A 56,468-nucleotide genomic window follows, 5' to 3' on the forward strand; every position below is an offset into this window, starting at 1 on the left:
TGGCGCATCACCCGGTCGAAACGCTTGAGCGCGGCTGCGGCCCGCTGCGGCTGGCGCAGGCAGGTGTCGATGGTGTCGGCGCCCACCACCGCGCTGTGCATGGCGAGCCAGACACCCGAGGAGAACACCGGGTCGATGAAGGCATAGGCGTCGCCGAGCATCAGGTAGCTCTGGCCGTGGTTGCGTTCGGAGACGTAAGAGAAGTTGCCGGTGGCTTCCACCGGGCTCACCTGCGTGGCCATGGACAGGCGCTCGGCCAGCGGCGGGCAGGTGGCGATGTTGTCCATCATGAACTCCTGCAGGCTGCGCGAGCCCTTGGACTTCATGTGGTACGGCCAGGTGACCATGCCGATACTGGTGGTGCCGTTGGTCAGCGGGATGAACCAGAACCAGCCGTGCGCGAACCAGAAGATGCGGATGTTGCCTTCTTCCTCTCCTTCACCGCGGTCGGCGCCGTGGAAGTGGGCGTAGAGGGCCGAGCTGTTGTGGCGCGGGTTGCGGTGCTTGATGCGGAAGCGGTTGGCCAGGAAGGTGTCGCGCCCGGAGGCGTCGACCACAAAGCGCGCGCGCCAGCGCACCGCCTGGTCATCCGCGTCCATGGCGCTGACATGGGCGCCGCCGCCGTCCAGGAATTCAACCCCGGTGACCTTGACGCCCTCCAGCGCCAAAGCGCCCTTGTTGCGCGCATGGCGGAACAGGATGTGGTCGAAGTCGGCGCGCCGCACCTGGTAGGCGGCGGGCATGGACTTGTCCCAGGCGTCGGCGAAATAGAAGGTCTGGGCGCGGCCGTGCTCCATGGAGACGAACTCCGCACCCGGCTTGTGCATGCCGATGGCCTTGATCTCGTCGGCAATGCCCATCTGTTCGAACAGCGGCAGGTTGGCGGGCAGCAGCGATTCACCGATGTGAAAGCGCGGGTGGTGGGCCTTTTCGAGCAGCACCACCTGGTGGCCTTTTTCGGCGAGCAGGCTGGCCACCGTGGAGCCGGCCGGGCCGCCGCCGATGACCAGCACATCGCAGGAAGGGGCGCTGACGCTGCCCGGGACCGGTGTGTTCATGGCGTGGGATTCGGAATGCAATGCGGAAGCCGCCGGGCGGGTGCCGGCGGAAGCCCCGCATCATAGTCCGTCGCCCTCAGCCGACCGGCTCGGGCAGCCGGCCCGGCAGCAGGGCGCGGGCCGGGTCATTGGCGGCCGGGTCGGGCGCCACCAGCCGGCCCAGCGCGCCGGTGTCGAGCCCCGGATGGTCGGCCAGGGCGCGACCGAGGATCTGCCCGGCCAGCGTGTGCAACTGGGCGTTGGACGCACGGATGCGGGCCACGAAGCCGGCGGCGTCCGGCGTGTCGTTGAGGCTGCGGTTGAGTTCGGCGAACCAGGGCAGGGTGGCCTGGTCCAGCATCACCGCGGGGTTGCGCTTCTCGCTGACCACCGACCAGGCGCGCAGGAAGTCCTGCACCGCTCGGTTGAGCGCCTGGCACTGGGCCAGCTCGGTGCGCAGTGCGGCCAGCGACGACAGGTCGGCCAGCCGGTCGTGGAAGACGAACTGCGCCAGCACGCCCCAGTAGTAGGTGTAGTCCCAGATCACCTTGACCGGCAGCACCTCGGGGTCGCCGAAGATCGGGTACTGGTCCTGGTAGAGCGCCAGCGTGCTCTCGTAGAACGAGTGCAGCAGCTGGTCGAACACCTGCACCCGCGCGCCCAGGCGCTCGCCGCGCCGGTCCATGCTGACCAGCTCGGTGATGTAGGTGTTGCTGATGGCGATGAAGTCGCTGCCTGGTGAATAGAAGGGGTCGAGGAACAGCCCGGCCTCGCCGGTCAGCGCCCAGCGGTCGGCCGAATAGACCTGCTTGCAGCCGTAGGAGAAGCGCTTGAAGAAGGCGAAGTCCTGCAGCAGGTGGCGCTTGCCGTCCAGCTCGTCGAACAGCAGCGGCTGGTAGGTCTGGAACCAGTCCATGGCCTTCTCGAAGGTGTCCATGGTGTCCAGCGGGTGGATGGCCGGGTCGGCCACGATGCCGACCGAGTGCGAGCCCGAAGACAGCGGGATCAGCCAGACCCAGTAGCCCGCACCGACCAGGTGGTTGGTCGAGAGCCAGCGCGCCGGCGGGTCGCAGCGCCCGCGCCACTCGGCGTTGTCGGTCCAGCGGTCGATCTCGATGCGGTCCTTGATCCGGAACCAGATCGCGTGGGCGGCGTGGTTGTTCGGCTCCGCCAGACCGAGCTTGCGCTTGATCAGGCCGGCGCGACCGCAGGCGTCGACCACCCAGCGGCTGTCCACCTCGTGTGGCGATGTGCCCAGCGAGTAGCCCACCCGGTGCAGGGCGGCCGGGTCGGCGGACGACTCGGCCAGGTGGATCTGCCGCACCATGGAGCCCTCGATCACCTCGATGCCGCGGCGGCGGGCCTCTTCGACCAGGAAGTTCTCGAAGATGCCGCGGTCGATCTGGTAGCTGGGCACGGAGAGGTGGCGGCTGGCGCCGATCTCGGTCACCTGGTCCAGGTCGCGCCGGCCTTCGGAGAAGAAGAAGCGGAAACCGAACTTGCGCAGGTGGCGCTCGCGCAGGTGATCGCCCAGCCCCACGACCTTGTCGAAGTAGTGCGCACCGACCTCGACCGTCGATTCACCCACCTTGTGGGCGGCTTCGGGCGCCGGGCCTGCGCGGCGCTCCAGCACCAGGAGGTCCAGGTCGGGCTCGCGCTGGCGCAGCTGCAGGGCCAGCGTCAGGCCGGCCAGTCCACCACCGAGGATGACGACGTCGCGGGGAGGGTGTTGCGGATTCATGGCGGCAGTATCGCCGCATTGCTTCGTTGTGGCGGCCTGCGGAACGGGGAAACCGAGGGGTTCAGGGGGCGATGAGCAGGTCCAGCGACTGGTGGGCCGACAGCGGCCAGACCAGCCGCGCCGGTTGCGCGGCGGCCAGGGCCTCGAACAGGGGCAGGGCGGGCGCCATGGCGTTGCGGCCCAGCGCCTGCGCGGCGGGGCTGCGGGCGGCCGGCGCCTCGGTGGCGCCGGGGCGCAGTTGCCAGTCCAGCCGCGCGGTGCGGGCCGGCCCGGCCTGCGGCGCCAGCACCAGCGCCACGGCCAGTGCGCCCTGGCTGCGGGTGGTGTTGGTCAGGGCGCCGACGGCGGCGGTGTCGTAGGCCACGTACAGCACCGGCCGCTGCTCGGCCTGGCACTGCACCAGCGCTTCCAGCAGGCCGTGGGCGAAGCTGTGCGCGGCGCCGCTGACCGCGGTGTTGCTCTGGCTGTTGCGGGTGAGCATGCTCCAGAACCCGGCCGGCGCGTTGTGGATCGAGTGCAGGAACCGGGTGGGCGACACCAGGGTGGGCGTGTGCACCAGGGTGCGGCACAGCTCGTCGATCACGGGCAGGTCGCCGTGGGCCGAGGCAAACACCGCGAGCAGTTGCGCGGGGTCGTGGCCACAGGCGGCCACCGCTTCGTGGGCGGCTGCCAGCGCCAGCGCCACGGTCTGCGGTGCCCGGCGCCGCTCGGCCGGTGGCAGCTGGCTGGGCGGTGGAATCGGCAGCGGCGGGTCCGCCGGAGCGGCCTCGCCCCGCAGCGCGGAACGTGCGACCGTCCAGCCCGGCAGGGTGGGTGACCAGAGCGCGAGGCCGTCGATGTTGGCGCTGAACCGGCTCATGAATCCGCTCCGTCGGCGCGACCGAACACCAGCACGCAGTTGCTGCCGCCGAAGGCAAATGCGTGGCTGGCCACTGCGCGCACCCGCTGTTCCCGCGGTGCCAGCAGCAGCCGGCCCTGGAGGCCCGCCTCGGGGTCGCGGGTGTTCACCGTGCCGGGCAGCAGGCCGTGCTCCAGCGCCAGCAGGCTGAAGACCGCGCCCAGGGCGCCGGCCGCGCCCAGCGTGTGGCCGGTCATGCCCTTGGTGGAGCTGACCGGTGTGCCAGGGGAAAAGCGCCGCCCGATCAGCCGCGCCTCGACCTCGTCGTTCTTGGGCGTGGCGGTGCCGTGCAGGTGCACGAAGCCGATGTCGCCGGTGCCCAGCCCCGCGCGGGCCAGCGCCTGGTCCAGCGCGGCCTCGGCACCCGCGCCGTCGGGGTCGGGGGCGGACAGATGGTGGGCGTCGCTGGACTCGCCGTGGCCCAGCAGCTGCAGGCCACCGGCGCCGCGTTCGAGCAGGGCAAAGGCCGCGGCTTCGCCGATGCTGATGCCCCGGCGCGCCTCGTCGAAGGGCCGGCAGGGTTCGGGCGAGACCAGCTGCAGCGCATGGAAGCCGAACAGCACGCTGCCGCACAGGCTGTCGACCCCGCCCACGACCGCCGCGTCGGCCAGCCCCAGGCGGATCAGGCGCTCCGCGGCGGCAAAGGCCTTGGCGCTGGACGAGCAGGCGGTGGACACCGTGAGCGCCGGCCCCTGCAGGCCCAGCGCCTCCTGCACAAAACCGGTGAGCGAATGCAAGGTGTGCAACGTAGGGTTGTCGGGTTGGGGCGGGAACACGCCGGTGGCGTCGAGCGCCTGGTAGGCGTCCTCGGTGGCACCAATACTGGCGGTGGACGAGCCGAGCACCAGGGCCACCCGGCCGGCGCCGTGGCGCTGCACCGCGGCGCCGACTTCATCCGCAAAGCCGTCCGCCAGCAAACCCCGCCAGGCCAGCCGGTTGTTGCGGCAGTCCCAATGCGCCCATCGCGCCGGCAAGGGCTGGTCCAGCCCGTCGACGCGGCCGACCCAGGTGTTCAGGGGCTCGGCCATCGGGGCGGCGCCAAAGTCATGGGGTCCGAGTGGGCGCAGGCCGCCGCGGCCCTGCGCGATGGCGTCCCGCATCGCCGCCCGGCCGTCGCCCAGGGCCGACACGGCGGTGAAGGCACGGACGCGAAGCGGAGGAATGGGCACGGTGATCGGTCGGTGGATGGGGTGGTGGCCGGCATTGTAGGGAGCCGACCCGGGGCCGCGGACACACCACCCCCCGGTAAAATCACAGGTCCGTTTCTATGGCGCCTGTTGGCGCGCACCCCCCACCCCATGCCCCCTTCGACGACCGAACTGCCTCCGCCGGCGGCCTCTACCGTGTGGCCCTGGGTCAAAGGCGTGGCAGCGGCCCTGGTGGCGGTGGCCTGGGCCGTCGCCTCGCACATTGCGGCCGGACAGAGCGAACCCTCCGGCTGGGGGGCGGCGCTGGCGCTGGCGCCTGTGTGCACGGCCCTGGCGCTGGGCCTGTGGAGCCTGCCGGCGCGCTGGCAGGGCCTGACGGGACTGGCCCTGATGGCGGCGCTGCTGGTCGGCGCCTGGCCCTGGCTCACCGCCCGCGTGCCGCTGCTGTTCTTCCTGGACCAGACCGGCGTCTATATATTGATGGCGGTGGTGTTCGGCCGCACCCTGCGGGGGCCGGGCGAGTCGCTGGTGACCCAGATGGCGCGGCTGGTCCACGGCGGGGTGCTGTCGGCCCGGCAACTGGTCTACACCCGCGGGGTCACCATCGCCTGGAGCCTGTTTTTCCTGGTCATGGCCCTGGTGTCGGTGGCGCTGTTCCTGTGGGCACCCACGCCGGTCTGGTCGACCTTCGCCTACCTGCTGGGCGGCCCGCTGATCGGCCTGATGTTCCTGGGCGAATTCCTCTGGCGCCGCCACGCGCTGGCCGGCGAGGACAAGGCCACCATCGCCGACGCCATCCGCGCCTGGAAGGCGCACAACGCCGACAAGGCGCCCTGATTTTTTCCGCCCGCCACCCGCGGGCCGTTTGCACCGATGTTCATCCACCTGCGCCTGCACACCGAGTTTTCCGTCGTCGACGGCACCAACCGCATCGACGACGCTGTGGCCGCGGCGCAGGCCGACGGCCAGCCCGCGCTGGCGATCACCGACCTCAACAACCTGTTCGGTGCGGTCAAGTTCTACAAGGCCGCCCGCGGGGCCGGCGTCAAGCCGGTGCTGGGGGCCGAGGTGTCGCTGGCCGGCTTCACCGACGAAACGCCGGGTGCCATGCCCGGTGCCCACCAGCCGCCGGCGCCGCGCGTGATCCTGCTGGTGCAGGACAAGCAGGGCTACCTCAACCTCAGCGAGCTGCTCGCCCGCGCCTGGACGCGCAGCGACGGCCGGGCCGGCGCGGTGGTGCAGCGCGAATGGCTGGAGGAACTCAACGCCGGCCTGCTGATGCTCTCCGGCGCGCAAGCCGGCCCCGTGGGGCAGGCGCTGGTGCAGGGCGATGCGCAGCGCGCCGCCGACCTGGCGCTGCAGCTGGCCAGCCTGTTCCCGCACCGGTTCTACATCGAGCTGCAGCGCGCGGGCCGTGCCGACGACGAGCGCCATGTGATCGCCGCGGTGCAGCTCGCCGCGCGCCTGCACCTGCCGGTGGTGGCCACGCACCCGGTGCAGTTCCTGGCCGAGGACGACTACGAGGCGCACGAGGCGCGCGTCTGCATCGCCGAGGGCGAGATCCTGGCCAACAACCGGCGTGTGCGCCGTTTCACACGCGAGCAGTACTTCAAGTCGTCGGCGCAGATGGAAGCGCTGTTCGCCGACATCCCCTCGGCCATCGCCAACACGCTGGAGATTGCCAAGCGCTGCAACCTGACCCTGGTGCTGGGCAAGCCGCAGCTGCCGAACTTTCCGATCCCGCCGGTGGACGGCCGCATCATGTCGGTGGAGGAGTACTTCCGCCACGTGTCCTACGAGGGACTGGAAGGGCGTCTGAAGCACCTCTTCCCCGACGAGGCCAAGCGCGAGGAGCAGCGCCCGCGCTACGTCGAGCGGCTGGAGTTCGAGCTCAACACCATCCTGAAGATGGGGTTTCCGGGCTACTTCCTGATCGTGTCGGACTTCATCAAGTGGGCCAAGGAAAACGGCTGCCCGGTGGGGCCGGGCCGGGGTTCCGGGGCCGGTTCGCTGGTGGCCTACGCGCTGCTCATCACCGACCTCGACCCGCTGCAGTACAACCTGCTGTTCGAGCGCTTCCTGAACCCGGAGCGGGTCTCCATGCCCGACTTCGACATCGACTTCTGCCAGTCCAATCGCGACCGGGTGATCGACTACGTGAAGGACCGCTACGGCAAGGACGCGGTGAGCCAGATCGCCACCTTCGGCACCATGGCCGCGCGCGCGGCCATCCGCGACGTGGGCCGGGTGCTCGACTTCTCCTACGGCTTCTGCGACGGCATCTCAAAGCTCATCCCCAACAAGCCGGGGATGAGCGTGACGCTGCAGTACCCGCCCAACCCAAAGAAGGAGGGCGACAAAAACAACTACGCCATCGAGATGGAGCCCATCCTGGCGGAGCGCATCGAGAAGGAAGAGGACGTCAGGACCCTGATCGAGCTGGCGCAGAAGCTCGAGGGCATGACCCGCAACATCGGCATGCACGCCGGTGGCGTGCTGATCGCGCCGGGCAAGCTGACCGACTTCTGCCCGCTCTACCAGCAGCCGGGCAGCGAATCGGCGGTGAGCCAGTACGACAAGGACGATGTGGAAGCCATCGGCCTGGTGAAGTTCGACTTCCTGGGCCTGGCCACGCTGACCATCCTGGAGATCGCGCGCGAGTTCATCATGAAGCGCCACAAGGGCCAGGAGAACTTCCGCTTCGAGGACGTGCCACTGGACGACAAGGCCGTGTACGCGCTGTTCTCCAAGGGCCAGACCGAGGCCGTGTTCCAGTTTGAAAGCCGCGGCATGCAGGGCATGCTGCGCGACGCCAAACCCAGCCGGCTGGAAGACCTGATCGCCCTGAACGCGCTCTACCGCCCAGGCCCGATGGACCTGATCCCCAGCTTCGTGGCGCGCAAGCACGGGCGCGAGGTGGTCGAGTACCCGCACCCCCTGGTGGAGCCGGTGCTGGCCGAGACCTACGGGATCATGGTCTACCAGGAGCAGGTGATGCAGACCGCCCAGGTGCTGGGCGGCTACTCGCTGGGCGGCGCCGACATGCTGCGCCGGGCCATGGGCAAGAAGAAACCCGAGGAGATGGCCGAGCACCGCCTGATCTTCCGCAAGGGCGCGGCCGAGAAGGGCATCAGCGAACAGAAGGCCGACGAGGTCTTCGACCTGATGGAGAAGTTCGCCGGCTACGGTTTCAACAAGTCGCACGCCGCCGCTTACTCGCTGCTGGCCTACCACACGGCCTGGCTCAAGGTGCACTACACGGCCGAGTTCTTCTGCGGCAACATGACCGTGGAAATGGACGACACCGACAAGCTCAAGGTGTTGTGGGAGGACGCGCGCAAGATGGGCATGGCCTTCGAGCCGCCCGACGTGAACCGCGGCGGCTACCGTTTCGAGCCGGTCACCGACAAGCTCATCCGCTACGGCCTGGGAGCCGTCAAGGGCACGGGCCAGCAGGCGATCGAAGCCATCGTCGCGGCGCGCGAAGGGCGCGGCGAAGGCCCGAACGGCGACGAAAAAGGCCCGTTCACCAGCCTGTTCAATTTCTGCCTGCGGGTGGACCGCCAGCGCATCAACAAGCGCACGGTGGAGGCGCTGATCAAGGCGGGGGCCTTCGATGCGCTCAACCTCAACCGGGCCGAGCTGCTGGCCTCGCTGGACGTGGCCTTCGAGTACGCTGCGGCCACCCAGGCCAACGCCCACCAGGGCGGGCTGTTCGACATGCTGGGCGGCGACGACCATGGTTCCAGCACGCAGGAGCCGGCCTACGAGACCACCACGCCCTGGGGTGTGAAGGAGCGGCTGACGCACGAGAAGACCGCCATCGGGTTCTACTTCTCGGGCCACCTGTTCGACGAGGTCGAGCGCGAGGTGCGGCGCTTCGCGCGCACGCCGCTGGCCGACGTGAAGGAAAGCCGCGACCCGGTGATCCTGGCCGGCATCGTCTCGGACTTCCGCGTCATCAACGGACAGCGCGGCAAGCTCGCCTTCTTCAAGCTCGACGACAAGAGCGGCGTGCTGGAGGTCAGTGCCGACGAGCACCTGATCAACCAGTACCGCCACCTGCTCAAGGACGACGAGCTGCTGGTCGTACAGGCGACCGTGCAGCCGGACCGCTTCTCCGGCGGGTTGCGGCTGAAGATCCAGCAGATCTGGGACCTGGCGGCCGCCCGCTGTCGTTTCGGCAAGTACCTGCGCGTGGCGGTCAACGGCCACGCACCGGCCATTGCCCAGCTGGTGCGGGACTTCCCGCCCCGGCGCGAAGACACCGAGCAGGGCGAACTGGTCCGTGGGCTGGGGGTGCGGCTGATGATCGAGCGCGCCGGCGCGCGCTGCGAGCTGCAGCTGGACGACCGGGCGCTGTTTTTCCCCACCGATGCGGCGCTGGCCAGCTGGATGGCGCAGGCCCACGAGCGGCGCGCCGAGATCGTGTTCGACTGACCGCTGCCATCTGGTCGTGGCAAAACGCCCCAGGGATTTGCCAATCCTGTCACGCTGAGGCGGGTCTCGTCGTTCAAGTCGGCGCGGGTCGGGTCGATGACTTCGACAACCATGAAACTGCAATACAAGGCCTGGGCGCTGGTCTTTGCCATCGTCGGGCTCGCCGCCGGCTCGGCCATGCTGGGCGCCCGATACATTGTTGGCGAATCGTTCGCCCAGCTCGAAGCCGAGCGTGCCCAGCGCGAAGGAGAGCGGGCACGGCGGGTGCTCGACCAGCAGGTGCAGGCCCTCAGCGCCACCGCGCGCGACTACGCGCAGTGGGTGGACGCGGTCGACTTCCTGCAGGGGCGCAAACCCGAGTTCATGGACGACAACTTCGACGTGGGCAACCTGGGGTATCTGCGCATCTCCGAAGTGGCGGTGTTCGACGCAAAGGGCCGGCTGGTCTCCAGCGTCACCGTGGACGAGCAGGGCCGCAAGGTGGTGGTGCCCGATGTGCGGATCGAGTCGATCAGGCCCCTGGCCCGGGAGGTGCTGGCGTCCCCCGACCCTCTGCACTCGCTCCAGACCCTGCGCGTCGCCGATGGCCAGCTGGACCTGGTGGCCGCGGCCTCGGTGCAAAAGCCCGGCGTCCGCGGGGAGCCCGCGGTCGGGGCCATCGTCATGGTGCGCCGTTTCGACCAGGCCGAGCTGGCGCGTTTTTCCGAGGTGTTGATGACGCCGGCGACCCTGTCGTTCGACGCGCCCGACCATCGCGGACGGGACCTGCACCTCGAGCCGGTCGACAACCGGCACGCCGACCTGCACGCGGTGCTGAAGGACCACCAGGGCCGGCCGGTCGCGGAACTGGTGCTCACGCTGGACCGTTCCCTTGAGGAGCAGGGCCGGGTACTGACCTGGAAGGGCATGGGGCTGTCGGCGCTGGCCGGTTTGCTCGCCAGTGTGGTGCTGGTGCTGCTGCTGGATCGTCTGGTGCTGCGCCGCCTGCAGAAGCTGCACCACGATGTGAACCGCATCACGGTGGACGGGCCCACCGCGGGCCACGAGGTCCAGGTGGGCGGTGACGACGAACTCACCCAGTTGGCCGAGGGCGTGAATGCCCTGCTGGGCCGCGTCCGCTCCGATGCCCAGGCGCAGCGCGAGGCGCATGTGCAGCAGGAGGCCCTGCAGGTGCAGCTCATGCAGTCGCAGAAGACCGAGGCGCTGGGTCGGCTGACCGGCGGCATCGCACACGATTTCAACAACTCGCTGGCGGCCATCACGGGCTGGATCCGCCTGGCCAGCGAAGACCTGGACAGCGCGCACCCGAGCCACGAGGCCCTGCAGCAGGCACTCAAGTCGACGCGATACGCCGATGGGTTGATGCGCCAGCTGCTGGCCTTCGGCCGGCAGTCTGCACCCCGGCTGCGGCGGCTGCACTGGGCGGCGCTGATCGAGGAGACGAAGGTCATGGTCTCTGCCGGCCTGACCCGCGACTGCGAGCTGGTGGTGCATTACGAGGTCGACGACGACGAGGTCGATGCCGACCCCACACAGCTGCAGCAGGTGCTGGTGAACCTGCTGATCAACGCGGCCGATGCCATGAAAGGGCAGGGGCGGATCGATCTCACGCTGAGCTCGGCCGAGCTGCCGTCGACGCGTGGCCACGAACTGCCCGCCGGAGCCACCGGTCTCCCCGACGGGCGCTATCTGGTGCTGCGGGTGCGCGATCATGGGCCGGGCATACCGCCCGAGCACGTGGACCGGGTGTTCGACCCCTTCTTCACCACCAAGGCCAAGGGCAGGGGCACCGGACTGGGTCTCTCGGTGGCGCAGGGCATCATGGCCCGGCACCATGGATCGCTGGGCCTGGTCAACAGCCCGGAGGGTGCGTGCTTTGTGCTGTGTCTGCCCGCCAGCCGGCGCGACGAAGCGGTGGCCTCCGTCACCACCCCGGGCGGGCCAGGCAAGGGGCGACAGCTGCTGTTTGTGGACGACGACCAGTCGGTGCGCCACGCCTGGGCCGCGCTGCTGGAGCGCAAGGGCTGGCAGGTCACCCGCTCACGCGACGGCGAAGAGGCCTGGAGCCAGTTCTCGCAGACGGGCAAGCACTTCGATGTGGTGCTGACCGACCAGTCCATGCCGCGTCTGGACGGGGTGGGTCTGGCCCAGCGGATCCGGGCCACCAGCGCGCCGCCGCCCGTGGTGCTGATGAGTGGTCATGTCGACGAGGTCGATGCCGGCCTGCTCAAGACGCTGTTTGCTTCGGTGCTGCACAAGCCGGTGGACCCCACCGAACTGGACCGGGTGCTGCAGGGGCTGTCGTTGCCGGAAGAGGCCTCGGCGACCCCGCCATGAACGCGGGTCAGTCTGTCGGGCGGACCACGATGATGATGGGCGAGGGAACCCGGCCATCGACATCGCGTGGCAGAGAACCGGTCCGGTCGATGGCCTTCAGGGCGGCCTCGTCCCAGGCTGGGTTGCCGCTGCTGTCGACCACGCGCCGCGAGGTGATGGTGCCGTCGGACAGCGCGCGCACCTCGATTTCGGTGCGCAGGGAGCGCGGGAAATCCTCCGTGTAGCGGATGTTGGGACTGACCTTGGCCCGGACCCGGCCTGCGTAGCCCGACGACGGTCCGCTCGATTGTTGGGCCGAGCCGCGGGCTTCGGGACCGCCGCTGGCGCCCGCCTGGCCCATCATGCGGGCGATCTGGTCGCGACGCATCCTGTCGGCCAGCTCGTTCTGGCGGCGCTCGGCCTCCCTGCGCTCCTGGTCCTGCTTTTTCTTCTTTTCGGCGAGTTCCTTCTTCTTGAGGTCGTCGGCCTTCTTCTTCTCGGCCAGTTCCTTTTCTTTCTTCTCGCGCTCGGCCTTCTCCTTGGCTGCTTTTTCCTTCTTGGCCTCTTCCAGCTCGCGCCGCTTCTCTTCTTCCAGCTTCTTCTGCTTGGCCTTCTCGGTCGCGATGTCCGGCTGCTTCACCGCCGGCTGGGGCGGTGGTGGCTCGGGCTTGGGTTCCGGCTTCGGTTCGGGTTTGGGCTCCGGCCGGGGCTCCGGTTCGGGTGGCGGCGGCGGGGGAGGCTCCACCGCACGGGGCGCGGCCTCGCGCGGCAGGGCCGACCAGATCTCGGCTTCGAACGCCACTGGCGGTTCGTCCTGTTTCCAGTGCACTCCCCAGGTCAGGGCCGCCATCAGCAGCACGTGCGCGCCCAGGGCCAGCGCCAGCGGCGTTCCCCAGCGGCCGGAGCGCGGCGGCTTGAAGTCGATGGCGTCGGTGATGATCTGCATGTCCGGGCGTTCAGCGGCTGGCCTGGACCGCCAGGCCCACGCGGTCGACGCCCGCGCGCTTGAGCGTGTCCATGGTCTTCACCACGGTGTCGTACTTGATGTCCTTGTCGGCGCTGATGACCACCGGCACGGCGTCGGCCGGGGTGCCCGCTTCGGCTGCGGTGCCCTGCAGCTTGCGGACCTCGCCGGCCAGCTGCGGCAGCTTGATGCCCTGGCCGCCCTTGCTCGCCGTGCCCAGGCGCACCTGGATGGTTTCGTCCTTGCTGATCACGACCTGAACGAAGCTCTTGGGCTGCGCATCGGCCTGGCCCACGCTGGGCAGGCTGATCTGGCTGGGAGAGATGAGCGGCGCGGTCACCATGAAGATGATCAGCAGCACCAGCATCACGTCGATGAACGGGACCATGTTGATCTCGTTCTTGGTGCGGCGGGTGCGGCCCCGCGATGAGACAGCGGCCATGTTCAGTGTCCCGACGGCGTGGCCTGGCTGGGCTGCTGGCCCAGGTTGCGGTGCAGGATGTTGGAGAACTCTTCCATGAAGGTCTCCATGCGGTTGGCGACGCGGTCGATGTCGGTCGCGAAGCGGTTGTAGGCCACCACCGCCGGAATCGCGGCGAACAGGCCGATGGCGGTCGCCACCAGGGCCTCGGCGATGCCGGGCGCCACCGTGGCCAGTGTCACCTGGGCCAGCGCGGCCAGGCCGGTGAAGGCGTGCATGATGCCCCAGACTGTGCCGAACAGGCCCACATACGGGGCCACCGAGCCGACCGTACCCAGAAAGGAAAGGTTGGTTTCCAGCACGTCGATTTCGCGCTGGAAGCTCGCCCGCATGGCGCGGCGCGCACCGTCGAGCAGGGCGCCCGCGTCGGTGATGCGGCGCTCGCGCAGCTTGTGGTACTCGCGCATGCCGCTGGCGAAGATGCGCTCCATCGGCCCGCCGTGGCGCGCGCTCTGGGCCGCGGCCGAGTAGAGGTCGTTCAGGTTGGTGCCCGACCAGAACTCTTTCTCGAAGTCCTCGTTGTGGCGGTTGACGCGCTTGAGGGTGAACACCTTGCGGAAGATGGCCGCCCAGCTGATCACGGACACGAGGACCAGCAGCACCACCACGGCCTGCACGACCCAGCTCGCGTTGAGCATCAACTGGACGATGGAAAGATCTTGGGACATGTCGATGGAAGACTTGGAGTCGGGTCAGAGGGTCATTGGTTCCCGGGTGCGAGTGCCTGCAGCACGGCCGCCGGGATGCGCTGGGGTCGAAGCTGCACCGCATCGACCCAGCCGATGCGGATGCTGCCTTCGCAAAGCAGGATCGGTGCCGAGCCGTCGGCGGGCTGCAGCGAGGCGGTCTGCTCGATTGTGAGCGAGGCCCGGCCCGGTTCCGTCACGCGGGCGGTAACAGTGAGCAAATCGTCGAGCCGCGCCGGGCGGTGATAGCGCAGCTGCGTGCCCGTCACCACGAACATGCCGCCCACCTGCTCGCGCAGCTTCTGCTGCTCCACACCCAGGTGGCGCAGCCACTCGGTGCGCGCGCGCTCGAAGAACTTGAGGTAGTTGGCGTAGAACACGATGCCTCCGGCATCGGTGTCTTCCCAGTAAATCCGAACCGGCCAGTGGAACACATCGTTGCTCACAGCGCGGCCTCCAGCCGGTGCACCGCTTCCTGCAGCTGGGGCAGGGCATTGGCGGTGGAGAAGCGCAGGTAGCGGCCGGGATCGGCCAGGCCGAAGTCGCGCCCGGGTGTGGTGGCCAGCTGGCAGCGGCGCATCAGCTCGAAGGCCAGCGCCCAGCTGCCGCCTTCTTCCGGGCGGCCATCTGGCGCCTTCAGATTCCAGCGCTCGCACAGCGCCTTCACGTCGGCCCAGGCGTAGAACGCACCGTCGGGCATCACCGGGACCGGCAGGCCCAGGCGGTCGAGCGCGGGGATGAAGAAGTCGCGCCGCGCCTTGAACTCGGCGCGGCGGCGTTCGTACTCCGCCAGGCTCTCGGGTTCGAAGCAGGCCAGCGCCGCATGCTGGGCGACCGTGCTGGCGCAGATGAAGAGGTTCTGGGCCAGCCGCTCCACCGCCGGCACCAGCGCGGGCGGCAGCACCAGCCAGCCCAGGCGCCAGCCGGTCATGTTGAAGTACTTGGAGAAGCTGTTGACGCTGATCACCTCGTCGCCCAGACCGTCGGGCAGTCCCAGCGCGCTGTGGCCGTAGGCCTCGTCGTAGGACAGGCCCAGGTAGATCTCGTCGATCAGGGTGACGCCGCCCTTTTCGCGCACGAAGCGGGCGATGCGCTCCAGCTCGGCGCGGGCGATGGAGGTGCCGGTTGGGTTGGACGGCGAGGCCAGCAGCACGCCGCGCGTGGCCTCACCCCAGGCCGAGGCCACGTGGTCGGCGCTGAGCTGGAAGCGGTCTTCGGGGCCGGACGGGATCAGCACCGGCGTGCCCTCGGCCGCCTGCACGAACTGGCGGTTGCAGGGATAGCACGGGTCGGGCATCAGCACCTCGTCACCGGCCTCGATCAGCGCCAGGCAGGCCAGCTGCAGTGCGGCGGACGCACCGGCCGTCACCACGATGCGGGCCGGGTCGATGTACTGACCAAAGCGGCTGGCGTACCAGCCGCTGATGGCCTCGCGCAGAGCGGGCAGGCCGGTGGCTGGCGTGTACTGGCTGCGGCCATCGCGGATCGCGCGTTCGGCCGCCGCCTGCACCGGGGGCGGCGCGGTGAAATCCGGCTCGCCGATGTTCAGGTAGATCATCGGCCGGTCACCCGGGCGGGCCAGCCGCGCCATGTCGGCCGCGGCCTTGGCCAGTTCCATCACATAGAAAGGTTCGACGCGCCGGGCACGGCTGGACAGGCGCAAAGGGTCCGGGCGCAACGTCATTCCGCCTTGGAAGACTTGCGTGCGCCGGCCGGTGCCGCAGCCGCTTCGAGCGGGCGCAGCCGGGCGCCGAGCTGGTGGAGCACACCGTTGACGTACTTGTGGCCATCGGTGCCACCGAAGGACTTGGCCAGTTCGACGCACTCGTTGATCACGACGCGCAGCGGCACGTCCAGGCAGTGCTGGAGCTCGTATGCACCGATCCACAGCACCCCGTGCTCGATCGGCGAGATCTCGGCCATGGGCCGGTCCAGCAGGGGCGTCACCAGGGCGTCCAGCGCCTCGGCCTGTTCAACACAGCCGTGCAGCAGCGCGTCGTAGTGGGCGCTGTCGGACTTGTGGAAACCCGAGAGGTCGCGGGTGAAGCTGTCGATGTCGCTGGCGGTGTTGCGGCCGACGAGGTGCTGGTAGAGCGCCTGCAGCGCAAACTCCCGCGCCCGGGTGCGGGCCGATTTGTCGGCTGCCTTGCGCGGCTTGGTCGGGCTCTGGTCGTTCATGGGGTTCAACCGATCTGCTCCAGCACATGGGCCATCTCGACGGCCACGCGCGCCGCATCGCGGCCCTTTTCGGTCTGGCGGGCCACGGCCTGTTCCAGGTTCTCGGTGGTGAGGATGGCGTTGGCGATCGGGGTGTGGGTGTCCAGCGACACCCGGCTGACGCCGGCGCCCGATTCGTTGGCCACCAGTTCGAAGTGGTAGGTCTCGCCGCGGATGATGCAACCCAGCGCGATCAGTGCGTCGTACTCGTCCTGCTCGGCCATGGCCTGCAGGGCGATGGGCACCTCCAGGGCGCCTGGCACCGTCACGCGGGTGATGTGCTTTTCCTGCACGCCCAGCGCGAGCAGCTCGGCGTGGCACGCCTCGAACAGCGCGTTGGTGATGCCTTCGTTGAAGCGGGCCTGGACGATGCCGATGGAGAGCTTCTTGCCGTCGAGCAGGCTGGTGCTGCCTTTGTCTGCGCCAAACATGGGGGTCTTTCTTGGGTGGGGGTCAGTTCTGGGAGGGCGCTGCGCCGAGCATGCGCTCGACATAACGTGCCACGGTGTCGATTTCCAGGTTCACTGCGCTGCCAGCGCGCAAGTCGCCCAGGGTGGTGTTCTGGACGGTGTGCGGAATCAGGTTGATGCTGAACTCGCAGCCATCCGGGCGGTCTTCGATGCGGTTCACGGTCAGGCTCACGCCATTGATCGTGATCGAGCCTTTGTAGGCGAGGTATTTGGCCAGGGCCGGCGGCGCGAGCACGCGCAGCTCCCAGCTCTCGCCCACGCGCTCGAAATGGGTGACCTGCCCGACGCCATCGACGTGGCCCGACACGATGTGGCCGCCCAGCCGGTCGTTCGCCCGCAAAGCCTTTTCGAGATTGACCCGGTGACCGGCTTCGGCCAGCCCGGTGGTCTTGGAGAGCGATTCCGCCGAGACGTCGATGGTGAAGCGGGAGGCGGCGGCGTCGAGGGTCGTGACGGTCATGCAGGCGCCGTTGTGGGCGATGCTGTCGCCCAGGGCGACGTCGTCGAGGTAGCCCGGTGGCGCCTCGATCGTCAGGCGCCTGCCGTGGTCCAAAGAGCTGCCCAGGGGGTGAAGGTCGGCGATGCGGCCCACACCGGTGATGATGCCGGTAAACATCCGCGTATTTTCGCAGGGTTTGGCCCGGCGCTGCGCGTAGCGCCAAAAGGCCGGGTGTTTGCAGGCCTCAGGCGTGCAGGAAATGGTCCCGGCCCTGCACCCGAGCCAGGATGCGCAGGTCGTCACCCACCGGCTCCACCGAGGCGAACCGCAGGGGCAGGCGCTGGTCCAGCGATTGCAAGGGCCCCCAATTGGCCAGACCCGATCCACCGGCACCGAGCATCTGGGGTGCCACATACAGCAGGAACTCGTCGACCAGACCTTCGCGGATGAAGGAGCCATTGAGCTTGTGGCCGGCCTCCAGGTGCAGTTCGTTCACCTCACGGGCCGCCAGGTCGCGCAACATCGCCGCCAGATCGACCTTGCCGCCGGGGCCGGGCAGGGCGATGACGGTGGCGCCCCCCTGTTCCAGGGCGGCCTGACGGCTGGCATCGGGGACGGCGCAGTAGATGAAGATCTTGCGCGTGTGGCCCTGCGCCGGGGCCTGGAACAGGCGGGCGGTGGGCGGGGTTTCGAGCTTGCTGTCGACAACCACCAGATGGGGTTGCCGGGGCGTGGGCACCTGCCGCACGTCCAGCATGGGGTCGTCCTCCAGCACGGTGCCGATGCCCGTCAGCACCGCGCAGGCGCGCGCGCGCCAGGCGTGGCCGTCTGCTCGGGCCGCTTCTCCGGTGATCCACTGGCTGACACCATTGCCCAGGGCGGTCACGCCGTCCAGCGACATGGCGGCCTTCATGCGCACCCAGGGGGTGCCGCGGATCATGCGGCTGAAGAAACCGATGTTCAGTTCGCGCGATGCCCGGGCGGCTTCACTGTCGGTCGGCATGAGTTCGACCTGGATGCCCGCGGCGCGCAGGCGCTCCAGACCCTGCCCGGCCACCTTGGGGTTGGGGTCTCCCGTGGCCACCACTACCTTGGCCACGCCGGCCGCGATCAGCGCATCGCAGCAGGGCGGGGTGCGGCCATGGTGGGAGCAGGGCTCCAGGGTGACGTACGCCGTCGCGCCCCGGGTGGATTCGCCGCGTTGCGCCGCATCGCGCAGTGCCATTACCTCGGCGTGTGGGCTCCCCGCTTGCTGGGTATGGCCACGCCCGATCTCCCGGCCATCGGCCGAGAGGATCACGCAACCGACGCGGGGGTTGGGGTTGGACAGCTTCAGGGACTGCCGAGCCTTTTGAAGAGCGTCGGACAGCGGTCCTTGATCTACCGGCATGCGCTCAGGACGCCTTGAAGCACTCAGCGCGCCGGGCTTCAAGCTCGGTGTCAGAAAGTCCCGTGAGCCCGGTCAGTGTTTTGACGCCTGTATTTGTGATTTGCAGATTTCCACAGCGATCATTCGCCATGCTACCGGTCCGTGTTGCCTGTAAGGTGAACGAGGACGCCGACGCTTCCGTGGTGGTCTCCACCGCATCTCCGTCTTCGATCAACTGGATGTTGTAGGCAGCCGGACCAGACCCGGCGCGCGGCGATGTGGCCAGCCCTGCGGGCAAGGATGCGCCTTCAAACGTGTCTTGGGCACTGAAGAACCGCCGCATGTACTGCTCGGCTTCCATCAGCGCCCGCTGGGCATCTGCCCTTCTGGATTTGGCCACCTGTTCCTGGTACGCGGGGTAGCCGATTGCGGCCAGGATGCCGATGATGGCCACGACGATCATCACCTCGATCAGGGTGAAGCCGCTTTGTGGTCTGTGGCAGGCGGTGTTGGTGCGTGTGTTGTTCATGCTGGGAACACTCAGATCAGTTGCGAGGCGGTGCGCTGAGCTGGAACTGGGTGCGGCTCCAGCCAGTGGTGGGGCAATAGACGCCAGCGCCCAGCGGCGTTTCGCCGGTGCCCAGGATGATGCCTCGCATGGTCCGGCACTTGGGCGCGCTTCCCGACTGGCTCAGAGCCGATTCGCCGGCGGCCTCGTCTGCGGCCTTTTCAAGCCGATCGGACACGCTTTCGGCGACTTGTGGGTCGCTGGAGCTGCCGGTGTCCGTCTGCGGGTCGTCGGGCAATGCGGTGCCATCGGCGCGGGAACGGAAGCGGCTCACGGAGATGCCGCGGGTGAAGCCGCCCTGGGGGGCATAGGCCACTGCATAACCGGCGTCCACCCGGCTGTCGCTGTTTGTGTCGTACGCGTCCATGCGACCGTCGCCATCGATGTCGAACGAACGACTGAGTTCGGGCGAGGCGTTCTGGGCGTTCACGATGTACACATAGTTGGCCGGCAGGTCGGCCACCGTGCACATCTCGCCTTCAGGCGGTGGACGCAACACCGTGGACGTGATGATCACGCTTCGCCCGAAGTTCTGCACGTCTGCGATGGAGCGCTCCCCGCCCCGCAGCGCGTCGTCCTCCTGGTGGACGTTGTTCATGTGGATAAACCATCCGCGCTGGGTTTCCCAGTCGATTGCATCGCCGCTGATCGCGTAGTAGAAGAAACCACCATTGGACTCCCGCGACGCCGGGATGACGGTGCGTTCCTCCAGCTGCGTGTCACTGACTGGCGTGAACGTTTCGTTGTTGAGCATGGTGCCGTCGATGGTCTGTCGGTCCCAGATGCCGTAGATGGTCTGCTGGCCCAGGTCTTCCAGGTGCTCGTCCTGCAACATGATGCCGGTGGCGAACACCACGATGAAGCCTCCTGCCTCATGGGCCTGCCAGGCCGGGTGCCCGTAGATCGGGCGGTTGCCCGGCACGGTGAATAGGGGACGACCGTGTTCCACGTGCCAGGTGGAGGGGTCTCCGGACAGGTTGAATTTCCACAGCTGGCCGTTGGCGTCGCCGGCGTAGGCCGCCACCACCCGCGTGTTGGAGCCGTAGCTGCGCAGCAACGTCACGCCGCTGAGCCCGTCGCCCGCCGAGTAACCGCTGGGCAGCGGAATGGTCCGGATGACCTCGCCGGTCACGGCGTCCAGCACGACCAGTCCGTTCTTCTCGCCGTTGGGCTCGCCGTTGTAGTGGCCGTTGTTGACCGCCACGATCCAGCGGCCGCGCCGGGCGTTGGTCGCGTCCGACAGGTCTTCTGTCTGACCGCTGCGGGTCGCATTGGACATGTAGCCGACCGTCACATCACCGCCATCCGCGCTGTCGATCAGGTCCGGCCCGGTCTCCCACAGGAAGTCTTCCCTGTCGGGGATGCGGTTCGGCGTCACACCGGGTTTGATGGGCGAGTTGACCGCGTAGACCAGCTTCTCGCCCCGACCGCCGGTGCCGACGGCCAGATGGCGCCACGCCCGCCACTCGTTGGCCTCGGTGAGTCCATCCGCGTTGGCTTTGCGGCGGTCGAAGATGTCGTTCTCGGTGATCGGGCCATCCAGCACGTACTCGAATGTGTACGGTTCGGCCGCGAAGTTGAGCATGCGCCGCAGGCTGCGGCGCGGCATGATGGCGGCCAGTTCGGTGCCCGCGTTTGCAGAGAAAGCGTGCATGGTGCCCGCGTTAGTGGCCACGAACAGCGACTTGGGGTAACCGCGTTTGCGGTTCGTGTAGTCCACATAGCTGCCGCGCCCGTCGACGCCGCCACTGCCGTCCTGATCGTAGGCATAGTCCCGGGCATCGCCCATGAACACGGCGGGCGGGTTGACCATGGCGGCGATCTTCGACTCGCGTTGTCTGAAGAGCATCCCGTAGCTGTCCAGTGCGGAGTTGTCACCGCGCAGGTAGTTGATGAAGCTGGCATCGCTGCGGATACGCCCCGCGTCAGGGCCGGTGGCCAGGGCACTCTGAATGTCGCTTTGCAGTCCGCTGAACGTGCCCAAGAAATCGACGGGCTGGTTCCGGTCGTGCATGGTGAACACACGGCGGGCAGCGGGGCTGGGCATCTGCTGATTGGCCGACCATTCGGTCACGCCCGTCTCTCTGCCATCGGCAGCCAGTTCGCGTGCCAGGATGTCGCCGGAGTTGTCCATGGTGCGGTAGGACACCGTGTACTTGAGGCGGCCGGCCAGCGTACTGTTGTCGCCACCACCGGTGTTGACGGACACACCGGCGTCCTTGCCAGACGCGCTCAGGATTTCAGCCAGGATGGTGTTGAAGATGGACTTGACGTCGTCGGCCGTCTTGGCACTGAACGAACGGGCGCCCCCCGTGTATCCGGCGTGAATGAAGTCGTCCACCCGGGTTTGGTCCGACGCTGACTGCACGGCGCTGGTGGGAAAGGACGGGAACACGGTGGGGGCGCCGGGGCCGTTGAGGATGTAGCTGGTCCTGTATTGGTCGATCTGGTTGAAGGTCAGCCCAGTGCCGGTGACCTCGCCCGTCGGCTGGATCATGTAGCCCACGGTGTAGGTCGCCATGTTCTGCCAGAACGTGGGTTGGCCAGGGCGGGTCTGAATGTTGTTGTCCAGGCCGGTGCGCATGTCCGTGTGCCAGTAGTAGCGTGCCGTCAGGTCTGCCAGGCCGCCTGTGCCCGCGCTGCGGAAGGGCACATATTTCAGGCGGCCGGCCACGGTGTTGATTCCGTTCGGCAAGTACTGGAACGATTCGGTCGAGCCATCCGCCAGGGTGCGGGAGAACGTGGGGCCGTTGATGTTGTCGTAGTTGTCTCCCACTGCAGTGGGACCCCAGGTCCCGTTGCTGGTCGTCCAGGCACCATCAGAGAACAGCAGGTTGAAGGAACGTCGGCAACTCATCTCTTCGTTCGAAGCGCCAGCGGGAGCGCTGGACGCCACCGGGTACGTTCGCCAAGGGTTTTCCGTGACGCCGGGTCCCATGCTGTAGTAGCTCGCGGCCTTCTCCACCGCGCGGTGCAGTGGCGTTCCCCCCTGGGGCAGCATGTCGTTGAGCCAGGAGAACAGGGCGGTGTTGTCGGCCGAGCCGCGGCTGAGCGGCCTCACGCCCCGCGACAGCGTCTCCGGGGCACCCGCACCCGGGGGAAGAGTCAGCGGACCCGCATAGTTCTGGTTGGTCTGCATGTAACCCACACGCAACTCGTTGTCGAACTTCGCCGGGGTGTTGGGTTGCCCGCTCGCGTTGGTGTCCGCCAGGGCGAGCCCGATGGCGGTGTTGGTGGCCAAGTGGCGGGTGCTGTAGTAGCGGTACCAGTTCAGGATGTTGGCAACTTCCTGGGCGTTGGTGCAGACGCTGTTGGTGCAGTCGCTGCGGTTGTTGGGGGTGGGAATGGTGTAGGTGGCCGTGTCACCGTAGCGGACGTCCACCCGCGTGCGCGCGCTGCACCCGGTGTCCATGCCCGAGCCATCGGTAACGATGGCGCTGCAATACGTGTAGGTGAATGCGGGCGTGAGGGTGGTCGCCGCGGTGTAGGGGATGTGCTGCGGGATGCGCAGCGTGTAGTTCAGGTCGTACCGGTTGGTGAACCCGGTCGGGGCCAGGGTGTTGACGACGCCCTGGAAGTTGCGCGTCACGCCGTCGCTGGCGTACATCGAGTGGTACACGCGGAAGTCGTTGGGAGGCAGGTTCCGCTGCAGCACGGCGTAGCGGAAGCCGGTGCTGTTCTGGTTGGACACCCACACGACGTTGTCTGTGGGTACCAGGGCTGCGCCGCTGCCGTCCACGCGTGGCACATAGCGCACTCTGGGGTTGTAGTAGAGGGGGTTGAGATCGGCTGAACGCTGACCCGACCAGTTCCAGACACCCTGGTCGGGCGTGTACGGCAGTGAGACAGCGGTGCGAGCTTGGACGTTCGAGGAAGATATCCGTTGGTAGCAGGTGTAGGTGGCCGGCGGTCCTGCGCTGTAGTTTGCTTCTTGGCCAATGCCTGCGTTGAATGTAGAGAGGGTGCCAGATGAACTGCGGGAGTACGGAGAAGGGCAATAGCGCCGTTGGTACTCGGTGTCGCTGGTGATGTTGTAGCTCTCGTGGTAGGTGAACGCCATGGACCCCGAGTTGTCCAGTGCCACCATCAGGTTGGGCTTGGCGCCCGACTGGTTGGTCAGCAGCGGCCGGTTCGCTGGCTGGGCCCAGACTTGCATGGCGGGCAGCAGCACCGCCCCGAGGGCGGCCGACCAGAGCAGGCGGCGTGCGCGCCGATTTGTGACAGGGGAGTTCATGGACACCTCACTGGAATGCTGTTGGTATAGGGTGTTGCGCGGCATCACTGGGCGCCGCCTTTGTCGCTGAGCGTCGGAACAAGGGGCGTCAGGATGGACTGCAGCCAGACTTCCGAGCCGGCGGTCAGCAGTCCGCTGTCATCGTCAACCTGTGCGTCGTTGGACAAGCCGCGCGCCGTGATCAGGAAGCGGTCGTTGACCATGGCCTGGATGATGCAGGTCGGGTAGTTGGCTTCTTTGAGCTGAGCCCCGGACTGGACGTCGTCGCCGAATTCGGGCGTGACGGTGATCAGGTTGGCGGCACCTTCGGCCCAGTTGGCGCGGGTGTTCCAGATGCCGTCGCTGATGGCTTCCTCGGTGTCTGCAGAGATCACCGTGCCGGCTTCGATCCGGCCCACGACCGCCGCAAACGCCGCGTTGTCTTCCACACTGGCACGCGCGATGCGCTCGCATTGGCGCAAGGCGTCTTCCGCGGATGTGCGCGCCACCTGGTTGGTGCGCATGTTGTTGGAGAACTGCTCGAAGGTGGCCGAGTTGCGGGCCGCGAGCAGGCCCGCAAACGAGATGATCACCAACATGATCAGCGCAATCGGAAGCACGACCCCGCGTTCCGAGCCGTTCTTGGGTATGGGTGTATGACAGCGCATGGTGAGGTTCTCGGGCGTCAGTTGTCGTACATGTACTGCCACGGGTTGCCACCCTCCTCGAAGTCGCGAGGCAGGCCGGGCCGCATGTTTCGAAGCTGGATGGTGGTCACGTATGCGCGGCGGACGAAACGGTCGGTGGCGGTTCGAGAATCGCCTTTGCAGTCGACGTAGGTGCCGAGACCAGCCGTCAACGTGGTGCCATCGGCGTTGGCGGTGCCGACGGGGTTGTCTCCGGTCGGAACAGGTCGTGCACTGCGTGCGAGCAGGCAGATGCGCACCGCCGCGACCCGGGACCAGTTGTTGATGTCTGCAGGGGTGCCCGCGGGAATCGCCAGGTCCTCCAGGGCAGGAAACCGCGGGCTTGCATCCGTTGCGTCCGTTTCTTCGTTTGCGTTGGCATATCCCGCCACCTGGTGAGGCAGGGGGTCTCCCACGGTGGGGAATGCCGTGACGGCGTACTGCACCTGCATGTCTTCGATGTTCGGGATCAGGGCGGTGGCGTTGCCAAATCCTGCACCGGTACGGCCCTGGCAGTACAGCGTGGGGGTGTTTTCATTGGCCGCGTCATTGGCAATGTAGTAGCGGTTGTCGGCCAGGTTCATGCTGGTCACACCGGCCCGCGCGCCTTCTGTGCCTGTCGCGTCCCAAGGCTCGATGGCCTCGTGCGCGCAGTTTCCTGGTCGAGCAACTCCACCAGCATCTTGCGCTGTCTGGCTGTTAAGCAGCGTGGCCTCGTACCTCACGGCCAGGGCATCCGGGCCGTCGCCATCCGCATTGCACGCCAAGTCGGCAAAGGCAGCATCGTAGTCAGTGAATCCACCATCGCAGCCCCGCACCGCTTGCCCGGGGAAGCGCCGGTCTCCCGACGCTTCCACGTTGGAAAACCCGGTCAGGCGAATCTGCTGCTGCAGCAACTCCAGCGCCAGCGCCGCGTCCTCGTTCATCTGGGACTCGAGCGTGCTGCCGCGGGAAGTGGTTGCGGTGTTCACATAGATGATGCCCACAGCGCCCATGAGAAAGAGACCGATGGTCAGCGCAATCATCAGCTCGACCAGGCTCAGGCCTCGCTGGCTGCGTCTAGACGGGTGAAGGTGATTTTTTGAGTTCATGTTCACAGCCCCACCTTGAAGTACATGCAGCTGTATTCCGCTTTGTCGGCTGTGCTGAGGTTGTCCGGGCAGTTGCCCTTTCCAGCGTCGAAGAGGGAGAAGTCGCCCCGGTCATCGTCTTCGTCCCCCTCCGCCGTGGCGGCTTCCTTCCACAACAGCCACACATCCAGATCGCGCGCGTTTGCATCCCGCCGGCTCATCACCACCGCATCGCCTTGCGGCAGGCGGCTGCGGACCGTACGCAAGAACTGGTCAACGTCTGCAGCGGCGAGGGCATCGGCAACGCTTTCTGCATTGGCGGAAACGGCAGGGTCCAGGTCGAGGTTGGTGTCGTCGACTTCGACCGGTGTGCTTTCAAAGTTGTCACTCAGTTCAATGTCATAGCCCTGGCGGTCATATCCGTGCACATTGACGCGGGCACGGTCGGCCAGGTCATTGACCAATGCAATGCCAGTGAGCCGCATTTGCGATGCCTTGTTGTAACTGAAGGTGGCGCCAGAAAGCCCTGCGATGCCCAGCAGCCCCACCGACACCAGCAGGATGGCCACCAGCACCTCGATCATGCTGGCACCCCGGTGGTGGCGGGGTGCAACGGATTTGGTCACGGAGATGTTCATGAAGGCCTTGCTTGTCATGGGAGCTCGGTCGCAACAGACACGCGCCCCACGCGGGAGACGGTGACCTTGTCCACCTTGGTATTGGCGTTCGCACCGGAAGGTGTGACCGTCAGGGTGGTGGTGGCTGAGCCCATCAACCCGTTTGGAAGGAATTGCATCCATTCCACCCCTCCCGAACTGGTGATCGATGCCACACCAGACTGGGCTGACACGACCTTGAGAATGCGCTCATTGGTGTTGACCACCTGGTTGCCCGCGTTGGCCAGCGTGCCCGCCCCGTCATCGACGAACACGATCCAGCCGGTGTTCCACTCGGTGCCGTCAGCGCAGGACTCTCCGTCGGTACTCGGGCAGACCACGATCTGACGGGAGGACTTGATAGATTCGGATCGCGCCAGCTGCAGTGTGGAGGACAGCTCGCGGGTGGCGCTGTCGCGCCGCCACTGGCGCAGCACCTCGCTGAAGCTGGGTGCCGCCAGGGTGGTGAGGATGGCCAGCAGCGCGATGGTCACGACCAACTCCACCAGCGTGAATCCGTGCTGTCTGGCAGAAGGCGTCAGGGGTGAGGGCAGGTGGTTCAATTTGCAGCTCCGTACTGCAATGTATCGCCCGCTTTCGAGGGTCTTCTGCGCGCCCTGACGCGCGGTCGTGTTTGGCGTGCTCAGCGGCAAAAAGCATTCATTTCTCACGCAGTTGTCGCTTTGGGTCGCCACACACACCGCCGACAGATCGCTGCCGCCCTGACGCCGTCTACTCTGTGTCCAGCGAATTTGGCTTCATTCGACCGGCAGACTTGTGCTGAGCCTGACTCTTCCAATTCGATTGACGGTGATTCTCTGACTGGTACCCATCGTGGGGACAATCTCCAGTGTTCCCATTCCAGATGCCATCATTCCCGTTGGCATGAATACGAAGCGCTGGAGCAATGCATTTCCCCGGATGCTTCGAATTCCATGGGAGCCCTGCGAAACAGCGACCAATTTGTCGGAAGGGCCGAATTGACCATTGCCATCGATGTCCTGAAAAACAATCCACCCCGATTTCCATTCTCTGTTGGAGCTCGGAGAGCAGCGAAGGCCATCGACGCTGCTGCACATCACCACGCGCTGGGACCAGCGGATGGCTTCTGATCTGGCGAGCACAAGGTGGTCTGCAATGGCTCGGGTGGCGTGTTCTCTCTGCCATTCAGAGAGCAGGCGGCTCATGGGAGGAATCGCGAGCTGAATGAGAATGGCCAGCAGCGCAGTCGCCACGACCAGTTCCATCAAGGTGTATCCACGGAATTGCGAAGGATGCTGGTGGGATGGCAATCGCATGATGAGTTCGGATGTGTAATGCGTTCGAACTCATTATTCCCGCGCGTTGGCGCCAAATCATGCCTCCGAGGAGGTAAATGACGACGACTTGTCCCTCCAATGGAGGAGGCCCTGTTTCAGCAGTTGAGCCGCGTGTTATCGGCGGACTTCGTCCACGAGCGCGCGGAACTCGTCGATGTCTTCAAAACTGCGGTAAACGCTGGCAAAGCGGATGTAGGCAACCTTGTCGAGCTTCTTGAGCTCGCGCATGACCATTTCGCCCAGCTTGGTCGATGCGACTTCACGGCTGCCCAGGTTGAGCAGCTTTTCTTCAATGCGCTCGATGGCGGCGTCCACCTGTTCGGTGCTCACCGGTCGCTTGCGCAGGGCGAGGGTGAATGAGGCGCGCAGTTTGGCCGGCACGTAGTCCACGCGCCGACCATCCTTCTTCACTACCGCCGGGAAGCTGACCTCTGGCCGCTCATAGGTGGTGAAGCGCTTTTCGCAGTGGCCGCACTGCCTGCGGCGGCGGATGAAGTCCGCGTCTTCGGAAACCCGGGTCTCAACGACCTGGGTTTCCAGATGGCCGCAAAAGGGGCATTTCACCTGTAGACGGGGAAACGGGCCGTCAGGGCATTGACCTTGGCGCGCACCGCTTCGATGTTCGCCGGGTCGCGCGGGTTGTCCAGCACGTCGGCAATCAGGTTGGCGGTGATGCGGGCTTCCTCGTCCTTGAAGCCGCGGGTGGTCATGGCTGGGGTGCCGATGCGCACACCACTGGTCACCATCGGCTTTTCCGGGTCGTTCGGAATTGCGTTCTTGTTGATGGTCATGTGGGCGCTGCCCAGCACAGCCTCGGCTTCCTTGCCGGTGATGCCCTTGGCGCGCAGGTCCACCAGCATGACGTGGCTTTCGGTGCGGCCGCTGACGATGCGCAGACCGCGCTGGGTCAGTGTTTCGGCCACGATCTGGGCGTTCTTCACCACCTGCTGTTGATAGGCCTTGAACTCGGGCTGCAGCGCTTCCTTGAAGGCAACGGCTTTGGCGGCGATGACGTGCATCAGCGGGCCGCCCTGCAGACCGGGGAAGATGGCGCTGTTGATGGCCTTCTCGTGTTCGGCCTTCATCAGGATGATGCCGCCGCGCGGGCCACGCAGGCTCTTGTGGGTGGTAGAGGTCACCACGTCGGCGAATGGCACCGGGTTGGGATACACGCCCGCGGCGATCAGGCCGGCGTAGTGGGCCATGTCGACCATGAAGATGGCGCCTATTTCCTTGGCGATCTTGGCAAAGCGCTCGAAGTCGATGCGCAGGCTGTATGCGGACGCCCCGGCGACGATGAGCTTGGGCTTGTGCTCGCGGGCCTTGGCTTCCATGACGTCGTAGTCGATCGCTTCGTTCTTGTCGAGGCCGTAGCTGACCACGTTAAACCACTTGCCCGACATGTTCAGCGGCATGCCGTGGGTGAGGTGGCCTCCTTCGGCCAGGCTCATGCCCATGATGGTGTCCCCGGGCTTGAGGAAGGCCAGGAAGACGGCCTCGTTGGCCGAGGCGCCGCAGTGCGGCTGCACGTTGGCGGCATCGGCACCGAAGATCTGCTTGACGCGGTCGATGGCCAGCTGTTCGGCCACGTCGACGTACTCGCAGCCGCCGTAGTAGCGCTTGCCGGGGTAGCCCTCGGCGTACTTGTTGGTCAACTGGGTGCCCTGGGCGGCCATCACGGCCGGCGAGGCGTAGTTCTCGCTGGCGATCAGCTCGATGTGGTGTTCCTGGCGGGCGTTTTCCGCTTGAATGGCCTTGAACAGCTCGGGGTCGGTTTGCTCGATGAGGATGTTGCGGTCGTACATGGTTTGGCAGTCTCGGGACGGTCTCGGATGAGATGGGACCCCGCGCACTCTCTGAAAAGCGGCAGGGACTGCCCAGGCGAACGGCTGAACACCCGTAGAGCGGGCGGTGCGCTTCCCAGTGGTTGTCCCGCTCGCGGGGAGCGGGGGGCCACGTCAGCACGGACGGCAGGTGGCTGCCGCGCGCCTATCGCCAGTTGCGCACCTGTGTAGTTTATCCGAGTGGCGAGGTGCCCGCAGGCCTCGGAGCTTGGCGGTCTGTGGTCAGGAACTGGTGAGAGCGGCGTCGGCTGCCGGTTCAACCGGCAGGCCGGCAGGGATGGCTTCGGGCTGGGGATCGAGCAGCCCGGTCTGGGTTGGCTCGATCGGCTCCGGCGCGGCGGGCGCAGGCGCGGCGGTGAAGATCGGGAAGGAAGTCGGCATCGGTTTGCCCAGCGCCACGCTCTGGATCCGAAGGTGCTCGGCCATGACTTTGTTGATGTAGCCGCTGCCGTCGGTGGTCACCGCCCCCACGTAGAGCCGCAGTCCACCTTCGACAGAGCCGGCCTGCTTGATGCAATCCTGGAGCACCTTGACGCCGACCCGCAGATTGGAAAGGGGGTCGAAGGCGGCCATGGCGCCCCCGTAGTCGTCGTACTTGTCGGTGTGGACGCGGGTGAGCACCTGCATCAGGCCCTGAGCGCCCACAGGGCTCTGCGCGTAGGGATTGAAGCGCGACTCGATGGCCATGACTGCCAGGATCAGTGTCGGATCAAGGCGCACCTTGGCCCCGACCGCAAAGGCTTCGGCCACCAATGCGCCCAGCGGCTCCGGCGCCACACGGTATTTGCGGCTGAGCCACTGGGTCACGGCAGCCTGCTGTTTGGGCAGAAGGGGGGGCGGAGCGACCGCAAGGCGGTCGTCATTGCTGTTTTCCGGCATGGGGGCGGCGTCATCTGCTGCCACCACGGCCGAATCCTGGCGCTCCTGCAACCAGCTCAGCAGCAACTGCTCCATATTCGAGCGCAGTTCGCTTTGCACGGCGAGTGCAATGACCAGCACCGCAAAGCCAGCACCCAGCGCGACCATGCCGTTGCGGGTGAGGGCGACGAAGCCCCTGTACGCATCGGCGAGCGCTATGAACACGGCAGATTGGACAGCTGAGGCGCTGCTCTTTTGCTGCGCCTCTGAAATGGAAAGCGTTGTCATGTTGTCGCTCCTTGCAGGGCTGCGCCGACCACAAGGTCTGATGCAGCGGTGAGGGGGGCGCCATCAATGGCGGTTTCGCGGGCACCTGTGGTGTTTGAGGGGTGCCGACGTCGTAGGGTTTACCCGGAACGGAAAACGGGGCGAATGGTATGTGCCCGTTAATGTTCGGTCAATGTTTTAAACGACGTTTAAAACAATATTTGGTTATTAAGAGAATGGAGATTTGGCCCTTGTTTGCAGATTCCTAGCGGCGGGTCCAGCACACATGCAGGTTGCCGTCCATCCGCCTTTTCGATGCCGTTCGTCGGGTAAGCCAGTCGTTGCACCTGGTTGCAGCACGGGGTGCTACCGCCAGTCGGACAGACTGAAGTGCACGGGTAACTAAGCGTCTCTGCGCTTGAAATCGAGACGCTTCCGGCGTAATCTTCAACCGTCGGTTGTGATGACCGGCATTCAGCCGATCAGGCAGTTCAGCTGCCAGTCGGCTCCCAATGGAAGCAATCTCTTGCTTCCAGGCGTCAGGGACATTCAACTCCCTGTCTGCCAGCCCCGACGGCAAGTGCAGTTTGCCCGCCGTCAACCCCGGCAGGCTCTCCTGCCGGGGTTTCTTTTTTGGGCCAGCGCATCAGGTCGTTGGCGGGTCATCCCGGGCGACAATAGCGGATGTGGTCCATCGCCCGTCGGCGTGGGCGTCTCTCACTGCTGTACCTATCAATATGTCGCTGTTCTCCCTGCGCAAGAGCGCGCCCCAGTCTCCCACGCCCGATCCCGCCGCGACACCGGCCGGCGGTGGCGGGGCCGCCTCGACCCCGTCGTCCCACCCTCTGGATGCATTGACGGGAGGTGCGTTTTCCGCACCTACGAGTGGAGAACGCGCGGCCCGCGTGCGTGCTTGGTTGCAGACCGAGCCAGGCTGGGAGGCCATGAACGAGGTGTTCAAGGAACTGTCCCAGCGGGACCGCGGGGCCGCCAAGCCTCTGAAGGAAAAGCTCGACGAACTCAAGCGCCAGAAGGCCCAGGAGCACATTGGCGTGGAATGGGCCCAGAAAGCCCAAGCGCTGATTGCGCAGTCGCGGCTGAACCTGGCCGACGCCATGGCTTGGCAGCGCGATGCCGCGCGGGCAGGGGCGCCGCTGTCGCGCGAACCACTCGCAGGGCTCAAGGCGGCGCTGGCCGAGCGGGTCAAGGCCATTGAAGACCTGCAGCACCGGGTGCAGGTCGAGCGCGAGTCCGCTGTGTTGATGGCCCAGCGCATCGAAATCCTCTCGACCAAGTCATGGAAAGAGGCCCAGGCGGGCATTGATGGGCTGCGGGCGGATGTCCAGCAGTGGCAGGCGCAGGCCAGTGGGCTGGCCGACGACCCCCAGTGGCCCAGCGTGGAGGTGCGGTTTCCTCCCATGCTGGAGGCATCGCGACAGCAGTTGCAACTGGTCTGGGACGCCTTTGAAGCCGCACTGGCCCAGGCCGCGGCCGCCGATGCGGACCCGCACGCGCCATTGCCGGCAGTTCCGGTGTGGGCCGATGAGTTGAGGCAGGCGCGTGGCATCGAGACGCCTGCTGAGGCCGACAAGACCGACACGCAGGCGGCCGAGCGCCGCGCCCGGGCGCAGGCGGAGCTGCAGAAGGCTTTGGAATCGCTTGAGCGTGAGCTGGCGCAAGGACATGGCAAGGCCACGCCCAAGGCTGCGGCCGATGTCCGTGCGCTGCTCCGTTCGTCGGGGCGGCTGGTCGGGGCTGAGCTCGAAGGCAAGGCGAACGCGATTCTGGCCCAGGCCGGTGAACTGGAAGACTGGCAGCGCTGGCGCGCCGACCAGTTGCGTGAGGAGCTGGTTCGCAAAGCCGAAGCTCTGATGGCAGCGCCAGAAGGGCAGCGTCTGGGTGGCCGCAAGATGCAGGAAACCCTGCGCAGCCTTCGGGACCAATGGAAGACGACGGACCAAGGCGGGCCAGCGAACCACGCCCTCTGGAAGCGCTTCGATGAGGCCTGCACCTTGGCGCACAAGGAGGTTGAGGTCTGGCTGAGCCAGGTGCGCCAGCAGGCGGAGGCCCACAGGGCCCAGCGGCTGGCGATCATCGACGAGGTCAAAGCCTGGACCTCGGCCCACGCTGGTCAGAGCGACTGGAAAAATCAGATCCGCGACCTGCACGCGTTCTCCGAGCGCTGGCGCGAGGCCGGACACCTGAGTGAAAAGGCATTTGCCGAGCTGCAGCCCCTCTGGAAGGCCGCCATGCAGGCCGCTCACGTCGAACTGGAGGCTGCCCAGGCACAGAGCGTGGCGCGTCGCCGCGCCATGATCGACGAGGCGGTGGCACTGGGCGAGGCGCCTCAGCTGCGCATCGATGCGGTGAAGGCCTTGCAGCAGCGCTGGCAGGCCGAGGCACACGCGGTGCCGCTGGAGCGAAAGCAGGAACAGAAGCTCTGGGAGGCGTTCCGCCAGCCGATCGACGCTGCGTTCCAGCGCAAGAGCTCCGAGCGGGAACGCGCCGTGGCCACGCTGAACGCACACGACCAGCGCGTGCTGGATGCTGCTCGTGCGCTCGATGCCGCCAGCGCCAGCGGCGATGCCCAGCAGATCCGTGCAGCGCAGGCGGCGCTTGAGCAGGCGATGCGGGGTGAACCCCCTGCTCGGGAAGAGGCGGCCAACGCTCCCGCCTTGGATGGCGCGACGCCACAAGCTGAGACCGCTCCTGAGGCCGCCGATTCGCCCGAGGCAGTGCCGAAGCCAGCATCCGCGCCGGCCCGCAAGCTGGTGGCCATGCGTGGTGACGACCGGCCGGGCATGAAAAAGGCAGAGCCCGCCGGGCGCGACGAGCGCCGTGGACCCGCTGGACGGGATGGTCGCGGGGCTCGGGACGCCGGAAGAGGCTCGCGCGATGGCTGGGGGGATGCCCGCCCGCCCCGCGAACCGCGGGGTGCACCGGCTCCCAGGCTGGGCGATGCGGCGTTCCGCGCACAGCGCCAGGCGCTTGAGCATGCCGAAGCGGCGCTGCGCAAGCTGGCGGCGCAGGCGCATGGTGAGGTGCTCACGCAGTTGCTGACTGCCTGGGAGAAGCGCGATCCGTCGGCAGTGCCGGCAGCCCAGGCCTTGGGCGGCCGTGGGGTGACGGCGGCGCGCGGCTCCTGGGTGCAGTCGCTGGGAGCGGCGCCGTCCGCGGCCATACCCGCCGAGGCCTTGTTGCGCCTGGAGATGGCGGCCGAAGTGCCCACGCCCGCCGAACAGGTGGAGGCGCGCCGGCTTCTGCAGCTGCAGCTGCTGACCCGGCGCCACGAGGCCGCTCCGGCGGACACCTGGCCACAGGATGTGGGGCGTGTGCTGGCCGCACCGTTCGACGCAGGTTCCGCGCGGCGCCTGCAGCAGGCGCTGAAGGTGCTGCTGCGGCGCTGATCCGTCCGGCCCGCCCGGGTGCTCAGGCGTCCGGGCGGAAGAAGCCGTCGTAAAGCGCGAGGAGCGCGGGAAACTCCTGGCCGAACCGGAGTCTGCTGACGAAGTAGGCCTCGCAGGTTACGGCAAAAAACTCCGCAGGGTTCGTTGCAGCGTAGTCGTCCAGCCAGGGCCGTTCGGCGCCGAATCGCTCTGCCATGGACACGCTTTCCCGGAAGTGGTCGTAGGCCTGCGTCATGGTGCTCCGCCAGTGTTCCCGAGCCTGGGCATCGCTGCGAGTGCTCCAGAGCCCCGCAACCAGGGCGGGCGCGCCGTCCGGGTTGCCCCCTGCATGCATGCCCCGCATGTCGATCTTGTGCACGAACTCGTGAATCACAACGTTGCTGCCGGTGCCGGCGGCATCGGGAGCCTGGCTAACCTCCTCCCAGCTCAGCATGACCGGCCCCCGGTCCATGGCTTCGCCAGCCAGCACTTCCTCGTAGTGGTGAACCACCCCGCTGGCGTCGGCGACGCGTCGGCGTGCCAGCGCGGCCCCCGGCTGCACCACGATGCCGACGAAGTCGTCGTACCAGGCCAGCGCGTCCAGCGGATTCGACGCGGCTTGGCCTGAGGGAGGACGGATGTGCAGCAGGGGCAGGCAGGCCTGGGCGGCAATCGCCAGCGCCATGGGGTCGGTCACGACCAGCCCGTGGGCGCCATGAAATTCCTTTTCCATCAGGAAGTGGCCGCTGAGCTGGCGCAGGCGGAAGCGATCCGGCCCGGAGAGCTCCGCCAGAAAGGGGTGGGACCCAAGAATGGCCGACCACGGCCCGTCGGGCAGTTGGGGCTCCGAACGCCAGCGGCGCGGAAGCCAGCGCTGCAGTGTCTGCATCACGGGCGCAGATGCGAAAAGCCGCTGTGGCTGAGGCGCAGGATGTCCAGCCGGGCTGGGGTGGCTGCGGCGTCCCAGTCGCTAAGCACCACGCGTTGCAGACCCTCTCCCAGGTCGTGCGTCGCAGGGCGGTGGGTGTGTCCGTGGATCAGTGTGGCGGCACCAGCGGCTCGGAGCCAGCGGCGCGCCTCTTCCGCGTCGACATCCGCCCACAGCGCAGGGTCGTGCGCCAGGCTCTTCTTGCGGGCTTCGCTGCGTTCGCGCAGGTCGCGCGCCACGGCTTCCCGCTGGGCGAGCGGTTGGGCCAGGAAGCTGCGCTGCCATTCTGCAGAGCGGACCATGGCCCGGAAGGCCAGGTAGTCGGTGTCGTCCAGGCACAGCGCGTCGCCGTGGCTGAGCAGCCAGCGCTCACCCATGAATTCGAGCACTGTGGGATCATCCAGACCCTGCATGCCGCAGGCGCTCAGGGCAGAGGGGCCAACGAGGAAATCCCGGTTGCCGCACATGAAGAACACCGGCGTGTCGATGCTGTGCTGGTGCAGCTGCCGGGCGCACAGGGCGCCGAAGGAGTCCGGGTTCTCCAGCGCATCGTCTCCGACCCACACTTCAAACAGGTCGCCGAGAATGAACAGTGCATCGGCCCGTTCCTCTGGCGGGCGTTCCAGGTAGCGCCACCAGGCGCCCAAGGTCTGTGGCTCCCCGGGGTGCAGATGGAGGTCTGAAATGAAATCGACCGCCTGCCAGTGCGCGGGGGCGCGCAGCTCGGCAAAGCGGTCGATAGGCAGGTTCGTCATCGGTCAGGGATGCACCCTGAGCCTCAGAGCGCGACGGCCTTTTCGATCACCACGTCCTGCTTGGGCACGTCGTCGTGGAAGCCGCGGCGACCGGTGGGGGTGGCTTCGATCTTCTTCACCACATCGGACCCCGACACCACCTTGCCGAACACCGCATAGCCCCAGCCCTGGGCGCTCGGAGCGGTGTGGTTCAGGAAAGCGTTGTTGGCGACGTTGATGAAGAACTGGGCGCTGGCCGAATGCGGGTCGCTGGTGCGCGCCATGGCCACGGTGTAGATCTCGTTGCGCAGGCCATTGTTGGCTTCGTTCTGGATCGGGGCGTCGGTGGCTTTCTGGTTCATGCCGGGCTCGAAGCCGCCGCCCTGCACCATGAAGCCGGGGATCACGCGATGGAACACGGTGTTGTTGTAGTGGCCCTTGTTGACGTAGGCCAGGAAGTTGGCGGTCGTCAGGGGGGCTTTTTCTGCGTCGAGTTCAAGCGTGATGACGCCGAGGCCCGTGATGTGCAGTTCGACCTGGGGGTTGGCCATGTTCAGTTCTCCAGAGTGGCTTTGAGGATGGTGACGGGCGTCTTGGGGACATCCGTCGGGAAGGGGCCGCCGGCACCGGTGGGCGTGGCCTTGATCTTGTTGACCACGTCCATGCCGGCGATCACCTTGCCGAACACGGTGTAGCCAAACAGTTGTCCGGCCGCCAGCAGATTGGCGCGAGGCACATTTTCATAGACACGGCCGCCGTATTCGAAGCGCGGCACTGGATCCCCTGGCGGGATGGGGGTCGGGTCCAGGAAGGCGTTGTCCTTGGCGTTGATGAAAAACTGGGCGGTTGCGGAGTGCGGGTCGTTGGTGCGCGCCATGGCGACCGTGCCCGCCACGTTGCGCGGGCCACCTCGCTCCAGCGCCGCCTGGCCCTCGTGCACCACCGGTGCGCGGGTGGGCTTCTCGCGGTAGCGGGCGTCGTATCCGCCACCCTGGACCATGAAGTTGTTGATCACGCGGTGGAAGACCGTGCCGTCGTAGTGTTTGTCACGGACGTATTGAAGGAAGTTTTCGACCGTCTTGGGTGCCTTGTCGGGGTACAGCTCCAGCACGATGTCACCGGCCGAGGTGCTCAGGCGAACTTTGGGGTTCGACGCGCCGGCGGCCCTGGCATCCGATATGGACAGGGCGCCGAAGGTGCATGCCGCCAGGGTGGCGAGTACAAGGGTGCGCACCGAGGTCCGGCGGTTCAGGGTGGTGTGATCGAACTCGGACAGCATCAGGGAGTCCCTTCATGAAAAATCTTCCACTGGTCGCTTTCACGAGCCCAGTACTGGCGCCGGGTCACCCCTCGGCTCTGACCTTGTGGCACCTCTCCGAAGGTGACCACCATCGTGTCCTGCTGGTCCTGCCAGCGGAGCACGGAAACATCCTTGATGTCGACTGCTCTCGCGCCTTTGGCGGAGTCTGGACCAGCCTCCGGTCGGCCGCCGCCGGACCCGCTCCCGGCGAGCAACTTGCTGGAGTAGAACGCGCTCAGGCGTTCGCTCTGGCCCGCGCTCTTGGCTTCTTTCCAGGAGGCCAGTGCGCTTTCGAACGCAAGCCGTTCGGCTTCGAGTTCCTCCGGTTGCACCCATTGGAGTTCGGGGGCGATCACCACCGGCGTGGTGCGGATCTGCACGGTGGCCAGCAGTCGTTCGAGATCCGGGTTGGACAGCACCACGCAGCCGTCCGACGCTTGTGGCGCCCGGACAAACTGCTCGCGCGGTGTTCCATGCAGCCAGATGCCGCTGCCGGTCTTGCCGCGCTGCAGGTCCAGCGGGTTCGGGTAGTTGATGGGCAGCGCACCGACGCCATAGAGGTCGGGCAGGCTGTCGGGGTGCAGATTGCTGGTGATGTAGTAGACGCCCAGAGGTGTGCGCTTGTCGCCTTCGACCTCTTTCTCGATGCCCGACAAGCCGACCGAGATGTAGAAGTCGCCCAGCAGCTTGAGCCTGGGAGGGGCCGCCAGCAAGCCGTTCGTACCGCCGGACGGCGTCTGGTTCTCGAACAGGTACAGGCGTGACCGGGACGCGTCGACGGCGATCGCATGCCTGCTCTGGGAGGAGAGGCTCAGGAACTGGGAAGGAATGGCTCCTTCGGGTGGTCTTTCGGTCAACGCACGTAGGCGTCGGCGCGACTCGTCCCGAAGAACGGCGAGCTGCTGCGCCGCTGCAATAGCGGTGGTGTCGGGCACGTCACCCAGCTGGCGGACCGGCCGGACCTGCAGGCTCAGCAGGTCTCCGTGCACGAGGTGAGCGAGGTGGAAGTTGGGGTGATCGCGGACCAGGCGATCGGCTTGTGACAGCGCCTCGCGGTGCTGGCCCTGGCTGATGAGACGGTAGATATCGATCAGCCTGGCCTCGGCCCGACCCAACAAAGGGGCGACGCGGGCCATGGCGTCGTCCGACAACGGTTGTGGTCGCAGGCCGGAGGGCCTGGTCACCGACTTGATGGCATCGGACGCGTCGTGCATCCGGGCCATGGCGGCATCAATGATCGACGGGCCGGTTACCGCGGTGTCCGTTGAGGTCGATCCTGCAGGCGAGTCGTCCCGGAAGAGCCGGGGATCCACAGGTCCCTGGTGCAAGAACGCAAGGAGAGAGCCTGACAGGGCTGCAAATGCCAAGGCTCCGATCAGCCATCGGGGCAGGCCGGAAACGGTGCGCAGGGAGGCGGCTGGTACGCTGGCGTGACCCCGTTGGAAAAACCGCCGACCGGCCATCAGGATCCCGTGGATTCGCGCACGATCAGCCAGCGATTCCCGCTCCTGACCAAGTCCAGTGTCTTGCGGCTTGTCACACTCAGTGAATCGGAAGAGTAAGCCTGACGGAACTTGGCAGAGGCCCGGTCACCGTTGACCGAAACGGAGAGTTCGCTGATGTCCACGTCGATGCGGTTGCGCGGCATGATGCGGGCCTTGCGGTCGGCTTCCCACTCGCTGCGGCTCTGGCCGCCAGGAGGGGTGAAATTGCCGGCGTACGCACCCAGGTAGCCCGACATGTTCTTGCTGGACCAGGCCTTGGCCCAGGCCGCCACGGCTGATTCCACATCGCTTTCGGCGTTGCCGGTGGCAGCAGGCGCCTGGGCGGCGGGTGCCGCGACAGGAGCAGATGCTGCGGGCTTGGCTGCGGCGACAGGCGGCGCCGAAGTTCCTGGAGCAGCCGCTGGCTTGGCACCCTTGGCGTCGGTGGCGAACAGGTTGCGGATCAGGCTCAGCTTGGGGGCCACTCCGGCATTTCCTGCATCCAGCTGCAAGGCCTTGCTGTAGGCCTGACTGGCGAGCTTGGCGTAGACGTCGCCCAGGTTTTCGTGCGCTGTGGCGTAACTGGGATTGGTGCGAATCGCCATTTCGAGCGCCGCTCGTGCCTTGTCAAACTGGCTCTGGCCTGCGTACAGGACGGCTAGGTTGTTGTAGGGTTCGGGCAACTCGGGGAACTCCTCGGTCAGCTTCTGGAAGGTGGCGACGGCATCGGCCTGTTTGCCACTTTCGGTCTGGATGACGCCCTTGAGAAAGCGCATCTGGGGGTCCCGGGGCTTGCCGGCGAGGTACTGGTCGGCCTTGTTCATGGCCTCAGAGAACTGTCCGGCACGCAACAGGCGATTGACCTCTGCGTAGTCGTCGGACTGGGCCTGTGTCAGCGGCGCGGCGAGGGCGGCTGACACTGCGACGCACATGGCCATCAGGCGCAGCGAAGCGAAGGGTCGCCGGGTGCCGAAACTGCGGGACTTGACGGGCTGGGCAGAGGGAAATTGCATGGGGTTGATCATGTGACCTCAGATGGCGACAACAGCAAACCGAAGGCCGGCCTGCGCCGGTCGGCGAATACTATAGCGCTCCTGTGTGTGGGCATCGAAAATGCCGGTGGCGCACTGGGCTGGATATACTGGCGCATTGTATCTGAGGGCCCCCGCCAGGCCCCGCAGTCCGGTGGTCGCGCGACACCGGTGTAATGTCCGCTGTTCTCGCGCTTCTTTTCCCTGAACCCTGTCGACGTCCGGGTCGAGATGCTCCCTGCATGCAGGTGCGCTCCAGCCGGGTCATTCGGCTGGCCTTCCATGTCCTTGCGAATCTTCAACACCCTCTCGCGCGGCGTCGAGCCGTTTCTGCCGCTCGATCCCGGGCATGTGCGCATGTATGTCTGTGGCATGACCGTCTACGACCTCTGCCACCTCGGTCATGCCCGGTCGATGCTGGCGTTCGATGTGGTGCAGCGCTGGCTCAAGGCCAGCGGGTATCGCGTCACCTATGTGCGCAATGTGACGGACATCGACGACAAGATCATCGCCCGTGCGGTCAGGAACGGTGAAACCATCACCCAGCTGACCAACCGCATGATCGAGGCGCTGCACCAGGACGCGGATGCGCTGGGCATCGAGCGGCCCACTCACGAGCCGCGCGCCACCGACTACGTGCCGCAAATGCTGGGCATCGTGCGCCAACTGGAAGACAAAGGGCTGGCCTATCGCAGTCCCAATGGCGATGTGAACTACGCGGTGCGCAAGTTCCCTGGCTACGGCAAGCTCTCCGGCAAGTCGCTGGACGATCTGCGCGCTGGCGAGCGTGTCGCAGTAGACGACGGCAAGCAGGACCCGCTGGACTTCGTGCTCTGGAAATCGGCCAAGGCCGAGGAGCCTGCCGAGGCGAAGTGGGACAGTCCCTACGGCAGCGGTCGACCGGGCTGGCACATTGAGTGCTCTGCCATGAGCTGCGAGATGCTGGGTGAGAGCTTCGACATCCACGGCGGTGGCGCTGATCTGCAGTTTCCACACCACGAGAACGAGATCGCCCAGAGCGAGGGTGCGACTGGCCAGCCGCTGGCGCGCTTCTGGATGCACAACGGCTTCGTGCGGGTGGACAACGAAAAGATGTCCAAGAGCCTGGGCAATTTCTTCACCATCCGCGAGGTGCTGGAGAAGTACGACGCCGAGACGGTGCGCTTCTTCGTGCTGCGCGCCCACTACCGAAGCGCCCTGAACTACAGCGATGCCCATCTGGACGATGCACGCTCGGCCCTCAAGCGCCTCTACACCGCGCTGGCCGCGGTCAGGGCCGAGGTGCCCGAGAGCATTGACTGGAACCAGCCGTCTGCCGCCCGGTTCAAGGTCGCCATGGACGAGGATTTCGGTACGCCCGAGGCCGTCGCCGTGTTGTTCGATCTGGCCAGCGAAGTGAACCGCACCCGCGATGCCTCGCTGGCCGGTGTGTTGCAGGCGCTCGGGGGCGTGCTGGGTCTGTTGCAGCAGGATCCGCAAAGCTATCTGCAAGCGGGTGGCGCCGGTGATGGCCTGGACGAAGCCGCCATTGCTGATCAGATTGCGGCCCGGGCCGCCGCCAAAGCCGCCAAGAACTTCTCCGAGGCGGACCGTATCCGCCAGGCGCTGTTGGCCCAGGGCATCGTGCTCAAGGACAGTCCTGCCGGCACCACCTGGGAGCGTGCCTGATGGTGACCTCGCAATTGCCCGATGTCGGGCCCGATGCGCCGCTGTATTGGCAGGAGGCATGTCGGCATCTGATGAAGCGCGATCGGGTGATGAAAAAGCTGATCCCGCAGCACGCGGGTGCCAGCCTTCAGTCTCGGGGCGATGCGTTTGTCACGCTGGCCCGCAGCATCGTGGGGCAGCAGATATCGGTCAAGGCGGCGCAATCCGTGTGGGACCGATTCGAAAAGCTGCCGCGCAAGATGACGCCGGCCTATGTGCTCAAGCTCAAAGTGGACGACATGCGGGCAGCCGGTCTGTCAGCACGCAAGGTCGAGTACCTGGTGGACCTGGCGCTTCACTTTGCCAACGATCAGGTGCACGTCGACAAGTGGGCCGAGATGGACGACGAGGCGATCATCGCCGAGTTGGTGGCCATCCGCGGCATTGGCCGCTGGACCGCCGAGATGTTCCTGATTTTTCACCTGATGCGTCCGAACGTGCTGCCGCTGGACGACATCGGCCTGCAGAACGGCATCAGCCGCGCCTACTTTTCCGGTGAACCGGTCAGCCGCAGCGAGATCCGCGAAGTGGCTGCCTCCTGGGCGCCTTACTGCAGCGTCGCCACTTGGTATATTTGGCGCTCGCTGGACCCACTGCCGGTCAGCTACTGAGCCCTTCGGGGCTTTCCTGTTTCCGGACGTCGTTCGCACAAAGACCAAAGGAGTCATACCTTGGCCAAAAGAAATTTTCTCGACTTCGAGCAGCCCATTGCCGAACTCGAAAGCAAGATCGAAGAGCTCCGCTATGTGCAGACCGAATCCGCGGTCGACATTTCTGCCGAGATCGAACAGCTGTCGGGCAAGAGTCTGCAGCTCACCAAGGACATCTACAGCACCCTGACGCCGTGGCAGATCACGAAGATTGCGCGCCATCAGGACCGGCCGTACACGCTGGACTACGTGAACGAGATCTTCACGCACTTCCAGGAACTGCACGGCGATCGGCATTTCTCGGACGATCTGTCCATCGTCGGCGGTCTGGCCCGTTTCAACGGTCAGCCCTGCATGGTGATCGGCCACCAGAAGGGGCGGGATACCAAGGAGCGTGGTCTGCGCAACTTCGGCATGACCAAGCCCGAGGGCTATCGCAAGGCGCTGCGCCTGATGAAGCTGGCCGAGAAATTCAAGCTGCCGGTGTTCACCTTCGTCGACACGCCCGGTGCCTATCCCGGCATCGACGCCGAGGAGCGCGGCCAGTCCGAGGCCATTGGCCGCAACATCTTCGAGATGGCGCAGCTGGAGGTGCCGATCATCTCCACCATCATCGGTGAAGGTGGTTCGGGCGGTGCACTGGCCATCTCGGTGGCCGACCAGGTGCTGATGCTGCAGTACTCGGTGTACTCGGTGATCAGTCCCGAGGGCTGTGCGTCGATTCTCTGGAAGACCAGCGACCGTGCCAGCGACGCGGCCGAGGCGCTGGGCATCACGGCGCATCGCCTCAAGGCGCTGGGTCTGGTCGACAAGATCGTCAACGAGCCGGTTGGCGGTGCGCACCGCGACCCTGGTCAGATGGCCGCGTTCCTCAAGCGCGCCCTCAACGACGCCTGGCGTCAGGTGGCCGATCTCAAGGTCAAGGAGCTGCTGGAGCGACGCCACGCGCGCCTGGACAGCTACGGCCGCTTCACCGACACCAAGGCCGACAGCGCCAAGCGCTGAGGCGCAGCGTGGCCGCGTCGCCCAACCCGTGCGGGCCGGCGCTGCTGCGCTGGTACTCACAAAGGGCGCCAGACACCTCCCCCAGGCTGGCCGTCGCGTACAGCGCCGGTGCCGATTCCACGGCGCTGCTGCTGGCGGCCCACGCGCTCTGGCCGGGGTGCGTGGTGGCCCTTCATGTGCACCATGGCTTGCAGGCCGCGGCAGATGCCTTCGAAACCACAGCAAGGATCACCTGCGACCGGCTGGGTGTGCCATTGCATCTGGCGCATGTCCGTGCCACGCCTGCGCGAGGCCAGAGCCCGGAGGACGCAGCGCGCCTCCATCGGTACCGCGCACTGGCGGATCTGGCCAGGTCTGCGGGTGCGGACCTTGTGCTGCTGGCCCATCACGCCGATGACCAGGCCGAGACCCTGATGCTGGCGCTCAGCCGTGGTGCCGGGCTGCCCGGGCTGGCAGCCATGCCCGATCACTTTGAGCGCCACGGAATGCGCTTCGCCCGCCCCTTGCTGGAGCTTCCTGTCAGCGCCCTGCGGGCCTGGGTCGAAAGCAGTGGGGAGCCTTTTGTCGACGACCCGAGCAACGCCGACTTGCGCTACACGCGCAACCGCATTCGCAAGACCTTGCTGCCCGCCTGGGACGCCTGCTTCCCGGGGTTCCGCCCCATGCTTGCCCGCAGTGCGCGCCATGCCGCGCAGGCCCAGCAGTTGCTGGGCGACCTCGCGCGCATCGACCTGGCTACGGTGGGAGAGCCCCCGTCCATCGCCGGTTTGCAAGCGCTCAGCCGCGAGCGTCAAGCCAATGCCTTGCGCCATTGGTTGCACAGGCACTGGGGTGTGGTGCCCGCTGCGGCTCAGATGGAGCAGGTGCTGGACCAGTTGGCGGCCTGTCGGACGCGGGGGCATCGCATCGAGCTCAAGGTGGCCGACGGGACCCTGCGTCGGGACGGTGGGCATCTGACGTTCGGCCGGACGGCCAGGGCCGCGCCGATATAATTCCAAGGCTTTGCCGGATGCATCCGGCGGCCCGGCCGGTTCCGGCGACCGGCCCAGCGCGACCAACGGCCGCGTGGTCATTCCAACGATCCTCTTCCCGATCCAACCCGATGGCTTTGATTGTTCACAAGTACGGCGGCACCTCCATGGGGTCCACCGAGCGCATCCGCAACGTGGCCCGGCGTGTCGCCAAGTGGCACAAGGCTGGTCACCAGATGGTGGTGGTACCCAGCGCCATGAGCGGCGAGACCAACCGCCTGTTGGCACTGGCCAAGGAACTGCAACCCGCCCAGCTGGGCAAGGCCTACGGCCGCGAGCTGGACATGCTGGCCGCCACCGGCGAGCAGGCCTCGTCGGCCCTGCTGGCCATCGCGCTGCAGGCCGAGGGCATCGACGCTGTGAGTTATGCCGGCTGGCAGGTGGCCATCAAGACCAACGACGCCTACACCAAAGCCCGCATCGAATCCATTGACGACGCCCGCGTGCGTGCTGATCTGGCCGCTGGCAAGGTGGTGATCGTCACTGGTTTCCAGGGCGTGGACCCCGATGGCAACATCACCACGCTGGGCCGTGGTGGCAGCGACACCTCGGCCGTGGCTGTGGCAGCAGCCATGAAGGCCGCCGAGTGCCTGATCTACACCGACGTGGACGGCGTGTACACGACCGACCCGCGCGTGGTGCCCGAAGCCAAGCGCCTGGAGCGCGTGAGCTTCGAGGAAATGCTGGAGATGGCCAGCATGGGCTCCAAGGTGCTGCAGATCCGCTCGGTGGAATTTGCCGGCAAGTACAAGGTGCCGCTGCGCGTGCTGTCCAGCTTCACCCCTTGGGACATCGACCTGAATGAAGAAGCCAGCTCTGGCACCCTGATCACTTTTGAGGAAGACGAAGATATGGAACGAGCCGTTGTTTCCGGCATTGCCTTCAACCGCGACGAAGCGAAGGTTTCTGTGCTGGGCGTGCCCGACAAGCCAGGCATCGCCTACCAGATCCTGGGCGCCGTGGCGGCTGCCAACGTCGAAGTGGACGTGATCATCCAGAACCTGAGCAAGGACGGCAAGACCGACTTCAGCTTCACGGTGCACCGCAACGATTTCCAGAAGACGCTGGACCTGCTCAAGGGCCAGGTTCTGCCAGCCCTGGGAGCGGCCGACGTGGTGGGCGACAATCGCATCTGCAAGGTGTCCATCGTCGGCATCGGCATGCGCAGCCACGTGGGCGTGGCCAGCCGCATGTTCAAGTGCCTGAGCGACGAGGGCATCAACATCCAGATGATCTCGACTTCCGAGATCAAAACCTCGGTGGTGATCGACGAGAAGTACATGGAACTGGCTGTGCGCGCGCTGCACCGCGAGTTCGATCTGGATCAGACGGCCGACACGATTTCGAAGTGATGCCGCCAAGGCCTGGGTCCCCGGAAACGGAAAAGACTTGAGGCATAATACGCGGCTCAGGAGTGATGACCGAGTGGCCGAAGGTGCTCCCCTGCTAAGGGAGTATGGGGTGTAGAGCCTCATCGAGGGTTCGAATCCCTCTCACTCCGCCAGTAAGACAAGGCTCCCACGCAAGTGGGGGCCTTTTGTCTTTCAGGGCCCAGTGTTTTCGCGGGTTTGCGGGCGGAGGCCGATTCTCTGTGGCTTCTCTCGCTGCAGCTTTTCTGGCCTTTGCTGCGGGCCATTCTCTAACGCCGCTTTTTGGCAGTGAGGCTTTTGGCAAGTCTTCAGGTCAGTTCAATCAGTGCGTGCATTTGATCTGCATGCTGCCTTGTGATCATCCCCAGTCCATGACAGGTGAGGATGATCAGAGGCTGTTGAAGTGGGGTAAGGTGGTCCGGTTCGCAGCGGTTGCTGCCGTTCGAGTTTTCAACGTGAATGCCCTTGGCGTGCCGGATTGCGATCACTCCTATTCATGCATCGTGGTAATGCGCAGAGACAGGTTTCAGGCGCGCAGTTGACATTGCTAGAGAGTTGACAACAGCGTGCAGAGATCTGCAAGCTCGACGAGCAAGACTGCAGCAGCATCAAGCATGGTGCGATCAATCACCTGGGCGTGTCGCCAGCGTTGATGGCTTACCGCGAGCACAAGGCCATGCTGGGCAAGACTTAGGCCGGCGAGAAGTTCCCGGCGGTTGTGATGATGGGGGCTGGCTGGATGGTGGTCCCCGACATCAAACCAGGCAAGTGATGGTGAGTGGCTGACCCGCCCTGGGTCAGCCACTCAGTCGGGATCGCTGTTTGCAGGTGATCCCGTCCTTTTTGTCAGTTGGCGCAGCAGCGCTGTGGCCAACCAGCCATCACTTTGATCCACCCGAAGCCTTGGCCACGTAGGCCGCCAGGGCGGCAATTTGCGCATCACTGAGTTTGCCGTTGTAGGACGGCATCTGCCCAATGCCGTTGCGCAGCGCGGTGGCCACGCGCTTGGCATCGGGCTTGAGCTCGTCCAGGCTGGGGCCCACGGCGCCTTCGGCTCCCGCGTCCTTGAGCGCATGGCACAGGGCGCAGGCAGGCACCGCGCCTTGGCCGAACAACACCTTGCCTTGTTGAAGTTGCGCGGCATCGTCGGCGGCGTGCACGGGCAGCACTGTGAATGCCAACGACCACAGGGCAGCGACCAACGCGTGTTTTTGGATTGTGCGCTTCATGCCACGCTCACTTTCACGGCGTGGTCGGCCCAGCTGGTGTTGTTGTAGCCGCCCGCGTTTTCCATGCGTTGTTCGGGCTGCACGTTGCCTGCGGTGTCGGTGGCTCGGCTCGCCAGGGTGAACTGGCCCGCCGGCAGGCGCGCCGCAAAAACAAACTGCCGCCACGCAAAGCGGCCGAGGTCGGGCCCCACCATGCGCGCGAGCTGCCAGGTTTTTCCGCCGTCCAGAGAAACCTCGACCTTGGCCACCGCGTTCATGCCGCCAAACGCCACGCCATGGATCTGTGTGTCACCCGCTTTAAGCGGGGCGCCGTCCGTGCCGGGACCGTTGATCCACGACTTCACCGTCATTTCCTGCACCGATGGCTGCGACGGGTCGCCCTTCGCGCCGGGCGGTGAAATGCGGTAGCCGTGCGACATGATGCGTGCGTCGGTCTCCTGAGCGGTGAAGGCCAGGCGTTTGACGTACTTGATGTTGTTCACGCCCGTGTAACCCGGCACGATCAAGCGCAGTGGGCCGCCGTGGGCCAGCGAAATCGGCACACCGTTCATTTCCCAGGCCAGCAGGGCATCGGCGAGTGCGGCAGCAGGCACCGAGCGTTCCACGATCACGCTCTTGGGGTCCAGTCCATCGGGGAGTTTTTCGCCGCCTGTGCCGGTGAGGTAGGCCATGCCGGCCTCCACGCCGCCCAGGGCATCCACCACCCAGCGCACCGGCACACCGCTCCACACCACACAGCCTGCTGCGCCCACTTGCCAAGGCGTTCCACTGGGCTTGTTGGGGAAGTAGCCGCGTCCGTTGCCAGAGCATTGCAACACCATCGCCGTGGTCTCGATGCCCATGCGCTTGAGGTCGCCCAGCGTGAGTTTGCGCGGGTTCTTCACCCCCTCGATGTTGATCTCCCAGGCATCGCGGTTGCCCAGGATCGAGGCGTCGGGCGCGGGCAGATTGTTGCGGATGTAGAGCTGCTCGGACGGCGTGATTACGCTGGTGCCGAACACACTGCGCTTGGTCTCAATGGTGGTGCTGCTGTGCACGATCAGGCTGGCCGGGTCCTTCCAGCCCACGTACGCTGGCAGAGGCTTGGCAGCACCGGCCACGGCGACGGGCGCGGTCTCACCAGCAGCGGCTGCGGTGCGGCCAAAGCTGGCCAGACCAACGGCAGCCAAAGCAGCGCCGCTGCCGGCCAGCAGGTGGCGCCGGGGGAGCGAGGTGGGTTGTTGGTTCATTTCTGGGGTCTCCGGTGGTTGGGCGTCGTGCGCCGGTTGGGGTGAAAGGGGTGAGCGGTTGATTCGTTGACAGGGACGCGGTGCCTCAGCCTGGCCCGGACACGGGAGGTGCCTGCAGTGCCGTCTGCGCGACCGCCAGTGCCTTCTTTTTCTGGGCCACCAGCAACAAGGGCTTGCCCTCGCGCGAGCGGATCACCTTCCAGTGCACGTTGCTCCACCAGCCGCTGGCCTCGCGCAGGTCCACAGGCTGGTCAAAGGCATACACCGTCACCATGCCGCCCTTCTCGAAGAACGTGGTGAGGTGGTAAGCGAGGTGACCTTCGATATCGCATGGCCGCATGAGTTGGGGAAACCCGGGCACCACGTTGGCGTCCCGCATGCCCAGGTGCATGAGCAACTGGCGCTGCTCCATGAAACTGCCCCGCAAGCTGCGCTCGTGGTATTCGTGGTCGATCGCGTCGCGCACCATCGCTGGCGGTCGCACGGCGAGCACCCCGCCGCTGGTGCCACCGGCCAGCAAAAGCGCCGCCAGAAAACGCTGCAAGCCGCGTCGCGCCAGCAGCGGCTGCGGCTTTCGGTACAGGTGTGCCGGTGCGTCGCTGGCCTCGAAGGCGATCGCCAACTCGGCGCGCGCGCGCAAATCGAATTCGCTGTCGGGCAGGAAAGGCGCGTCGGTATCGGGGCTCATGTCTTGGTCCTGCGAAACGGGGTAACGTTGACATCGGCCTTGGGTGTCGCAGGTACCCCCATGGCCAGCTTCAAAGCGTCGCGCGCACGGGCTAGGCGCGACAACACCGTGCCGGGCGCGATCTCCAGCGCCTCGGCCATCTGGGCGGTGGGCATGTCGTCGAAATAAAACAGCACCAGCACCTCGCGGTGGATGGGCGCCAGGCGCGCGAGCGCCTTGACGACATCGAGTTTGTCGTCCAGCCCCGCGTCGGGCGCCGCTTGCTCGGGCTGCTCTTCATCGTCCAGCGACTGCATGCTGGGTGCGGCCTGGCGAAAGGCGGCGCGGCGCATGATCTGAAAGAGCCAAGCCCGTGCCAGCGCAGCGTCGCGCAGTTGCTCCCGGTGCTTCCAGGCGTTGGCAAAACAGTCTTGCACCACGTCTTCGGCAATGGCGCGCGAACCAGTGAGCGCCCACGCACTGCGCAGCAAAAAACGGTAGTGCTCACGCACCCATTGGTTATAGCGGGACTCGGCAGACTGGAACAGCATGGTGATCAAGAGCGCTGCGTGGCTTGGTTCATTCCGTGGCGCTCATCGGTACTTTCCCTAGGGCTGTCGATCAAGGCCCCCGCGTCCCACCCAGCGACGGAAATTCCGCTTCCGCACCTTTGGCTGTGCGCTGCTGCAGGGTGTGCAGTCGGCGTTGCATGCTCTGGATCTCCACCGTCTGCCCGGCAATGATTTCCTCGGCCAACTGCCGGGTGACAGGATCGCGCCCATGCTGCAACACCAGCCGCGCCATGTCCACAGCGCCGGCGTGGTGCGGAATCATCATCGCCAGAAAGTCCTGGTCGGCCTGGCCTGCGTAGCCCGGGCTGTGCATGGCCTGCATCATGCGGGCCATCGATTCGTCCATATCCCGCTGGAATGCGCTGGTGTGCGCGGCGCTGGCGCCGTGGCTGGTGTGCGCGCCGCTCATGCCGTCTGGCCCTTCTCGCCCACACGCACGTAGACGAGGTTGATGCTCTTTTTGTTGCGCAGCGCGCCAGAGGGCAGCGTCAGATTGCCCAGGGGGATCTGCGCAATGAAGGTCGGGCGCAGCGGGTCGCTCACATCAAATGCACTGCACACGGTCTGGCCCGCGTTGGGCGTGCCGGGCAGCTCGTCCTGTTCGTGGGCCACATACAGCAGCGTGTTCTCGGGGTTGGTCCACAACCCGTGCGACTCGCGGCCACGGCTGGAGAAGGTGCCCACCACCTTGCGCTGTCCGCCCGGAGCGCTGCGGTCGATGATGGCGATCGGGCTCGACGCCACGCCGCCGGGGCCACCATCGTCGATGCGCGCCAGGCTGGCATAGACCACGCTGCCGCGCGCATTGCGCACGAACTCAACGTGGTTGGGCCGAGCGCCCATGCCGAGTGGCACGGTGTCGATCAGGTCGAAGCCACCCTGCGTCGAGCGGCAAGACACCGCATCAGCCAGCTTGTGCGAGAACCACACCTCGGCACCGTCGGGTGTGGTCTTCATGAAGGGCGTGAAGCCGGGTTTGTCCTGTGCGCTGATGTCCAGCGTGGTCAGCCGCTGCGGTTGGCTGTGGCCATCCGCGCCGGGGTTGACGCGGAACACGTCGATCTTCGACACCTTCTGGCTGGCCACAAAGGCCAACGTACCCTCACGGTTGAACCACACCTGCGCCGGGCCGCTCAGTGTGGGCAGGTATTGGCGAACCGCGCTGGAGCCCGGGCTGTCGGCCCCCTTGAGCTGGCGAACGGCACGATCGACGCCGACGATGGCAATGCGGTCTTCACCGCGCAGCGTGACCCACAGCTCGCGGCCGTTGCGCGTGAAAGTGGGCTCGTGCGGTTCGCGGCCCAGCAGCAGGCCACTACTCAGGCGCTCGGGGTTGGTGGTGGGCCCAGACGCAGGGTTGGGTGTGTTGCCGATGACGCGGCGCTGCTCGGCGTCGATCAGATAAATGTTGCTGGAGCCGCGCCCGCTGGTGGCCAGCAGCCGGCCGTCGGGCGACGGCACCGCGCCGTGGGCGTCGATGCAGCCGTGGTACAGCGGCTTGTGGATCATCGCCGCGTGTGTCGGCGCCACGCCGGCGGTGACGTAGCGAAATGGAGGCCGCGGGTCTTCGTCGAAGCTGGTCAGGTTGATCGTGCTCTCGACGGTGTTCGTCTTCGGATCGATGACGACCAGCGTGTTGGAGTCTTCATTGGTGATGAAGACGCGGTCGCGCGGGTCGATGCCGGTGGCTGCGGCTCCCGCTGAAGCGCCGGACGGGGCCTGGGCATGTGCTGCGGGCAGCGCGCTGGCTGCCGCGGCGGCCAGGGTGTACTTGAGAATGTCGCGGCGTTGGGTGGTCATGTGTGCTTTCTGAGTTGGTGTGGAGAGTGATCGCTTGGGTCGTTAGCCGGCAGCCGCCGATGAACCACTGCCCAGCGCTTGCTTCAGGTCAAGAGCGCGGCTCAGGCCGTTTCATTCCCTGGCGCGAGCCGACAGCGCGTCGCGCCGACGCCGCCCTGGCCTTCAGCGCGGGGTGCCAAGTTGCCGATAGACCTCGGCCGACACCTGCGCCAGCACGCTGCGGTCGGCGTCGGACGACAGGGCGTAGCCGAAGGGACCGTCGACCCAGTAGAAGACATTGACCGCACCTTCGCGTGCGAAGCGGAAGGCCGTGTCTGTGTTCTTCACGCCGGCCTGCAGTGCCTTGTCCGGCCCCGCGGCACTGCCCACGTCGGCGACATCGTTGGACACGTACAGCGTCAGTTTGCTGCCGAGCTCGTTGCGGTACATGAACTGCGCAACCGGCCCCTGGCCACCCGGCAACAGGCGCCCGCCTTCCAGCGTGTAGCCCTGGGCCTGCAGGTGCGGCGGCTTCATCGGCGCGCCCATGCGCTTGGACAGCCATGCCACCAACTGGTCCTCGTGCGCCGCGTCCACCTCGACCGGGCGGCGCGCGTCGGGACTGTATACCGCGTGAGCCACCGCCGCGCGCTGCGCGAAGCCGCCCGCTGACGCCAGCGTCAGGCCGCGCTCGGCGGGTGCCGCGGCGGCCATGCGGCCGGCATCGTCGCCCCCCGCGGGCAGGCCGCCCCGCAAGCCCCAGCCAGTCGCGCCGCTGATGACGGCGATGGCGATCCCAGCGGCCAGGCGCTGGAGGTACCAAGGCGTCTGCGGCACGGCGCGCGGGCGCGCCGATTTCAGCAGGCGCTGCGGCGGCTGTTCATCCAGCACGGGATCGAGCAAGGCGTGCAGTTTGCGCTTCTGCGCCCGGTAGGCCTCCAGGCGCTGCGCGTCTTCAGGGCGTGCGGCCAGATAAGCGGCGATCTCGACCTGGCGCTCAGCGGGCAGGCGGCCATCAACGAACGCATGCAGGTCGGCCTCGGTGACCGGGGGAATGGACGGTGGCGGACGGTCGGTATTCATGGGTTGCTTCGCAATATATTCATTTGACGACTTTCAGCCGCACCGGTTCTGCGCGGCCTTCCATCAGGCCGCGCAGGCGCTCACGGCCTCGCGACAGGCGCGACATCACGGTGCCGATGGGGATACCCAGGGCCTGCGCCACATCGGCATAGGCCATGTCTTCCAGCGTCACCAGAAGAAGCACTTCCTTCTGCTCGACGGGCAGCAAGTCCAGTGCAGCCTGCAGATCCAGTACAGCCAGCCTGTCGGTTTGTGTCGGCGCCACCGGCACTTCGGGCGTGTCGTCGTCCATGGTCACGGTGTGCAGCCTGGGACGGCGCACGCCATCGACGTGCAGGTTGTGCATGATGCTGAAGAGCCAGGCGCGCATGTCGGCCACGCCGCCCCACAGGTTCGACTTGGCCCAGGCCCGCTCCAGCGTGTCCTGCACCAGATCGTCGGCGTCGTCACGGTTGTTCACCAGCGCGCGCGAATAGCGGCGCAGGCGCGGCACCCAGCTCAGCAGGCTTGCGTCGTCTTGCATCGGGGGGTCGTGGCCTGAGGGACTGGACGGAAGTCGACAGCAAATGTCATTCCTTGATGATGTGCCAGACGTCTTTGAAGTTGTCGCCGGCGCGGTCGCCGGGCTTCTGGTCGGCCTGGTAGGTGTAGACCGGCTTGCCCTTGTAGGCCCACTGGCGCGCACCGTCGTCGCGCATGACGATCGTGTATGCACCGGCGGGTTGGTCGCTGGCGGCGGCCATCGCGGGCGGCCACAGCGCGGCGCAGCCGCCGTTGCAGGTGCTCTTGCCGCTGCCTGCCACGTCCTTGTCGAAGGTGTAGAGCGTCATGCCCTTGGCGTCGACCAGCGCGCCGTTGGCGAGCTTGGCCGGCGCGTCGGCAGCCATAGCGCCGGTGAGTGGTGCCGCGAAGGAAGCCGCTGTGATCAGCAGCGCGGCCAGAGTCGAAAGGTGCTTCATGGGGTTGTCCTTTAGGGTCTGGTGGAGAGTAGCCACGCTGCGTGCCGTTCAGTAAGCCGCAGCCACCGCCAGCTTGGGGTCGATCTGCCAGGTTTCACTGACGATCTTGCCTTCACGGAACGTCAGCACGTAGCGCACCTTGATGGGCATCTTGCCTTCGAAGACGACGTTGGCCGAGACGGTGGCGCCCTTGGGGTTGGCCGATTCTTCAATCTGGCCGACTGTGAGCTTCAGTGGGCCGACGGCCTTGCCGAACTTCTCCCAGGTGCCGCGAATGGCATCGGTGGTGGCATAGGTGCCGTCGAGTGGGCCGCCTACCCAGTTCAGCTGGGCCTGGTCGGCATAGGCACGCATGACGATCTGGGTGTCGCCCGAGGCGATGGCCTGGAAGTGCGTGCGGGCGTCGTCGCTGGGGGCGGCGAAGGCGCTGCCGGAGGCGAGCGTCAGGGCGGTGGCGGCGAAAGCGAAAGTCTTGAACATTGTGGGCTCCGATGAAGGGTTGGTGTGAAGTGAAGGGGGGTGAGTGCTGGACGAAGGGTCCGATAGGTCCCGACAAAAGAGCAGACGGCGTCGGCATGCGGTCTATTCCAGAGCGTGCAAAGAAATTTAGGGTCAGGGCCCTGGGCCGTGAATTCGAGGCTTCAGCCCAGCAGGGCCGGCACCCAGCGGTTGATGAGCGCGCCTCCGACGATGAGCCAGCCGAACAAGATCAACGCCAGCAGCAGCGGCTTGGCCCCGGCCTTGCGAATGGCGCCGATGTGCGTGGCCAGGCCGAGCGCAGCCATCGCCATCGCCAGCAGCGCGGTGTCAATCTCGATCGTCACTGCCACCACCGACGCCGGCAGCCATTGCAGCGAATTGAGCAACACAACCGCGACGAAGCCGAAGGCGAACCAGGGCACAGCGAGTTGACCCTTGGCGTGAGCATGCTCTGCCTCCACCAGGGCTTGCAGGGTGCTGTCGCGCGCCAGCCAAGCCGACAGCATCACCAGGAACGGCGCCAGCATCATTACTCGAACCATCTTCGCGATGACGGCCGAGTTGGCTGCGTCCGGGCCCACCGAACGTGCTGCGGCCACCACCTGGGCCACCTCGTGGATGGTCGATCCGACGTAGATGCCGAACCCGTTGGCGCCGCCGGGGATCAGCGCCCAGTGCCGGTTCAGCTCGAACAGCGCCGGGTACAGGAAGATCGCCAGCGTGCCGAACACCACCACCGTGGCCACCGCCACCGTGACCTGCTCGGCGCGCGCCTTGACCACCGGCTCGGCGGCCATCACCGCAGCAGCGCCGCAGATGGCACTGCCAGCGCCGATCAGCATCGCCGTCTTGCGCTCCAGGCCCAGCCAGCGCGTGCCGATGAGGCAGGCCAGTGCGAAGGTCGAGCCCAATATCATCGCGTCGATGGCGACACCAGCTATGCCAACATGGTCAATGTCCTGCACGGTGAGCCGCAGGCCGTACAGCACCACGCCCAGGCGAAGCAGGTTCTGCTTGGAGAAGTTGACGCCGGCGCCGCTGGCTACCGCCCAGCGCGGGGCCCACGGGTAAACCGTGTTGCCCACGATCATGCCCAGCACGATGGCCAGCGTCAGCGCACTGAAGCCATGGTCCTGCAGCCAGGCGATGCGGCCCAGCGCGATACCGGTGGCAGCCAAGGCGCCGCTCAGGGCCAGGCCGGGGAGCATGCGTGCGAAAGCCGATGCAGAGGCCGATGTGCGTGGCTCAGGAAGTACGTTGATGGTCATGCTGCTTGCCTCCGGTTGAAGTTCATGAGGACGAAGCTTCCGGCTTCATAGATGACCCGTCAAACGGGTTGTATCGCTAAGATGTACCCATCTGATCGCTTTGCAAACAAATCCGCCATGAATACCCTTCGCCTCACGCTGCGACAGCTGCAGATCTTCGTGGCGGTTGCGCGCAGCGGCACTACCACGGCAGCCAGCGCCGAGATCGCGCTGTCGCAGTCGGCCACCAGCTCGGCCGTGAATGAACTTGAGCGGCTGCTGTCGCTGCGCCTGTTCGACCGCGCGGGCAAGCGCCTGCTGCTCAACGACAACGGCCGTGCGTTACTGCCGCGGGCCCTGGCGCTGCTGGACGGTGCCGCCGGCATCGAGTTGATGTCCCGCGATGGCAGCGCCCAGGCGCAGTCGCTGCGCATCGGCGCCAGCACCACCATCGGCAACTATGTGCTGCCCAGGCTGCTGGCCCGTTTTGTCGCAGCGCAACCGGGCCATGCCAGTGCCTGGCGCTCAAAGGTCGTGATCGGAAACACGGCGGCCATCTGTGACGCGGTCGCTGCGTTTGAACTGGACGTGGGCCTGATCGAAGGGCCTTGCCACCAAGCGGCGCTGGCCGTCACGCCATGGCACCAGGACGAGATGGTGGTCGTTACATCGCCCGACAGCGCGTGGGCACGAATGAGCCTGGCCGGCGAGCGGGTGCCAATGCGGACACTGCGTGAAGGGGTCTGGCTGGTGCGTGAGTTGGGCTCGGGAACGCGCGAGGCCACCGACCAAAGTCTGCTGCCCCACTTGCGCTCCTACCGTCGAAGCATCGAGCTGGGAAGTTCGGAGGCGATCAAACATGCGGCCGAGGCGGGTATGGGCGTGGCCTGCCTTTCGTCGTGGGTCGTGAGCGACGCTTTGGAGGCCGGCCGCCTGTGCCGCATCGCCACGACCTTGCCGCGGCAGCTCCGACAATCTCACCTGGTCGTGCATCGCGACAAACAGCCCACCGCTTCGCTGCTGGCATTTGTCGACCAGGTATCTGGCGCCGAGAACACGGCGCCATGAAATGTGACTCCATCGAGGTCAGGCCTGAGCAGCTCGCCAGTCGGCGCTCAAAGCTTATCCACGCACCTTCAACGAGATTCACGGCAGGCTCACCTGCACAAATGCCGGATGCGGATGGCGAGGTCAAGACTGCCGCATATCCACATACCGCGCGCGATGTCTTGGGCATTGCGATCCAACGGCCACCCCTTGTCTCCTTCTTTATTTGCGGCGAGAGCAATGATCAGAATGTTGCAACAGCATCAGGTCAAAGTGAACTATTGCCCGTCTATCACGCACTTTGAGGAGCACTGGGAACCCGGGTGGCGGGTATTGCGCTACGGACACTGAAGGACCAAAAGAAGTGATTCGCCCTCCCTGCTGGCGCTTGAAGAAGGCCTGCCCATGGTCCAGAACACCGTTTCGTCCGTGACGCAAAGGGCCATTCCAGAACTTTGCACTTCGCTACAGTGCCGAACGACCGGTACAGGTAATCGATCGGTCGCTTGAGATCCTGACCGGTACGCGACCGCTTGCGTTGGCGCCCATGGACTCTGCCGTCGAACCTAAGGCTACGCTGAACAAGTAGCCGATTTGAGCGATCCGCTGCCCAATGGGTCGCTGACGCGGGGAAGCCTCGCGGTTTGACCGCGTTCCCCGGCCATACCGGCCGTGCTTGCGCACTTGGAGTGCGCAACGGGCGCACTCATGCCGCGAGGCGCTGCCGCGCCAGGTAGATGTTGGCCAGACCCAGCACCACGAACGAACGTGTGGCGTTCTTGGCAAGGCCTCGGTAGCGCACCTTGGCAAAGCCCCAGAGCCGCTTCACCACGGCAAAGACGTGTTCGACTCGGGCGCGGACCTTGGACTTGTTGTGATTCTTCGAGCGCTCGACCTCGTCGATCTCGCCATCCCTGCGCACGCGCTGGTTGGTGAAGTCCTTGGCCTGGGGCGCCTTCGATTCGATCAACGCCCTCTGGCTGGCGTAGGCGCTGTCGCCGTATACACGCTGCTCGTTCCCGTGCAACAGCTCGGGCAATGGATGTTTGTCATGCACGTTGGCTGCCGTGACCACAGCGCTGTGCGCCAGCCCAGTGCGGCTGTCCACGCCGATGTGCATCTTCATGCCGAAGTACCACTGCTGGCCTTTGCGGGTCTGGTGCATCTCCGGGTCGCGCTGTTTGTCGGCGTTCTTGGTCGAGCTGGGCGCGCCGATGATGGTGGCATCCACGATGGTGCCGGTGCCCACCTTCATGCCTCGGGCCTGCAGCACCTCCCCCACCTTGGCAAACAAGGCCTCGCCCAGCTTGTGCTTCTCCAGCAGGCGGCGAAACTTCAGCAGCGTGGTCCCGTCAGGCACACGTTCACGCCCCAGATCAATGCCTACAAAGCGGCGCAGCGCCGTGCTGTCGAGCAGAGCCTCCTCGCAGGCCTCATCAGCCAGGTTGAACCAGTGCTGCACGAAGTACATCCGCAGCATGCGTTCCAGTCCGATCGGTGGGCGCCCGTTGCCGGCCTTGGGGTAGTGCGGTTCGATGACCGAGCACAACTCCTGCCACGGCACGATCTGCTCCATCGTCGCCAGGAATGTGTCCCGCTTGGTGAGCTTGCGGTATTGCTCGTAGCCGTCGCCTTGATCGGCTGCCATCGCCAGGGTTTGCTGTTTCATCTTCACCTTCGTGTCTCTGGTGTCTCGATACATGCAAACCTCGCGCCACCTCTCAACTTGTTCAGCGTAGCCCTAAGTGGCAGCAATCAGTCTTGACTTGACGATGGGCACGGAGACGTGAACGGCCGCTGATGGCCGAGAGCGCCGCTTCCGTCGAATTCCACAAAGCTGCCATTGAGGGCGGCTACCCCTGC

The 56,468-nt window shown here is 66.2% G+C and carries 52 protein-coding genes, 1 tRNA gene and 1 riboswitch (1 of these 54 only partly in view); of the genes, 12 read left to right on the forward strand and 41 right to left on the reverse strand.

The window, feature by feature from the left end; all coding sequences use genetic code 11:
- From BC358_RS20130 to BC358_RS20145, 4 genes are all read right to left on the reverse strand, one after another.
- Positions 1-1,058, reverse strand: the 5' portion of a protein-coding gene (locus BC358_RS20130; RefSeq protein ID WP_079367204.1) for an NAD(P)/FAD-dependent oxidoreductase. The gene continues 280 nt to the left of window position 1, outside the view; 1,058 of the gene's 1,338 nt are visible here — the first part of the coding sequence; the start codon lies at positions 1,056-1,058; the stop codon falls past the left edge of the window.
- A gap of 76 nt (positions 1,059-1,134) precedes the next feature.
- Complete coding sequence (locus tag BC358_RS20135) at positions 1,135-2,778, reverse strand: NAD(P)/FAD-dependent oxidoreductase (RefSeq protein WP_079367205.1); 1,644 nt, start codon at positions 2,776-2,778, stop codon at positions 1,135-1,137.
- A 61-nt stretch (positions 2,779-2,839) separates the two neighbouring features.
- Positions 2,840-3,637, reverse strand: coding sequence for a beta-ketoacyl synthase chain length factor (locus BC358_RS20140; protein ID WP_079367206.1), 798 nt, complete (start codon positions 3,635-3,637; stop codon positions 2,840-2,842).
- Complete coding sequence (locus BC358_RS20145; RefSeq protein ID WP_079367291.1) at positions 3,634-4,839, reverse strand: beta-ketoacyl-ACP synthase; 1,206 nt, start codon at positions 4,837-4,839, stop codon at positions 3,634-3,636. Before BC358_RS20145 ends, BC358_RS20140 begins: the two co-directional genes overlap by 4 nt.
- A gap of 135 nt (positions 4,840-4,974) precedes the next feature.
- Between BC358_RS20145 and BC358_RS20150 the strand changes: the two genes are divergently transcribed.
- The 3 genes from BC358_RS20150 to BC358_RS20160 all read left to right on the forward strand — a co-directional run bounded on the left by BC358_RS20150 (position 4,975) and on the right by BC358_RS20160 (position 11,601).
- Entirely contained in the window at positions 4,975-5,661 is a 687-nt protein-coding gene (locus BC358_RS20150; RefSeq protein WP_079367207.1) for a hypothetical protein, read from the forward strand.
- A 36-nt stretch (positions 5,662-5,697) separates the two neighbouring features.
- Positions 5,698-9,264, forward strand: coding sequence for a DNA polymerase III subunit alpha (gene dnaE, locus BC358_RS20155; RefSeq protein ID WP_079367208.1), 3,567 nt, complete (start codon positions 5,698-5,700; stop codon positions 9,262-9,264).
- 111 nt (positions 9,265-9,375) lie between these two features.
- Complete coding sequence (locus BC358_RS20160; protein ID WP_179130108.1) at positions 9,376-11,601, forward strand: ATP-binding protein; 2,226 nt, start codon at positions 9,376-9,378, stop codon at positions 11,599-11,601.
- Between the two features lie 7 nt (positions 11,602-11,608).
- Here BC358_RS20160 and tolA read toward each other — a convergent pair whose 3' ends face one another.
- The 19 genes from tolA to BC358_RS20255 all read right to left on the reverse strand — a co-directional run bounded on the left by tolA (position 11,609) and on the right by BC358_RS20255 (position 29,708).
- Positions 11,609-12,526, reverse strand: coding sequence for a cell envelope integrity protein TolA (gene tolA, locus BC358_RS20165; RefSeq protein WP_066158393.1), 918 nt, complete (start codon positions 12,524-12,526; stop codon positions 11,609-11,611).
- A gap of 10 nt (positions 12,527-12,536) precedes the next feature.
- Complete coding sequence (locus BC358_RS20170; protein WP_066158396.1) at positions 12,537-12,986, reverse strand: biopolymer transporter ExbD; 450 nt, start codon at positions 12,984-12,986, stop codon at positions 12,537-12,539.
- Positions 12,987-12,988: 2 nt separating this feature from the next.
- The gene (tolQ, locus tag BC358_RS20175) at positions 12,989-13,693 is read right to left on the reverse strand and encodes a protein TolQ (protein WP_079367210.1); all 705 of its coding nucleotides are present in this window, start codon (positions 13,691-13,693) and stop codon (positions 12,989-12,991) included.
- Positions 13,694-13,725: 32 nt separating this feature from the next.
- Positions 13,726-14,157 carry a tol-pal system-associated acyl-CoA thioesterase gene (gene ybgC, locus BC358_RS20180; RefSeq protein WP_127804963.1) on the reverse strand — a complete coding sequence of 144 codons (432 nt, stop codon included), beginning with the start codon at positions 14,155-14,157 and terminating at the stop codon, positions 13,726-13,728.
- Positions 14,154-15,374: a pyridoxal phosphate-dependent aminotransferase gene (locus tag BC358_RS20185; protein ID WP_079367293.1), complete on the reverse strand. Its 1,221-nt coding sequence runs from the start codon at positions 15,372-15,374 to the stop codon at positions 14,154-14,156. The genes ybgC and BC358_RS20185 overlap by 4 nt, the downstream gene beginning before the upstream one ends.
- Before the next feature lie 17 nt (positions 15,375-15,391).
- Positions 15,392-15,889 carry a transcription antitermination factor NusB gene (gene nusB / locus BC358_RS20190; protein WP_079367211.1) on the reverse strand — a complete coding sequence of 166 codons (498 nt, stop codon included), beginning with the start codon at positions 15,887-15,889 and terminating at the stop codon, positions 15,392-15,394.
- A gap of 5 nt (positions 15,890-15,894) precedes the next feature.
- Positions 15,895-16,359 (reverse strand): 6,7-dimethyl-8-ribityllumazine synthase, encoded by a 465-nt coding sequence (gene ribH, locus BC358_RS20195; protein WP_079367212.1) that lies wholly within the window; start codon positions 16,357-16,359, stop codon positions 15,895-15,897.
- A gap of 22 nt (positions 16,360-16,381) precedes the next feature.
- Positions 16,382-17,014: a riboflavin synthase gene (locus BC358_RS20200; protein WP_066158405.1), complete on the reverse strand. Its 633-nt coding sequence runs from the start codon at positions 17,012-17,014 to the stop codon at positions 16,382-16,384.
- A gap of 67 nt (positions 17,015-17,081) precedes the next feature.
- On the reverse strand, positions 17,082-18,227 hold the full coding sequence (gene ribD, locus BC358_RS20205; RefSeq protein ID WP_079367213.1) for a bifunctional diaminohydroxyphosphoribosylaminopyrimidine deaminase/5-amino-6-(5-phosphoribosylamino)uracil reductase RibD: 1,146 nt from the start codon (positions 18,225-18,227) through the stop codon (positions 17,082-17,084).
- Between the two features lie 4 nt (positions 18,228-18,231).
- Positions 18,232-18,735, reverse strand: a complete 504-nt coding sequence (locus BC358_RS20210; protein WP_079367214.1) for a type IV pilin protein — start codon at positions 18,733-18,735, stop codon at positions 18,232-18,234.
- A 16-nt stretch (positions 18,736-18,751) separates the two neighbouring features.
- Positions 18,752-23,008 carry a pilus assembly protein gene (locus tag BC358_RS20215; protein ID WP_179130109.1) on the reverse strand — a complete coding sequence of 1,419 codons (4,257 nt, stop codon included), beginning with the start codon at positions 23,006-23,008 and terminating at the stop codon, positions 18,752-18,754.
- Positions 23,009-23,052: 44 nt separating this feature from the next.
- Entirely contained in the window at positions 23,053-23,586 is a 534-nt protein-coding gene (locus tag BC358_RS20220; RefSeq protein WP_143434380.1) for a hypothetical protein, read from the reverse strand.
- 86 nt (positions 23,587-23,672) lie between these two features.
- Positions 23,673-24,764 (reverse strand): PilW family protein, encoded by a 1,092-nt coding sequence (locus tag BC358_RS20225; RefSeq protein WP_079367216.1) that lies wholly within the window; start codon positions 24,762-24,764, stop codon positions 23,673-23,675.
- A 2-nt stretch (positions 24,765-24,766) separates the two neighbouring features.
- Positions 24,767-25,381, reverse strand: a complete 615-nt coding sequence (gene pilV, locus BC358_RS20230) for a type IV pilus modification protein PilV (RefSeq protein ID WP_165961725.1) — start codon at positions 25,379-25,381, stop codon at positions 24,767-24,769.
- Positions 25,382-25,395: 14 nt separating this feature from the next.
- On the reverse strand, positions 25,396-25,962 hold the full coding sequence (locus BC358_RS20235; protein WP_133158139.1) for a GspH/FimT family pseudopilin: 567 nt from the start codon (positions 25,960-25,962) through the stop codon (positions 25,396-25,398).
- A 195-nt stretch (positions 25,963-26,157) separates the two neighbouring features.
- Positions 26,158-26,697 carry a GspH/FimT family pseudopilin gene (locus BC358_RS20240; RefSeq protein ID WP_079367218.1) on the reverse strand — a complete coding sequence of 180 codons (540 nt, stop codon included), beginning with the start codon at positions 26,695-26,697 and terminating at the stop codon, positions 26,158-26,160.
- A 135-nt stretch (positions 26,698-26,832) separates the two neighbouring features.
- Entirely contained in the window at positions 26,833-27,282 is a 450-nt protein-coding gene (gene nrdR / locus BC358_RS20245) for a transcriptional regulator NrdR (protein WP_066158421.1), read from the reverse strand.
- Positions 27,279-28,523, reverse strand: coding sequence for a serine hydroxymethyltransferase (gene glyA, locus BC358_RS20250; RefSeq protein ID WP_066158424.1), 1,245 nt, complete (start codon positions 28,521-28,523; stop codon positions 27,279-27,281). The genes nrdR and glyA overlap by 4 nt, the downstream gene beginning before the upstream one ends.
- A gap of 63 nt (positions 28,524-28,586) precedes the next feature.
- A riboswitch (ZMP/ZTP riboswitch) is annotated at positions 28,587-28,731 on the reverse strand.
- Positions 28,732-28,784: 53 nt separating this feature from the next.
- Positions 28,785-29,708, reverse strand: coding sequence for a lytic transglycosylase domain-containing protein (locus BC358_RS20255; RefSeq protein WP_079367219.1), 924 nt, complete (start codon positions 29,706-29,708; stop codon positions 28,785-28,787).
- A 716-nt stretch (positions 29,709-30,424) separates the two neighbouring features.
- On the opposite strand from BC358_RS20255, the gene BC358_RS20260 reads away from it, so the two are divergent.
- Positions 30,425-33,094 (forward strand): DUF349 domain-containing protein, encoded by a 2,670-nt coding sequence (locus BC358_RS20260; RefSeq protein ID WP_079367220.1) that lies wholly within the window; start codon positions 30,425-30,427, stop codon positions 33,092-33,094.
- Positions 33,095-33,116: 22 nt separating this feature from the next.
- Here BC358_RS20260 and BC358_RS20265 read toward each other — a convergent pair whose 3' ends face one another.
- The 6 genes from BC358_RS20265 to BC358_RS20290 all read right to left on the reverse strand — a co-directional run bounded on the left by BC358_RS20265 (position 33,117) and on the right by BC358_RS20290 (position 38,457).
- Positions 33,117-33,962: a zinc-dependent peptidase gene (locus BC358_RS20265; protein WP_079367221.1), complete on the reverse strand. Its 846-nt coding sequence runs from the start codon at positions 33,960-33,962 to the stop codon at positions 33,117-33,119.
- Positions 33,962-34,756, reverse strand: coding sequence for a UDP-2,3-diacylglucosamine diphosphatase (locus tag BC358_RS20270; protein WP_079367222.1), 795 nt, complete (start codon positions 34,754-34,756; stop codon positions 33,962-33,964). Before BC358_RS20270 ends, BC358_RS20265 begins: the two co-directional genes overlap by 1 nt.
- 23 nt (positions 34,757-34,779) lie before the next feature.
- Entirely contained in the window at positions 34,780-35,286 is a 507-nt protein-coding gene (locus BC358_RS20275) for a peptidylprolyl isomerase (RefSeq protein ID WP_079367223.1), read from the reverse strand.
- A 2-nt stretch (positions 35,287-35,288) separates the two neighbouring features.
- On the reverse strand, positions 35,289-36,014 hold the full coding sequence (locus tag BC358_RS20280) for a peptidylprolyl isomerase (protein WP_079367224.1): 726 nt from the start codon (positions 36,012-36,014) through the stop codon (positions 35,289-35,291).
- Positions 36,014-37,258: a murein L,D-transpeptidase family protein gene (locus BC358_RS20285; RefSeq protein ID WP_079367225.1), complete on the reverse strand. Its 1,245-nt coding sequence runs from the start codon at positions 37,256-37,258 to the stop codon at positions 36,014-36,016. Before BC358_RS20285 ends, BC358_RS20280 begins: the two co-directional genes overlap by 1 nt.
- Before the next feature lie 239 nt (positions 37,259-37,497).
- Positions 37,498-38,457: a nuclear transport factor 2 family protein gene (locus BC358_RS20290; RefSeq protein WP_179130114.1), complete on the reverse strand. Its 960-nt coding sequence runs from the start codon at positions 38,455-38,457 to the stop codon at positions 37,498-37,500.
- Between the two features lie 375 nt (positions 38,458-38,832).
- Here BC358_RS20290 and cysS point away from each other — a divergent pair, with 375 nt between their 5' ends.
- The 7 genes from cysS to BC358_RS21990 all read left to right on the forward strand — a co-directional run bounded on the left by cysS (position 38,833) and on the right by BC358_RS21990 (position 44,855).
- Positions 38,833-40,218, forward strand: coding sequence for a cysteine--tRNA ligase (cysS, locus tag BC358_RS20295; protein WP_066158438.1), 1,386 nt, complete (start codon positions 38,833-38,835; stop codon positions 40,216-40,218).
- Complete coding sequence (locus BC358_RS20300) at positions 40,218-40,868, forward strand: DNA-3-methyladenine glycosylase (RefSeq protein WP_066158440.1); 651 nt, start codon at positions 40,218-40,220, stop codon at positions 40,866-40,868. Before cysS ends, BC358_RS20300 begins: the two co-directional genes overlap by 1 nt.
- A 60-nt stretch (positions 40,869-40,928) precedes the next feature.
- Entirely contained in the window at positions 40,929-41,912 is a 984-nt protein-coding gene (locus BC358_RS20305) for an acetyl-CoA carboxylase carboxyltransferase subunit alpha (protein ID WP_066158442.1), read from the forward strand.
- Positions 41,913-41,920: 8 nt separating this feature from the next.
- On the forward strand, positions 41,921-42,904 hold the full coding sequence (tilS, locus tag BC358_RS20310) for a tRNA lysidine(34) synthetase TilS (RefSeq protein ID WP_373270148.1): 984 nt from the start codon (positions 41,921-41,923) through the stop codon (positions 42,902-42,904).
- 110 nt (positions 42,905-43,014) lie between these two features.
- Complete coding sequence (locus tag BC358_RS20315; protein ID WP_066158444.1) at positions 43,015-44,295, forward strand: aspartate kinase; 1,281 nt, start codon at positions 43,015-43,017, stop codon at positions 44,293-44,295.
- A 59-nt stretch (positions 44,296-44,354) separates the two neighbouring features.
- Positions 44,355-44,447: transfer RNA gene (locus BC358_RS20320), tRNA-Ser, on the forward strand.
- Between the two features lie 87 nt (positions 44,448-44,534).
- Positions 44,535-44,855 (forward strand): hypothetical protein, encoded by a 321-nt coding sequence (locus tag BC358_RS21990; protein ID WP_143434381.1) that lies wholly within the window; start codon positions 44,535-44,537, stop codon positions 44,853-44,855.
- A gap of 339 nt (positions 44,856-45,194) precedes the next feature.
- Here BC358_RS21990 and BC358_RS20325 read toward each other — a convergent pair whose 3' ends face one another.
- The 11 genes from BC358_RS20325 to BC358_RS20375 form a co-directional block, all read right to left on the reverse strand.
- Positions 45,195-45,542, reverse strand: coding sequence for a cytochrome c (locus BC358_RS20325; protein ID WP_008904214.1), 348 nt, complete (start codon positions 45,540-45,542; stop codon positions 45,195-45,197).
- Positions 45,539-46,771, reverse strand: coding sequence for a sulfite oxidase (locus BC358_RS20330; protein ID WP_062405656.1), 1,233 nt, complete (start codon positions 46,769-46,771; stop codon positions 45,539-45,541). The genes BC358_RS20325 and BC358_RS20330 overlap by 4 nt, the downstream gene beginning before the upstream one ends.
- An 85-nt stretch (positions 46,772-46,856) precedes the next feature.
- The gene (locus tag BC358_RS20335; protein ID WP_008904212.1) at positions 46,857-47,459 is read right to left on the reverse strand and encodes a hypothetical protein; all 603 of its coding nucleotides are present in this window, start codon (positions 47,457-47,459) and stop codon (positions 46,857-46,859) included.
- Positions 47,456-47,989 carry an RNA polymerase sigma factor gene (locus BC358_RS20340; RefSeq protein WP_050813810.1) on the reverse strand — a complete coding sequence of 178 codons (534 nt, stop codon included), beginning with the start codon at positions 47,987-47,989 and terminating at the stop codon, positions 47,456-47,458. The genes BC358_RS20335 and BC358_RS20340 overlap by 4 nt, the downstream gene beginning before the upstream one ends.
- Positions 47,990-48,059: 70 nt before the next feature.
- On the reverse strand, positions 48,060-48,419 hold the full coding sequence (locus BC358_RS20345) for a DUF305 domain-containing protein (protein WP_008904210.1): 360 nt from the start codon (positions 48,417-48,419) through the stop codon (positions 48,060-48,062).
- A complete protein-coding gene (locus BC358_RS20350; RefSeq protein WP_062405660.1) occupies positions 48,416-49,810 on the reverse strand; it encodes a YncE family protein in 1,395 nt (464 codons plus the stop codon). The genes BC358_RS20345 and BC358_RS20350 overlap by 4 nt, the downstream gene beginning before the upstream one ends.
- 162 nt (positions 49,811-49,972) lie before the next feature.
- The gene (locus BC358_RS20355) at positions 49,973-50,872 is read right to left on the reverse strand and encodes an anti-sigma factor (RefSeq protein WP_067513519.1); all 900 of its coding nucleotides are present in this window, start codon (positions 50,870-50,872) and stop codon (positions 49,973-49,975) included.
- A 19-nt stretch (positions 50,873-50,891) separates the two neighbouring features.
- Complete coding sequence (locus BC358_RS20360) at positions 50,892-51,395, reverse strand: RNA polymerase sigma factor (protein ID WP_008904230.1); 504 nt, start codon at positions 51,393-51,395, stop codon at positions 50,892-50,894.
- 46 nt (positions 51,396-51,441) lie between these two features.
- On the reverse strand, positions 51,442-51,759 hold the full coding sequence (locus BC358_RS20365; RefSeq protein ID WP_231624607.1) for a hypothetical protein: 318 nt from the start codon (positions 51,757-51,759) through the stop codon (positions 51,442-51,444).
- Between the two features lie 120 nt (positions 51,760-51,879).
- Positions 51,880-52,311: a nuclear transport factor 2 family protein gene (locus BC358_RS20370; protein ID WP_008904227.1), complete on the reverse strand. Its 432-nt coding sequence runs from the start codon at positions 52,309-52,311 to the stop codon at positions 51,880-51,882.
- Between the two features lie 161 nt (positions 52,312-52,472).
- Positions 52,473-53,579, reverse strand: coding sequence for a YeiH family protein (locus BC358_RS20375; protein WP_067513517.1), 1,107 nt, complete (start codon positions 53,577-53,579; stop codon positions 52,473-52,475).
- A gap of 117 nt (positions 53,580-53,696) precedes the next feature.
- On the opposite strand from BC358_RS20375, the gene BC358_RS20380 reads away from it, so the two are divergent.
- Entirely contained in the window at positions 53,697-54,626 is a 930-nt protein-coding gene (locus BC358_RS20380; RefSeq protein WP_067513515.1) for a LysR family transcriptional regulator, read from the forward strand.
- 685 nt (positions 54,627-55,311) lie between these two features.
- Here the strand turns inward: BC358_RS20380 and BC358_RS20385 are convergent.
- On the reverse strand, positions 55,312-56,274 hold the full coding sequence (locus tag BC358_RS20385; protein ID WP_062407895.1) for an IS5 family transposase: 963 nt from the start codon (positions 56,272-56,274) through the stop codon (positions 55,312-55,314).
- Positions 56,275-56,468: the final 194 nt, after the last annotated feature.

The organism is Hydrogenophaga sp. H7 (genome assembly GCF_002025745.1).
Taxonomy (GTDB): domain Bacteria; phylum Pseudomonadota; class Gammaproteobacteria; order Burkholderiales; family Burkholderiaceae_C; genus Hydrogenophaga; species Hydrogenophaga pseudoflava.

Excerpts from the sequence above, each read along its gene's own strand:
- BC358_RS20135 (WP_079367205.1), bottom strand. The coding sequence starts at position 2,778 with ATGAATCCGCAACACCCTCCCCGCGACGTCGTCATCCTCGGTGGTGGA.
- BC358_RS20140 (WP_079367206.1), bottom strand. The coding sequence starts at position 3,637 with ATGAGCCGGTTCAGCGCCAACATCGACGGCCTCGCGCTCTGGTCACCC.
- BC358_RS20150 (WP_079367207.1), top strand. The coding sequence starts at position 4,975 with ATGCCCCCTTCGACGACCGAACTGCCTCCGCCGGCGGCCTCTACCGTG.
- dnaE (WP_079367208.1), top strand. The coding sequence starts at position 5,698 with ATGTTCATCCACCTGCGCCTGCACACCGAGTTTTCCGTCGTCGACGGC.
- BC358_RS20160 (WP_179130108.1), top strand. The coding sequence starts at position 9,376 with ATGAAACTGCAATACAAGGCCTGGGCGCTGGTCTTTGCCATCGTCGGG.
- tolA (WP_066158393.1), bottom strand. The coding sequence starts at position 12,526 with ATGCAGATCATCACCGACGCCATCGACTTCAAGCCGCCGCGCTCCGGC.
- BC358_RS20170 (WP_066158396.1), bottom strand. The coding sequence starts at position 12,986 with ATGGCCGCTGTCTCATCGCGGGGCCGCACCCGCCGCACCAAGAACGAG.
- tolQ (WP_079367210.1), bottom strand. The coding sequence starts at position 13,693 with ATGTCCCAAGATCTTTCCATCGTCCAGTTGATGCTCAACGCGAGCTGG.
- nusB (WP_079367211.1), bottom strand. The coding sequence starts at position 15,889 with ATGAACGACCAGAGCCCGACCAAGCCGCGCAAGGCAGCCGACAAATCG.
- ribH (WP_079367212.1), bottom strand. The coding sequence starts at position 16,359 with ATGTTTGGCGCAGACAAAGGCAGCACCAGCCTGCTCGACGGCAAGAAG.
- BC358_RS20200 (WP_066158405.1), bottom strand. The coding sequence starts at position 17,014 with ATGTTTACCGGCATCATCACCGGTGTGGGCCGCATCGCCGACCTTCAC.
- ribD (WP_079367213.1), bottom strand. The coding sequence starts at position 18,227 with ATGCCGGTAGATCAAGGACCGCTGTCCGACGCTCTTCAAAAGGCTCGG.
- BC358_RS20210 (WP_079367214.1), bottom strand. The coding sequence starts at position 18,735 with ATGAACAACACACGCACCAACACCGCCTGCCACAGACCACAAAGCGGC.
- BC358_RS20215 (WP_179130109.1), bottom strand. The coding sequence starts at position 23,008 with ATGAACTCCCCTGTCACAAATCGGCGCGCACGCCGCCTGCTCTGGTCG.
- BC358_RS20220 (WP_143434380.1), bottom strand. The coding sequence starts at position 23,586 with ATGTTGGTGATCATCTCGTTTGCGGGCCTGCTCGCGGCCCGCAACTCG.
- BC358_RS20225 (WP_079367216.1), bottom strand. The coding sequence starts at position 24,764 with ATGAACTCAAAAAATCACCTTCACCCGTCTAGACGCAGCCAGCGAGGC.
- pilV (WP_165961725.1), bottom strand. The coding sequence starts at position 25,381 with ATGAACATCTCCGTGACCAAATCCGTTGCACCCCGCCACCACCGGGGT.
- BC358_RS20240 (WP_079367218.1), bottom strand. The coding sequence starts at position 26,697 with ATGCGATTGCCATCCCACCAGCATCCTTCGCAATTCCGTGGATACACC.
- glyA (WP_066158424.1), bottom strand. The coding sequence starts at position 28,523 with ATGTACGACCGCAACATCCTCATCGAGCAAACCGACCCCGAGCTGTTC.
- BC358_RS20255 (WP_079367219.1), bottom strand. The coding sequence starts at position 29,708 with ATGACAACGCTTTCCATTTCAGAGGCGCAGCAAAAGAGCAGCGCCTCA.
- BC358_RS20260 (WP_079367220.1), top strand. The coding sequence starts at position 30,425 with ATGTCGCTGTTCTCCCTGCGCAAGAGCGCGCCCCAGTCTCCCACGCCC.
- BC358_RS20265 (WP_079367221.1), bottom strand. The coding sequence starts at position 33,962 with ATGCAGACACTGCAGCGCTGGCTTCCGCGCCGCTGGCGTTCGGAGCCC.
- BC358_RS20270 (WP_079367222.1), bottom strand. The coding sequence starts at position 34,756 with ATGACGAACCTGCCTATCGACCGCTTTGCCGAGCTGCGCGCCCCCGCG.
- BC358_RS20275 (WP_079367223.1), bottom strand. The coding sequence starts at position 35,286 with ATGGCCAACCCCCAGGTCGAACTGCACATCACGGGCCTCGGCGTCATC.
- BC358_RS20280 (WP_079367224.1), bottom strand. The coding sequence starts at position 36,014 with ATGCTGTCCGAGTTCGATCACACCACCCTGAACCGCCGGACCTCGGTG.
- BC358_RS20285 (WP_079367225.1), bottom strand. The coding sequence starts at position 37,258 with ATGGCCCGGATGCACGACGCGTCCGATGCCATCAAGTCGGTGACCAGG.
- BC358_RS20290 (WP_179130114.1), bottom strand. The coding sequence starts at position 38,457 with ATGGCCATGTGCGTCGCAGTGTCAGCCGCCCTCGCCGCGCCGCTGACA.
- cysS (WP_066158438.1), top strand. The coding sequence starts at position 38,833 with ATGTCCTTGCGAATCTTCAACACCCTCTCGCGCGGCGTCGAGCCGTTT.
- BC358_RS20300 (WP_066158440.1), top strand. The coding sequence starts at position 40,218 with ATGGTGACCTCGCAATTGCCCGATGTCGGGCCCGATGCGCCGCTGTAT.
- BC358_RS20315 (WP_066158444.1), top strand. The coding sequence starts at position 43,015 with ATGGCTTTGATTGTTCACAAGTACGGCGGCACCTCCATGGGGTCCACC.
- BC358_RS20325 (WP_008904214.1), bottom strand. The coding sequence starts at position 45,542 with ATGAAGCGCACAATCCAAAAACACGCGTTGGTCGCTGCCCTGTGGTCG.
- BC358_RS20330 (WP_062405656.1), bottom strand. The coding sequence starts at position 46,771 with ATGAACCAACAACCCACCTCGCTCCCCCGGCGCCACCTGCTGGCCGGC.
- BC358_RS20335 (WP_008904212.1), bottom strand. The coding sequence starts at position 47,459 with ATGAGCCCCGATACCGACGCGCCTTTCCTGCCCGACAGCGAATTCGAT.
- BC358_RS20340 (WP_050813810.1), bottom strand. The coding sequence starts at position 47,989 with ATGCTGTTCCAGTCTGCCGAGTCCCGCTATAACCAATGGGTGCGTGAG.
- BC358_RS20345 (WP_008904210.1), bottom strand. The coding sequence starts at position 48,419 with ATGAGCGGCGCGCACACCAGCCACGGCGCCAGCGCCGCGCACACCAGC.
- BC358_RS20350 (WP_062405660.1), bottom strand. The coding sequence starts at position 49,810 with ATGACCACCCAACGCCGCGACATTCTCAAGTACACCCTGGCCGCCGCG.
- BC358_RS20355 (WP_067513519.1), bottom strand. The coding sequence starts at position 50,872 with ATGAATACCGACCGTCCGCCACCGTCCATTCCCCCGGTCACCGAGGCC.
- BC358_RS20360 (WP_008904230.1), bottom strand. The coding sequence starts at position 51,395 with ATGCAAGACGACGCAAGCCTGCTGAGCTGGGTGCCGCGCCTGCGCCGC.
- BC358_RS20365 (WP_231624607.1), bottom strand. The coding sequence starts at position 51,759 with ATGGCTGCCGACGCGCCGGCCAAGCTCGCCAACGGCGCGCTGGTCGAC.
- BC358_RS20370 (WP_008904227.1), bottom strand. The coding sequence starts at position 52,311 with ATGTTCAAGACTTTCGCTTTCGCCGCCACCGCCCTGACGCTCGCCTCC.
- BC358_RS20375 (WP_067513517.1), bottom strand. The coding sequence starts at position 53,579 with ATGACCATCAACGTACTTCCTGAGCCACGCACATCGGCCTCTGCATCG.
- BC358_RS20380 (WP_067513515.1), top strand. The coding sequence starts at position 53,697 with ATGAATACCCTTCGCCTCACGCTGCGACAGCTGCAGATCTTCGTGGCG.
- BC358_RS20385 (WP_062407895.1), bottom strand. The coding sequence starts at position 56,274 with ATGAAACAGCAAACCCTGGCGATGGCAGCCGATCAAGGCGACGGCTAC.